The following is a 46,810-nucleotide window of genomic DNA, read 5'->3' on the forward strand; positions in this document are numbered from 1 at the left end:
ATATAGTATTAAGGAGGATGTGTATGGAAAAAACAAGGAAAATATTTGTGTTTTTTCTTTTGACTATTTTTTTATTTAACATCAATTGTTTTGCGTCAGCTCAAGAAATTGAGCTGGAATCTAAATCAGCTATATTGATAGAGACTGAAACAGGAAAAGAGATCATTGAAAAAAATGCTGATGAAAAATTGCCTATTGCCAGCGTAACAAAAATAATGACGCTTCTTTTAACAATGGAAGCTATAGAAAACGGTAGAATTCATCTAGATGATGTGGTTACTGCAAGCGAAAATGCCAGCAATATGGGTGGTTCTACAATTTTTTTAGCTAAAGGCGAAAAAATGACGGTAAATGAGTTATTAAAAGCAATTTCAGTGGCCTCTGCTAACGATGCAAGTGTTGCAATAGCAGAACATATAGCCGGAACCCAAGACTCCTTTGTGAAAATGATGAACGAAAAGGCAAAAGAATTAGGGATGGAAAATACACATTTTGAAAATTGTAATGGATTGGATGCTGATAATCATTATTCATCGGCAAGGGATGTATCAATAATGTCAAGGGAACTTGTTATTAAATATCCTGATGTCCATAAATGGCTTACAATTTGGGTAGATCATTTGCGTGAAGATGACAAAGTATTTGATTTAAACAACACTAATAAATTAATAAAGTTTTATGACGGCTGTGATGGAATCAAAACCGGTTCCACCTCTCAAGCGAAATTTTGCTTGTCTGCTACAGCCAAGAGGAACGGATTGCGTCTTATAAGCGTCGTTTTAGGAGGCCCCACCTCACAAAAAAGATTTAAAGAAGCATCTGACCTGCTTAATTATGGATTTGCAAATTATGAGATTGCTAAAATCGCCCAGAGTGACAAAGTATTAAAAAAGATCAAAGTGCTGAACGGAAAAGAAGAAGAAGTAAAAGCCATTCTCCCTGACGATATAAATATTTTATTAAAGAAGGGAGAAAAAGAAAAGCTCAGCCAAGATGTTAAAATTCAGGATAGTTTGGAGGCTCCTGTTGAGAAAGGTCAAAAGGTAGGGGAATATATATTGATGCTAGATAATAAACAGATGAAAAAATATGATATAATTAGCGATAAAGAGATCAGAAAGGCAAATACCATGGATATGTTTAAGAAAATATTAGCAAAATGGATGTATTAGCAAGCAGGATCAATAAAAAAGTCCTGCTTTTTTACTTTTAAAATTAATAAAATACCAACAGCTGTAAAACTCCTATACTTGACATCAAAAAATTTATATGTTAAAATTCATAAAAATTCACAGAATATGAGGTCATAAGGGATTATGAAGCTTTTCGAAAATATCAAAGTAAACGCAAAGGGCAATTTAGAAATCGGGGGTTGTGATACAATAGAGCTGGTAGAGCAATATGGTACCCCGCTATATGTATTAGACGAAACATATTTGCGACAGATGTGTCGTACTTATAATGATAGTTTGAAGCAGTATTACGGGGATGGACTGGTACTTTACGCAAGCAAGGCATTCTGTTCAGTTGGACTGTTGAAAATAATCCAACAAGAAGGTTTAGGTTTAGATGTGGTATCGGGCGGGGAAATCTATACTGCCATTAAATCTGGTTTTCCCCTTGAGAAAGTGTATTTTCATGGGAATAATAAAACATCAGATGAACTGAAACTAGCAATAAAAAAAGGTATAGGTACTATTGTTATTGATAGTGAATTGGAAATACACTTGATAGAAAAAATAGCCGGTTCAATGGGCAAAAAAGTAGATGTTCTATTAAGGATAAAACCTGGTGTTGAAGCTCATACTCATGAATATATACAAACAGGTCAGGATGATTCAAAGTTTGGTTTAGGAATAAATGATGGAAGTGCATTAAGAGCGCTTGTTTTAATTAAACAATCTCCAAGCATAAACTTTAAGGGTTTTCACTGTCATATCGGGTCGCAAATATTTGAAATTAAGCCATACAAGCTTGCTATAGACATAGTTACAGATTTTATCTTAAATGTAAAAAACCAATTGGGACTAGACACTATTGAGCTCAATCTTGGTGGAGGCTTTGGAATCAGGTATACTGAGCAAGATAGACCTAAAGATGTACCACATTCTATTAAAGTTATATCGGATACCTTAAAGCGAAAGTGTGTGGATAAAAATTTAAAGATGCCAAAGCTGGTTATAGAACCTGGAAGATCAATTGTAGGCGAAGCAGGCACAACGTTATATACTATCGGTACTATTAAAGATATTCCAAACATAAGGAAATATGTAAGTATTGATGGCGGTATGACAGACAATCCTAGACCTGCACTTTATCAGGCAAAATATGATGCGATAATTGCAAACAAAGCGACTCTTTCTGCTAGTGAGGTAGTTTCCATTGCAGGTAAATGTTGTGAATCAGGTGATATGCTGATAAGGGATATAGAATTACCTATAGCTGAACCGGGAGACATATTAGCTGTGTTCTCCACAGGAGCATATACTTATTCCATGGCTAGTAACTATAACAGAATACCTGTTCCTGCAGTTGTTTTGGTTAATAATGGGGAAAGCTCAATCTTGGTGGAGAGAGAAACATATGAGGATTTAGTGAGCAAAGATAGGGTTCCATATTGGCTTGAATAAATATAGTTCTTTACACAAAGACTTTAAAGAGTTAATATAATAATAGCTTAAAAAAGAATTAGGTGATTTTTTTGTTTGGAACCAATTTAATGTCCATACTATATAGTCTTCCTGCTATTTTTATTGCTTTTTCGTTCCATGAATATGCCCATGCCTATGTAGCAGATAGGCTCGGAGATCCTACGCCTAGAAGTCAGGGGAGATTGACATTAGATCCTTTCAGTCATATAGATATATTCGGCTTTCTTTTGCTCCTTTTCGCCGGATTTGGATGGGCTAAACCTGTGCAGATAAATCCTACATATTTTAAAGACAGAAAAAAAGGTGAGATCAAGGTAGCAGTAGCTGGAGTCTGCATGAATCTGATTTTAGCATTTGTATCCTATTTTGTATTAGTGTTATTATCTAATTTTTTTATAATAGATAATACTATATATAATATAATCTATTATATATACAGCATAAACATAGTCCTCGCTGTTTTTAACATCTTGCCTATCCCGCCTTTAGACGGATCTAAAATATTACTTAACTTATTGCCATATAATCGTAGAGGTGCTTATTATAACTTTGAAAGATATGGTTTCATAATATTGATAATACTTATTATTACCAATGCGTTGGACTTAATTCTGTATCCATTGATAAATTTTATACAGCTGATAATAACAAGCATTGTACATTTAATTCTTTAATTTGATAATCATCATAAAGGATTGATATTAAAATATATTCGTATTAGCTTACTTCAGGAGGTAAATAAATGACAAAACAAAGGATAATGAGCGGCATGAGGCCGACTGGCAAATTGCATCTTGGCAACTATTTTGGTGCACTGGAAAATTGGGTAAAACTACAGAATGAATATGAATGCTATCATTCAATAGTGGATTGGCATGCTCTTACTACTGGATATGAAGATACTAGTGAGTTAAAGAGCAATATAATGGAAATTGCAATTGATTGGATAAGTGCCGGATTAGATCCTGAAAAGTGCACGATTTATGTACAATCTGAAATAAAAGAAATTGCTGAACTTCATCTCTTGATGTCCATGATTATACCTTTATCATGGTTGGAAAGATGTCCCACATACAAGGATCAGATCAATCAATTAAAGGATAGGGAGATAACCACATATGGATTTTTAGGATATCCCTGTCTTATGGCATCAGATATACTGATATGTAAAGCTACTTTGGTGCCGGTAGGAGAAGATCAACTTCCACATCTGGAATTGAGCAGGGAGATTGCGAGGAGATTTAATTTCTTATATGGAAATGTTTTTCCTGAGCCCAAAGAAAAGCTCAATCAAGTAAAAGTGCTTCCAGGATTGGATGGAAGAAAGATGAGTAAAAGCTACGATAACACCATTGCATTATCGGATGGGCCTGAGCAGATACAAAAAAAAGTAAGCCGAATGATAACGGATCCTGAAAGGATAAGGAAGAATGATCCCGGACATCCTGAAGTTTGTTCTGCCTATGCATTTCATAAAGTTTTTAGCGAAAATGAGGTTGACGAGATTCAGAGCAATTGTAGAAAGGGTAAAATAGGATGTGTGGAATGTAAGAAAAAACTTGCCAATAATATGATGAATTATTTAGAACCTATTTATTCAAAAAGGAAAGAGCTGGAGAAAAAACCGGACTATGTAAAACAGGTGTTGAATACGGGCTCTCAAAAGATGAGAAAAGTTGCACAGAAGACTATGGAGGAAGTAAGAGAAGCTATGAAAATATAATAATATGGTGGGAAACGATGGCATATAATGTTGTTTTAAGCAAATTTGAAGGTCCACTAGACCTTCTATTGCATTTAATAGAAAAGTCTAAATTGAGCATATATGACATAAATATTGCTGAGATAACTGAACAATATAATGAATATCTAAATGAAATGAGAAAAGTTGATCTAGAAATAAGCAGCGAATTCATCGTTATGGCGGCTACTCTACTTGAAATTAAGGCTAAATCCCTCTTACCTGTTGCAGATGATGAAAATCAACAAGATGATCAAGATGAAAAAGATGAATTAATATACAAGCTCATAGAATACAAAAAGTTTAAACAAGTTTGCCAGCAACTGAGAGAAATGGAATCAAAGGCTAGCAAGGTTTTCTATAAAGAAAAAAGTGACCTGGATGATTTCAGATTTCAGAGTGTAATAATAGCTCCTATAGAACTTGATCAGCTATACTCTTCCTTTAGAAGAGCTTCAAGTGCAATAAAAGAAACTTTCTATTCTGAACAGAAGTTTAGTTATCTTAAAACCAAAGCGTTTTCTACCACAAAAATGGTATCAAAATTAAAAAAAATGCTGAGAAAATATAAAAAGATCAACTTCAATAAATATTTTTGTAAAAGGCTCAGCAAACCTGAAGTTATAGTATCTTTTTTAGCAATTCTTGAGTTAGCAAAGAAAAACAAAATTCATATAACCCAAAATAAGATATTTAGCAATATAATAATCCAAGACAAATCTAAGAGAGGGTTAGAAATTGGAAGAAAATAAGATGATATCTATAGTTGAATCTGTTTTATTTGTTTCAGGTGAACCTATAGAAATATCTAAAATATGTGATGTATTAAATATAATCGAATATCAACTTGAAATACTAATTGATAAATATAATAAAAACAGTTTTGGTCTGATTATAACTAAATTGAATAATAAAGTTCAATTATGTACAAAGCCAGAGTATGCTGAATACATCCAGTTGCTAGCAAATCGTGAAAACAGACAAAGACTTACACAGCCTCTATTAGAAACTCTATCAATTATAGCATACAGACAACCGATAACTAGGCAAGAAATTGAGGCTATAAGAGGGGTTAATTCTACAACTTCATTAAACAAGTTGGTAGAATTAGAATTGATAGAAGAGAGGGATAGAAAAGATGCCCCAGGAAGACCTATTTTGTATGGGACAAATGATGCTTTTCTAAGGTATTTTAACATTCAATCTATTGAAGAACTTCCTAAATATCAACAACTGAAAAAAGATACAGAATAAAAATACATGTATAAACATGTATTTTTATTATTTTTTAGAGAAAAATAGAAAAAAGATGCCAACTTGAGGTGTGAATATTGATTACCTCCGCAATAGTATTTTTCGTGTTATTAGTAATGTTATTTATCAATTTAAAGATAAGGGTAAAAGCATATATAAACATGGCCAAAAAAGAGTCATATATAACCTTTAGTGCTTTGGGAGGATTGTTTAATTTAAAGTATGATTTAAAATGGACCAAAAAGACACAAAGAAAAAGAGCAGTTAAATTTATTTGTATAATTAAAGGAATAAAATATATGTTGAACAAGACAACCCTATCTAATCTTTTTTTTCACATGAAGCTTGGTTTAGATGATGCATATTATACCGCATTAGCTACAGGCTTTTTTATTTCGGTGAGCAATATTATACTTAGTATTTTAAAGCAAACTGTAAAAGTTAACAATCAGAATATAAATATATTGCCTTGCTATAACGTGCTCACATTTGAATTGGATTTTGACTGCATAATAAGTATAAAATTAGGTCATATTATTATTGCAGGTTTTAAGATGGTATCATGCAGATAAAGGAGGCGATACTTTTGTCCGAACATCCAATACAATCTATTATGGGAACTACCCTTGAAAATATGAAGGAAATGATAGATGTTAACACAATTGTTGGTGATGCGGTTGAAACGGTAGACGGTACTGTAATAATTCCCATATCTCGTTTGTCCTTTGGATTTGTCACAGGAGGTAGCGAATTTAATGCCAATGGTAAAGAAACAAACAAAAAGCCAAGCGACGAACTCACAAAGGATTCTCACCAAATGCCCTTTGGTGGAGGCACTGGTGCTGGTATTTCTGTATACCCTATGGCTTTTTTAGTGGTGGGACAGGGTCAGATCAGACTTTTACACTTGGCTAACCGCAATACTGCAGATAGAATAGCGGAAATGATACCTGAAATAATGGAGGAAATAAAGAGTATGACCAAAAAGAATAAAGAAAATGTATATGTGAAAAATAATAGTTGATGGACGGATAAAATTCCGTCCTTTAGTTTGACAGTCGATGAGGTGAGCTTATGAAATATATGGCTAAAATTAATATATTTATTTTAGTAATAGTATTTATCATTTCAAGTTGCATAACAGCTTATGCTCAAGTACAACCATCTTGTTCTGCCCGATCATATATTGTTATGGATGTTAACAATTTAAGAGTACTTTATGCCAATAATATAGATGAGAAATTGCCTATGGCAAGCACCACAAAGATAATGACAGCGATTACGGCAATAGAATATGGAAAACCCGATGATACAGTGCAAGCCAGTCAAAAAGCGGTTAAGGCTGAGGGTTCTTCTATATATCTTGAAGTGGGAGAAAAGATGAAGCTGATTGATCTTATTTATGGTCTTATGTTGAGATCTGGGAATGATTCTGCTATTGCTATAGCTGAACATATAGGTGGCTCATCGGAAGAGTTTGCAGTATTGATGAACGATCTAGCAAAAAAGATAGGGGCAAAAAATACAAATTTTAAAAACCCACATGGTTTGGATGAGGAGGGACACTATACAACAGCATATGATTTAGCACTGATTACTTGTTATGCATTAAAAAATTCCGTGTTTAAAGAAATAGTCTCATCCAAACATAAAGAAGTCGAAAGAGAGGGCGAAGATTGGAGGGGGAAATTTACAAATAAAAATAAAATTTTATGGGATTTTGAAGGAGGGGATGGAGTTAAAACAGGTTATACAAAAAAAGCCGGAAGATGCCTTGTATCATCTGCAACTAGAAATGGCCTACAGTTAGTATGTGTTGTTTTAAATTGTGGTCCTATGTTTGAAGAATCTATGGAATTAATGGAACATGCTTTTAAAAATTATGGTGTGTACGATATCTGCAAAAAGGGCGAAACAATAAAAGAAATACCTGTACTAAAAGGTGAAGAGGATTTTGTAAACGCAGTTTGTGAAAATAATTTAAAGGTAACGTTAAAGAGAAGTGAAACAAAAAAAGTGAACCTGATAAAAAGATATGAAAAAAATATAAAAGCTCCAGTGGAGAAAAATAAAATTTGTGGTAAAATAATAGTGAAACTTGGCAATAAGGTGCTGGCTGAAACTAATCTTGTAACCGATAGCCAAATACCAGAAAAGACTTTTATAAGAACATTTGATAAAATAATCAAAAATTGGATCTATTGATATTAAAGGTGGTATGCATGAGGCTTCAAAAGTTCATGGCTCAATGTGGGGTTGCTTCCAGAAGGAAAAGTGAAGAGATAATAACTCAGGGAAGGGTTAAGGTGAATGGAAAGACAGCAAGTCAACCCGGCCTAAAAATAAAACCTGGAGTGGATAAAGTAACTGTAGATGGCAAAAAAATTGTCAAAGAGGACAAAAAGATATACATTCTTTTAAATAAACCTTCAGGATGTGTGACTACAGCTGATGATCAGTTTGGTAGAAAAAAAGTATTAGATTATATAGGTGATATAAATTATAGGATATATCCTGTAGGTAGATTGGATTATGAAACAGAAGGACTTCTTATTCTCACTAATGATGGAGAGTTGACAAACAAATTATTACATCCTCGAAATCAGGTAGAAAAAAGATATCTGGCTATATTAGATGGGGTACCTTCATCAGGAAAACTACATATTTTTAAAAAGGGAATTAGGCTAGAGGATGGGATTACTAGTCCTGCTTTCATTAAAATAAATAAAATAGTTGATGGAAACGCTGTAGTAACTATAGGGATAAAAGAAGGAAGAAACAGACAGATAAGGAGAATGTGTCAAAGGATAGGGCATAAGGTGCTTTATCTTAAGAGAATAGCGATTCAGAACCTCGAAATCGGATCGCTTCAACCAGGGCAATGGAGGTTGCTAAACAATAAAGAGATTAATTATTTAAAAAGTCTATAATTTAGGGGGTTATCAATGATTTCGATTAAAAAAACAAATAAACAACAGAGAAACTTTATACTATCAACTATTGATGAACAGCAATGGAATATTTTTTTTGACTATCTTATAGCAGAACAGGATGGAAAAGTTATTGGAACTATTGGTATGCTATATTTTTTAGATTTTTGCCTCATTGACAATCTTTTTTTATTTGAGGATAAGGAAAACATCCAATTTAAAATAGCATTAATAAAATCAGCATTAAATATGATCGATTTAAGCGGTCAAAAGACTGTTTTCACCAGAAGGATTGTTGAACATGAAAAACTATTTAAAAACTTAGGTTTTAATCATACAAGTCCTAGAAATAATATACAGTCTAATTTTGATAAGGTGTACGGTAGTGGCTGTAGTTTTATGGTATTAAACCTGGACGGATATTTTGATAATAACTGCTCCCATAAATAAGGGAGTTTTTTAAATGTATAGCAAATGACAGGAGAGGAAGAATGGTGAATTTATTATCAAGTACAGTTAAACTGTCTCACGAATTTTTGGAAAAAGTGGTAAGACCCGGACAAACAGTTGTTGACGCAACTGTGGGCAATGGTTATGATACTGTTTTTTTAGCAGAGCTGGTAGGGGAAAAAGGAATAGTATATGGATTTGATATTCAAGACAAAGCGATTAAGGCCACCCAAAAACGGCTTATTGATCATGGGTTGCAACAAAGAGTAGTATTGATAAATGATGGACATCAAAATATTGGCAATTATATCAACACAAATATAAATGGAGTTCTATTCAATCTTGGATATCTGCCCGGCGGGGATCGCTCGATAATAACTTTGCCGGAAAACACGATAAGATGCATAGATATATGTAAAACGAAGTTGGATACTGAAGGTATAATAGTTATATGCCTATATACAGGGCACGATGGTGGATTATATGAGAAAAAAGAGATAATCAAATATGTCAAGGAATTAGATTCCAAAGAATATTCTGTTCTTCACTCATATTTTGTTAACAAACCTAATAACCCTCCTGAGTTAATTATTATTCAAAAGAAATAAAAAAAGAAGGAATCAAGGTGTTTTTGTAGAATAATAGAAGTTGGGCGAGGTTGTTTTATTTGACAAAAACAATTTTGAAGGTTAAACTGGTCAAGGATATATTTTTATTTAATTTAGAACATTGTTTTTATATATATTTTATATTTTTTAACTGGAGGGTTGTGAATGACTACAGATAGCAAGATTGCCGATATGCAACGCAAGAAGATTTCAATTAGGCAAGGTGGCGGCAAGCAAAAGATTGAAGAACAACATTCAAAACAAAAGCTTACCGCTAGAGAGAGGCTGGAGCTATTGTTAGACCAAGGTAGCTTTGTAGAAATTGATGCCTTTGTAGAACATAGATCTACAAACTTTAATATGCCTCAAGTACAAGCCCATGGTGATGGTGTGATAACCGGATATGGAACCATCCAAGATAGATTGGTATTTGTTTATGCCCAGGATTTTACGGTTATTGGTGGTTCCCTAGGGGAGATGCATGCTAAAAAGATTTGCAAGGTAATGGATATGGCCATTGAGATGGGTGCTCCAATAATAGGTCTCAATGATTCTGGCGGTGCAAGAATCCAAGAGGGTATAGATGCTTTAAAGGGATATGGTGAAATATTTTTACGAAACACAAAAGCATCTGGAGTAATACCTCAGATATCTGTTATTATGGGGCCGTGTGCTGGTGGTGCTGTTTATTCTCCTGCTCTAACAGATTTTATATTCATGGTGGACGGTACCAGCAAGATGTTTATAACAGGTCCGCAGGTAATAAAAGCAGCAACTGGCGAAGAAGTTAGTGCTGATGAATTAGGAGGTGCAATGGCTCATAATCAAAAGAGCGGAGTTGCACATTTTGTATATCAGGATGAAAAGACATGTCTTGAGAACTTGAGAAAGTTTATGGGTTTTCTCCCTTCTAATAATTTGGAAGAATCTCCAGGCAATGATATAACTGATGATTTGAACAGACTTTCTTCCGAGCTTAACAAAATAATTCCAGACGAGCCCAACAAAGTATATGATATGAAAAATATTATACTGGAAGTGTTAGATAATAACGATTTCATCGAAGTACAGCCATATTTTGCTCAAAATATTATAACAGGTTTTGGACGCCTTAATGGAAAGACAGTGGGTATAATTGCTAATCAACCAAAAGTGCTTGCAGGTTGTTTAGACATTGATGCTTCAGACAAAGCTGCTAGATTTGTTAGATTCTGTGACTCATTTAATATACCTATCGTTACCTTTACTGATGTTCCGGGTTATCTGCCAGGTGTTTCTCAAGAACATGGCGGCATAATACGACATGGTGCCAAACTGCTTTTTGCATATTCCGAGGCTACTGTGCCCAAGATAAACGTAATAGTGAGAAAAGCATATGGTGGGGCATATATCGCTATGAGCAGCAAGCACTTAGGAGCAGATATTGTTCTAGCTTGGCCTACTGCCGAAATAGCTGTAATGGGACCTGAAGGTGCTGCTAATATAGTATTTAGAAAAGAGATAGAAGAATCCCAAGATCCTCAGACCTTTAGACAGACTAAAATACAGGAATACAGGGATGAGTTTGCAAATCCGTATAAGGCTGCTGCCAGGGGTTATGTAGACGATATAATAGAACCTGAAGCAACTAGACCAAGATTGATAAATGCTATTGAGATGTTAGCTAGCAAGAGGCAAAGCGGCCTTAAGAAGAAACACGGAAATATTCCCGTATAAGGCTTAACCCTACGAGAGGAGTGAAAGTATGGATAAATTATCAAATGGATTGATTGTTACTTTTTTGGGGATGGGTACTGTATTTATAGTCCTTATAGCGCTAGTATACATACTCAACCTGCTTAAGGTATTGATCTATGATAATCAGAACAGAGCTAAAAAAAACACAGCTATAACAAAAATTGAGACGGATATCAATGATGTTTCTGAAAACAATGATGAAGATGCACAATGTAATGATGACCATCAAAAAGATGAATTTGAATTGATTGCAGTAATAACAGCGGCAATAGCTGCAAGTTTGAATACTTCCACACATAATATCGTTGTGCGTTCAATAAAACGGTTTCCTGACAACATACCTGTGTGGAACAAAATAGCCAGACAGGAACAGTTAAATAGATAATGCGATAGATTCGAAAGGGAGGAATATATATATGAGAAAATTTGCGATCACTGTTAATGGTAAATCATATGAAGTAGAAGTAGAAGAGATAAATGATGGTAGCACTGTTACAACTAGACCAGCGCCTCAGCCAACTGCTCAAGTTGTTGATAAAAACCAATCTAATGAGACTAAAAAACCAGCTTCTAAACCATCTGCCTCTGTACCTACAGGTGCACAAGAAATAAAAGCTCCGATGCCCGGCAATATATTGGATGTAAAGATAAATAACGGAGACAGCATCAAAAAAGGAGACGTTATGTTTATATTAGAAGCGATGAAGATGGAAAATGAGATAATGGCTCCTGAAGACGGAACCGTTGCATCAGTAAATGTAAGCAAAGGTGCTACTGTTGATACAGGAGATGTGCTAGCATCATTACAATAAATTTAATTAAATGTATTTGCAATAAGGAAGTGAGGCGAAACAGATGGAGAAATTATCTTTTAGCAAAGCTTTGATAGATTTTCTTAAGAATACAGGTTTTGCGCAAATTGATTACAGACAGTTGATAATGCTAACTGTAGCATGTATATTGCTATATCTTGCAATAAAAAAGAAGTATGAGCCACTTTTGCTTTTACCTATAGCTTTTGGAATGATTCTTGCGAATTTGCCTGCAGCAGGATTGATGGCAGAGCCAATTTATAATAAAACGACAGGCGAACTGGAACAAATAGGCGGATTACTTTATTATCTATACCGGGGTGTAGAGTTAGGAATCTATCCACCGATCATTTTTCTAGGGATAGGAGCCATGACAGATTTTGGTCCTTTGATAGCCAATCCTAAAAGTTTATTATTAGGAGCTTCTGCCCAGTTCGGTATATTCCTTACATTTATAGGTGCACTTTTTCTCGGGTTTACAGGCCCAGAAGCAGCCTCAATAGGTATAATAGGCGGGGCCGATGGACCAACAGCTATATTTTTGACTTCGCGTTTAGCACCTCATCTACTGGGACCTATAGCCGTGGCAGCTTATTCATATATGGCTTTAGTACCTATAATTCAGCCACCAATAATGAAAGCTTTGACCACTAAAGAAGAGAGAATGATAGTCATGGAACAGCTTCGTCCTGTGTCTAAACTTGAAAAAATATTATTTCCTATTGTTGTTACAATACTTGGAAGTCTTTTGCTTCCTTCTGCTGCCCCATTATTGGGTATGCTGATGTTAGGAAATCTTTTCAGAGAAAGTCTAGTTGTAGATAGGCTTAGCAAGACAGCACAAAACGAGTTGATAAATATCGTAACTATATTTTTAGGTGTGACAGTAGGAGCTACTGCTAATGCTGAAACATTCTTAAGTCCGCAGACTATCGGTATTATAGTTTTAGGGCTCATTGCTTTTTCATTTGGTACAGCGACAGGTACTTTGTTCGGAAAGCTGATGTGCAAATTGAGCGGTGGAAAGATAAATCCTTTGATTGGATCAGCAGGGGTTTCAGCAGTTCCGATGGCTGCACGTGTTGCACAAACAGTGGGACAAAAAGAAAATCCGAGCAATTTTCTACTCATGCATGCGATGGGACCTAACGTTGCAGGTGTCATAGGTTCAGCGATTGCTGCAGGGGTTCTGCTCTCTTTGTTCGGATAATATGGGAGTAAATTTGATTAAGGAGGCAAATTTGATGGCAAAAGTTAAAATTACTGATACAATACTCAGAGATGCTCATCAATCTCAGGCAGCAACTAGGATGAAAACGGAAGATATGCTTCCTATAGCCAATAAATTAGACCAGGTAGGGTACTATTCTTTAGAGGCATGGGGAGGAGCTACTTTTGATTCCTGTCTTCGATATTTAAATGAAGACCCATGGGATAGGTTGAGACAATTAAAAAAGGCTATTCCAAACACAAAACTACAAATGCTCTTGAGAGGACAAAATCTTCTAGGATATAAGCATTATCCTGATGACGTTGTAGATCTTTTCGTTAAAAAAGCCAAGGAAAACGGCGTGGATATATTTAGAATATTTGATGCATTAAATGATACTAGAAATATGGAACAGGCCATAAAATCAACCAAAAAATACGGTGGACACGTACAAGCAGCTATAAGTTATACTACTAGCCCCGTCCATACTGTTGATTATTTTGTTAAACTGGCAGTTGAATTGGAAAAAATGGGTGCTGATACTATTTGTATAAAAGATATGGCCAATTTGTTACTACCATATAAAGCCTATGAATTAGTAAAAAAGATGAAACAGGCTATAAAAATACCTATACATTTACACACTCATAATTCAAGTGGTACCGGATCAATGGTATACTTAAAAGCAATAGAAGCAGGTGCAGATATAATTGATACTGCACTATCGCCTTTAGGGAACGGTACATCACAACCTGCTACTGAACCAATGGTTGCAACTCTAGCAGGTACCGAATATGATACTGGGTTAGATCTTGACCTGCTCAATGAAATAGCCGAGCATTTTAAAGAGGTAGCGGATCAGCTCAAACATCAGGGTTTTTTAAATGAAAAAGTTTTAGGTATAAATATCAAAACATTGATATATCAGGTACCAGGCGGGATGCTTTCTAATTTGCTGTCACAACTGACGCAGCAGAACGCAGAGGATAAATTCGAGCAAGTATTAGAGGAAGTGCCTATGGTTAGGAAAGACTTCGGATATCCGCCCCTTGTTACGCCAACCAGTCAAATTGTAGGTACTCAAGCAGTATTGAATGTACTTACAGGGAAAAGATATCAAATGGTAACAAATGAGTCAAAAGCTTTACTCAGGGGAGAGTATGGACGCTTGCCAGGAGAAGTAAATCCAGACGTTCAGAAAAAGATAATAGGGGATGAACAACCTATAGATTACCGCCCTGCAGATGATATAGAGCCTGCTCTTGATAAATATAGAGATGAGATAAAGGAATATATTGAACAAGAGGAGGATGTGCTTTCATATGCGCTCTTCCCACAGGTAGCAATTAATTTCTTTAAATACAGACAGGCACAAAAATATAAAATAGACAGCACATTGCTGGACAAGGAAGATCAGATACATCCTGTATAATAGAGTATAAAGCCCTATCTAAAAGATAGGGCTTTATAGCAGTTGTTGTTATATTTTTTTAAACCTTGCTTTTTGAGGAACTGATATGAAAGCAAGTAAACTACTCATACTTTTATATCAGCTCCTTGTTCTATGTTTTATAAAATTTGACTTTGTAACAATCGTTATAAAGCGAGGAGGAATATACATGAATATACTCATAACAAACGATGATGGAATTTATTCTGAAGGCATAAAATATCTAGCCAACACTCTAAAGGATATAGCTAAAATATATGTGGTCGCTCCTGACAGAGAGAGAAGTGCCATCGGCCATGCAATAACTATGCACAGACCTATAAGAATACAAAAAAAAGATCTGTTTATTTCAGGTGTAAATGCGTTTAGCAGTACCGGAACCCCTGCAGATTGTATTAAGCTAGCTATAGACGAATTTTTAAAAATAAAACCTGATATAATTATTTCCGGAATAAATATTGGTTTAAATATAGGTACTGACATAATATATTCAGGTACTGTTGCAGCCGCCATCGAAGCATCAGTTATGGGTGTTCCTTCTATAGCGATTTCAGTAGAAAACGGCATAGAACAAAATTTTATCTATGCTTCTCGAACTTGTAAAAAAGTTATAAATGGACTACAGGCCAAAAGAATCCCTGAAGAATTTATATTGAATATAAATATACCTGATATAAATAGGACAGAAATAAAAGGAACTAAAATCACACAAATGGGTATAAGAAAATATAAAGATAACTACATAAAACGAAAAGATCCGAGAGGAACAGATTATTATTGGTTAGCTGGCCAGTTGATTGAAGAAAAAAACAATAAAAATACAGATGTATCAGCGATAAAGGAAGGGTATATATCAGTTACCCCAATCACATATAATCTTACGGATATAAATATGTTTCATCGGCTGCAAAAATCGGACTTAAACAATTAAATAATAGTTACATCCAGTCAACATTATGTTAGAATATAGTAAAAAGAATCTCATATTCAGGACTAGGATATAAATTACTAATATCTTGAAATAGATTCTGTAATAGCTTGGGAGGATGCACATGGATGAAAGTCATGACCTCATCAAAAGAATAAATTCTACATATAGCAGGATGAGCAAAGGACAGAAACTTATATCTGAATATATAATAAATAATTATGAAAAAGCAGCTTATATGACTGCATCACAACTTGGTCAAACTGTAGGTGTAAGCGAATCAACAGTGGTTAGATTTGCAAATTTGCTTGAATATGATGGTTATCCTAAATTGCTTAAGGCCATGAGGGAACTGGTGCGCGCAAAGCTGACTACAGCACAGCGAATTGAGTTATCAACAGAACTAAACAAATCAACAATACTCCATAGTGTTTTAAAAGCCGATATGAACAACATAAAAGCTACAATAGATGAGATAGACTCCAGCGTATTTGATATGGTTGTCGAAGATATATTTAAAGCGGAAAAAGTTTATATAATCGGTTTGCGAAGTGCTGCCCCTATAGCTCAATTTCTAGCATATTATCTAAACTTTATACTTGATAATGTAAAAGTTGTGACCTATGGTTTTGGGGATATCTTTGAACAAATTATGAAAGTAAACAAAAAAGACCTAGTGATAGGTATTAGCTTTCCTAGGTATTCCCGAAGGACGATTGAATTGCTCAAATTTTCAAAAGATGAAGGGGCTACTATAGTCGGTCTGACCGATAGTAAGACATCGCCCTTAAACAATATCGCTCATCATACTCTGATCGCCAGAAGTGATATGGCTTCCTTTGTGGACTCATTAGTCGCACCTTTAAGTCTTATAAATGCACTTATTGTTTCTGTTGGATTAAAAAAACAAGATGAAATATATAAATCTTTTAATAAATTAGAGAAAATATGGGAAAATTATAAGATATACTAGTAAGTATTAGATAGCTCTAGTGCTTTTTTGTTTTAAAAGGAGAAATATTCATGTATTCAGATACAATCATAATAGGCGGAGGTCCTGGAGGAATGATGGCTGCAGGGATAGCCTCTTGCCATAATAACACAGTTTGCCTAATTGAAAAGAACACACAATTAGGCAAAAAGTTAAAGATTACCGGGAATGGTAGATGCAATTTGACTAACACTTCAAATATTGATGATATTATCAATTTTTTCGTACCTACTAACAACAAGTTTTTATATAATTGCCTGAATAGGTTTACAAACCATGATTTGAGAAATTTTTTCACAAAAAGAGGGGTAGAGTTAAAAGAGGAAGACCGAGGAAGGATTTTCCCTGTATCGGACAATTCACTAGATATTGTCAATACCCTGACTAACTTTTTATCGGATTCCAAAGTTAAAATAATGTTAAATACTAAAGTAGTAAAAATTTTAACTGAAAATAACAAGATAATCGGAATATTAACTGACAATGGTAATAAAATTTATTGCAATAAATTAATATTAGCTACTGGAGGAAAATCTTATCCTTCAACGGGTTCAAATGGCGATGGATATAGATTAGCTAAACAGGTAGGCCATACTATAACAAATCTAAAGCCTGCATTAGTCCCTCTGATAACAAAGCAAAAATATACTAGGGATATACAAGGACTATCCTTAAAAAATGTGCTAATAAAAATCCATAAAGGTACACAAAATATATTTGAAACAATAGGAGAAATAATTTTCACACATTATGGTATAAGTGGACCTGCTGCATTAAATGCTAGCAGTTACGCAACAAAATACATGGATATGGATAATATCAAAATGTTTATTGATTGCATTCCATCAGGAGACCAAACTATTTTTCAAGCGTTTTCATCCCAACCGGGACGGAGCATAAAAAACAGTATCGCTGATTTAATTCCAGTTCGATTGGTACAGATTATATTAGAAATTTCAAAAATAAAACAACAAGAAAAATGGAGTAATATAACATATGATAAGAGACAAAGGTTTTTAAATAATATACATAACTTTGAATTGGATATAATAGGCACAAAATCTTTTAGCCATGCAATGATAACTTCAGGCGGGGTGGATGTTAAAGAAATAAATCCATATACTATGGAATCTAAATTGATAAAAAATCTTTATTTTGCGGGTGAATTAATAGATGTTGATGCCTTGACAGGTGGATACAATTTGCAGATCGCTTTTTCTACAGGATATGCTGCGGGAGTACATTGTCGAGATGACCAGGAGGAAGGCTGAATGTGGGAAAAACCTAGTAGAAGTCATTATACCATAGAATTTTTTTTAATAATTTTAAGTAGGCTAATAATCACATTATTATCAATTCTATTAGTTATTCAGTTATTCATGTTAACTGATTTTGGTAGAGAATATTTCAATTATTCAAATAAATTATATGCAGGTAAAAGATTTGATATAAAATCCAGCGATGTAGATTATGTTAAAATCAGATTAAGCAAGGACATTGATAATTATTCAATCCAAGTCAATGGAAGAGAAGCTAATTTCACAGCCAATGGCATAAATACAATCATGTTAGAAGTAAGAGATAATGATATTATAAATATAATAAACAGCTGGGAAAAAACAAATTCTAGTGCAGAAATTATATCTGTTGGAGACAAGATCCGTAGTATTAAAGCTGGCAAAACATACAAGCTTGACAAATATATTAATTCTATTGGGATGGTTAATTTCAAATAGTCCTTGTATAAAATACAAAAAATATATATAATTATTATTAAGATTTGTAGAATGGCGGGGGTTTTTATGGAACGATACGGCAGTAAAGAGATTGCTAGCGTTGCACTGAAGATGAGTATCACTCATAGTCGTAACGAAGAAGTCAGATTAAAAGAGGAATACCTGCAAAAAGACATTAAAACTGCAGCGGTGGATTATGGTGGGGAATTTGCTAATTCAGTGATGAGGATAATTGAAAGGGCCGTTGTTGCTGCAAAAAGGGAAGGTGTTATATCTGCTAGCCATGCAGAAGAAGGTGCTATTGCAGGTGCTGCTCATGAAGCATTGAACCAGATACTACCTAAAGCATTAGGTCTGAATGTAGGTGGGAAAATAGGCATAGCTAGATATAATGACCATGTAAGTGTGGCAATCTTTTTTGGGATAGGATTGCTGCATTTAAATGAAATAGCAATAGGTCTAGGTCATAGAGTGGTATAATGATGGAGGTAGTTTGATGTATCTTGTTGCTATCCGTGGTGCTATAACAGTTGAAAATGATACAAAAAAAGATATTTTAAGAAATACAGAGCTGCTATTAAAAGAAATAATGTGTCAAAATAATATAGAAAAAGAGGAAATTATAAGTGTTTTTTTTACCGCTACAAGAGACTTAACGGCTGTATATCCAGCCGTTGCTGCAAGGGAACTAGGCATTGTTAATGCTGCTTTGATGTGTGCAAATGAAATGGATATAAAAAATAGTCTTAATATGTGTATAAGAGTGATGGTACAGGCCAATTCAGAAATATCACAAAAAGAAGTTAAGCATATCTATCTTAAACAAGCAAAAACTCTTAGGCCGGATATTACTGGAATAATATGTTGATATTATATACCACCTTTAGACGGTGGTAGTTTTATTTTTGATTTAGGAGGGTTTGCCTTTGAACAAAAGAAATATCGCAATCGACGGTCCTGCAGGGTCTGGCAAAAGTACCATAGCAAAATTACTTTCAGAGAAAATGGGATATATATATCTTGATACCGGTGCGATGTACAGAGCAGCTGCGCTCTATTTTATAAGAAAAAATATTAAACCTTGTGAAAAAGATAAAATAATCAGTGAATTAAAAAATATTAATATTAACATAGAATATCATCTGGACAAGCAGTTGGTATTTCTAAATGGTGAAGACGTAACTGGGAAAATAAGGACTCCTGAGGTTTCATCCATGGCCTCAAACATAGCTGTGATACCCGATGTAAGAATAATGTTGGTAGATATTCAGAGGAATATTGCTAACAATAATAATGTTATAATGGATGGAAGGGATATAGGTACATATGTATTGCCACATGCAGATAAGAAATTTTATTTAACTGCTACAGTAGAAGAAAGAGCAGTAAGAAGATATAAGGAATTAAAAGAAAAAGGTTGCAACGTTAACTTAACGGAGCTAAAAAAAGAAATCAAAAAAAGAGATGAAAATGATATGAACAGAGAATTTGCACCTTTAAAAAAAGCTTCTGATGCAATTTTAATCGACACAACAAACAAATCAATCGAACAAGTAGTTGCTAAAATATTAGCTCATATATAATAATAGTATGGTAGGGATAATATGTTCTATAAATTTGCAAAAATTATTGTATCCGTTATACTTAAATTGATGTATAATATTGAAGTTCAAGGTTTGGATAATATTCCTAAAAAAGGGCCCTGTATAGTATTTTCAAATCATATATCATATCTAGACCCTCTGGTTATAGGAATAACTTTAGAAAGACAGATTTTTTTTATGGCAAAAAAAGAACTTTACAAAAATCCTATAATGAGGTTTATATTAAACCATTTAGGTGCGTTTCCAGTGAGCAGGGGAAAAGGAGATATCGGTGCAATAAAAAATTCATTGAAAGTTTTAAGAAGAGGGGATATATTCGGGATCTTCCCTGAAGGTACTAGAAGTAAGAATAAAAATTTAAAAAAGTTAGAACCAGGCATTGCTCTTATAGCTTTAAGGTCTAAAGCTCCTTTGATACCTATATACATAAAGACCGATTACAAATTGTTTAGCAAAGTAAGCGTCAATATCGGTAAGCCCATTAATTTGGATGGCTATAAAGGTAAAAATCAAAAGGAAATGCTAGATGATATAAGTCAATATATTTTAGACCAATTGATGAAATTAGGTGAATAATTTAATGGATATAATTGTAGCAAAAAATGCTGGTTTTTGTTTCGGAGTAAAAAGAGCGATAGATATTGTTTTTGAGACAATAAAAAATAAAAATGGTGATATCTATACCTTAGGCCCCATAATCCATAATAAGCAGATGGTCGATAAATTAAGAGATATGGGGGTTAATGTAATTGAAGATATAGATCTAATTGACAAGGGCAATGTAGTAATAAGGTCCCATGGAGTGTCCCCTGATGTGTATCGGAATCAAAAAATAAGCATTGGAAATATTAATTTAATAGATGCAACTTGTCCTTATGTCAAGAGAATACATAATACTGTTAAAAAGTATCATGATAAAGGATATGAGATCATTATATTAGGTGATAGTAATCACCCTGAAGTAATCGGAATTAACGGTTGGTGCAATAATCAGGCAAATATCATAAGCAGCATAGATGATATAACCGAAAATATCAATTGTATAAAAAAAGCATGTGTTGTTGCACAAACTACTTTAAATAAAAATTTATGGGGGCAGCTTCTACCTGATATTACTTCACGTATAAAAGACATAGTCGTGTTTAATACGATATGCAATGCTACTGAAAAGCGTCAAACAGAGGCTGACTATATTTCCAAAGAAGCAGATGTGGTTTTTGTAATAGGCGGAAAAAACAGTTCAAATACAAAAAAATTATACCAGATTTGTAAAAGAAACTGTACTCAAACCTATCTCATTGAAACAGTAAATGAAATTAATTTTAATAATATTAATTCAAAATCAGTTGTAGGAATAACAGCTGGTGCTTCTACACCTGATTGGATAATAAGGGAGGTTATTAACAAGATGAGTGAAGAAATAAAAAATGAACAGATGAGTGTTTTAGATGAAGAAGTAATAAATTTATATGAAGGAGATATCGTTAAAGGCAATGTACTAAGAGTTGACCAAGATCAAGTTATTGTTAATATAGGCTATAAATTTGATGGTGTAATTCCTAAAAATGAAATTTTGCTATCCGATGATCAACAACTTTCTGAATTATTTAAAGAAGGAGATAGCTTTAATGTATACATTAAAAAGGTGGATGAAAAAGCAAATACAGTTATTTTGTCTAAGAAAAGAATAGACATAGAAAATGCATGGAATAAGTTACAACAAGCCTATGATAGCAATCAAACACTTATAGGTAAAGTAAGTAGCATTGTAAAGGGAGGCCTTTTATTAAATATCGATGGAATAGAAGTATTTATGCCCGGCTCACATGTGGATATAAAGTTTATAAAAGATTTCAATGGTTTTATGGGAAAAGATTTTGAAGTAAAAATAATAGAAATTGACAAAAGTAAAAATAAAGTTATTGCTTCCAGAAAAGCTGTCTTAGAGCAAGCCATTGAAGAGAAAAAGGAAGAAATTTTTTCAACAATCAAAGTGGATAGCGTAATAAAAGGAAAAGTGAAAAGCTTCACAAACTTTGGCGCTTTTATAGACATAGGCGGTATTGATGGGCTAATACACATATCAGATCTATCCTGGGGACGAATCAAGCATCCATCAGAAGTATTATCCATAGGGGATGAAATAGATGTTAAGGTTTTGGATTTTGATAAAGAAAAAGAAAAAATTTCTCTAGGATATAAGCAGACGCTTCCTGATCCTTGGGAATATGTAGACAAAAAATATCCAGTAGGTTCTATCATCGATGGTAAAGTAGTAAGAATAGCTTCCTTTGGGGCTTTTGTTGAATTAGAGCCAGGAGTAGATGCCTTATTGCACATTTCTCAGATATCTGATAAGAGGATAGAAAAAGTGGAAGATGCTTTAAAGGTTGGAGATCAGGTAAAGGCAAAAGTTATGGAAGTCAATAAAAAGGATAAAAGAATAAGTCTTAGTATAAAAGAAACTATCGAAAGACAAACACCTAAAAACAATAAATCTGGTAACAACAAGGATAAGTTTCAAAAAGAAGAAATGAGGATATCTATCAAAGAAATGTTACCTGATTTAGATATTGAAAAATAAAATGATTTACAAAAAAAATTGTCTATGTTAAAATAGTTTATGTTGGCTATATTAACCATATGCAGGGATATACGATTCTCCGACGTTGTCTCGGCTTATGGCGTTTTAAAAATAAGGAGGTGATATTTATGGACAAACAATTAAAGCAGGAAATTATTACTAAGTACAAACTTCATGAAAACGATACTGGTTCTCCTGAAGTTCAGATAGCTATTTTAACAGAAAGAATCAACCATTTGAATGAGCATTTAAAGATCCATAAGAAAGACCATCATTCAAGAAGAGGACTGCTTAAAATGGTGGGAAAAAGAAGAGGATTGCTTAATTATTTAAAAAACAAAGATATTGAGCGATACCGAACAATCCTCAGCAAGTTAGAGCTTAGAAAATAAACGAGCGGGGAAAATTCCCGCTTTTTTTATTATTCTGTTTTAATCATGTTTTTCTATGTTTTGTGAGAAAATAGTATTTGAAAGGAGGTAGTATTATGAGTAAAGTTTTTAAAATGGAACTAGCAGGAAGAGAATTAATAATTGAAACAGGAAAACTAGCACAATTAGCAAACGGTTCTGTACTTGCAAAGTATGGAGATACTGCTATATTAGTGACTGCTACTGCTTCGGATCAGCCTAGAGAAGGGATTGACTTTTTCCCTTTGAGTGTTAATTTTGAAGAAAAGTTATATGCTGTAGGAAAGATACCTGGCAGCTTCATAAAAAGAGAGGGAAAACCTACAGATAAAGCAATATTGACTTCCAGGCTTATAGATAGGCCTTTAAGACCCTTGTTCGATAAAAATATGAGAAATGATGTGCAAATAGTAGCTACAGTTCTTTCTGTTGACCCCGATAATACCCCTGATGTCCTAGCAATGATTGGAAGTTCTGCAGCCTTATCAATTTCCGACATTCCATTTGATGGACCTACTGGCTCTGTATCAGTGGGATATATTGATAACGAGTTTGTTATCAATCCTAATAGTGAGCAAAGAGAAAAGAGCTTGCTCGATCTTGTAGTTTCAGGTACAGAAGATGCTATTACCATGGTGGAGGCTGGAGCTCATGAAATATCCGAGGATTTGATGATTGAAGCTATCATGTTTGCTCACCAAGAGATAAAAAGAATAGTAGGGTTTCAGCAAAAGATAGTGGAAGAGATAGGAAAACCAAAGTTTGAACCTCAACTTTATGAGATAGATCCACAATTGGATCTGGATGTATCAGAGTTTATATCAGATAAAATTGAAGCAGCTATACAAACACCTGATAAATCTGAAAGAGACAAAAATATAAAACTCCTTAAAAATGAGGTGTATGAAGCTTTTAGTGAAAAATATCCAGATCAGGAAAAGGATATTGATTCAGTAATTGAGGGTATAGCCAAAAAGGTTGTAAGGAAAAATATATTAGAACACGAAAAAAGACCTGACGGAAGAACCCTTAAGCAGATAAGGCCCATAAGTTCTGAAGTAGGTTTACTTCCTCGAGCGCATGGATCAGGATTATTTACAAGGGGTCAAACCCAAGTCATGACAGTAGCCACACTAGGTGCTCTGGGAGATGTTCAGATATTAGATGACATAGGGGAAGATGAAAGTAAAAGATACATGCATCATTATAATTTCCCGCCATATTCAGTTGGTGAAACAGGTGTTATTCGGGGACCTGGTAGAAGGGAGATAGGCCACGGAGCACTTGCAGAAAGAGCCCTTGAACCTATGATACCCGATGAAAACGAATTTCCTTATACCATCAGGTTGGTATCGGAAGTAATGAGTTCAAATGGTTCAACATCTCAAGCCAGCGTATGTGGTAGTACATTAGCATTGATGGATGCAGGGGTTCCAATTAAATCTCCGGTAGCCGGTATTGCTATGGGGCTTATCAAAGGTGATGAAGGAAAAGTAGCCGTATTATCCGATATACAAGGAATAGAAGATTTTTATGGAGACATGGATTTTAAAGTAGCTGGAACTGAAAAAGGGATTACAGCAATTCAAATGGATATAAAAATCAAGGGCATAGACCAAGAAATATTACAAAAAGCCCTTTATCAAGCAAAAGAAGGCAGATTGTATATATTGGATAAAATGCTGCAAGTAATAAATCGGCCTCGAAAAGAATTATCAAAATATGCACCTAAGATAATAACCACTACAATCAACCCAGAAAAAATAGGTGACGTCATAGGCCCTGGCGGAAAAGTGATCAATCGCATAATCGAACAAACAAACGTAAAAATTGATATAGAAGATAATGGGAAAGTATATATCGCTTCTTCTGATGCTGAAAATGCTGAAAAAGCGCTAAAGATCGTTGAAGGTATAGCAAAGGATGTAGAGCCAGGAGAAATCTATCTTGGAAAGGTAGTTCGCATACTTCCATTTGGCGCATTTGTACAAATTGCACCAGGCAAGGAAGGGCTTGTCCATATATCTAAACTGGCACTTGAACATGTGAAAAAAGTAGAAGATGTAGTTAAAGTAGGCGATGAAATATTAGTTAAAGTTACTGACATAGACAAGCAAGGAAGAATAAATCTTTCACGAAAGAGTTTGCTGATTGAACAGGAGAAAGCTAAACAAAAGAATAAAAAAGAAGAAAAATAATAGAAAGCATAAATCATAAAAAAGATTTATGCTTTTTGTTTTGCAAAAAACTTATATGGCTTAATATATGCAAATTTAGAGCAGTATCACTAGATTTTTTATTCTATAATAAATAAAAAAATCATGAATATACATATATTATATGTTGGATATCTGTGTTAAAGCATATATATTTATATAGGGAGTGTATCAGATTGAAAATATTTTATTTTAAACTTAAAAAAAGACATTTGCTCAATTTGATATTAATCATCTTTTTGATAATATTAGTACTGCTTTTATTTTGCAAAACACCGGTAGAAGTATTTAATGATTTATTAAAGAATCCTATCTATAAAGGGAAAGAAGATCAACCCAAAATAGCATTTGCATGCAATGTGGTATGGGGTACAGAATATATGCCCGGTATGCTGGATGTGTTTAAAGATCATAATGTTAAAATAACATTTTTTATTGGCGGTGAATGGGCTGAAGATAACCCTAAATTATTAAAAGAAATTGTGCAACAAGGACATGAAATTGGTAATCATGGATATAGCCATAAAAAACATAGTCAACTGACAAAAGAACAAAATATACAAGAGATAGTAAAAACAGAAGAGATAATAAAAAAAATTATCGGCAGCAACGTTGACTTATTCGCTCCCCCATACGGGGATTACGATAAACAAACTGTTCAGATAGCAGACATGCTTGGATATAAAACTATTATGTGGAGCATAGACACTATTGATTGGAAGAGAGAAGGGAAAGATATAATAATAGACAGAGTATTAAAAAATCCACATAACGGAGCTATTGTACTTATGCACCCTACTCAATATACTGTGGAGGCTCTACCTGCAATAATCGAGGGATTGGACAAAAAAGGTTTTAAAGTTGTTAAAGTTTCTGATATAATCGATTGAATAAGGCTTTTAACTGATATATAATACTATGAATACAATATTAAAAATTTATATTATAATTTAAACCCATATTTTTTAAGCAATTGATTTGCCTTCACATCAGTTATTATTTGATGATTTTTTAAACCCAACTTTTCCTGTAAAGTTGGGTATCTATATAATTGTAATTAATTTTAATTGGGAGGATTTATCATAATGTATATGGAAAAAGTGCTGGATAATGGTATTACACTGGTTGCTGAAAAAATAGAACATTTTAGATCAGTTTCAATAGGTGTATGGGTAAAGGCAGGTTCTTGCTATGAAAATCAATATAACAACGGTATAAGCCACTTTATAGAGCATATGATTTTCAAAGGCACTGACAGAAGAAGCTCTAGAGAGATAGCTGAAACAATAGATGAAATTGGTGGACAATTGAATGGATTTACCGGCAAAGAGTCTACTTGCTTTTATGCAAAGGTATTGGATACTCATATAGATATAGCTGCTGATGTATTGTCTGACATGATATTGAATTCAAAGTTTGATATAAATGATATTGAAAAAGAAAAAGGCGTCATAATAGAAGAAATAAATATGTATGAGGATACTCCGGAAGAAACAATACACGACTTAATTGCAAAAGCTTATTTCGATGGTAGTAGTCTATCTATGCCTATTTTAGGTACAAAAGACATAATAGTAAATTTGGAAAAGCAGGATATTATTGAATTTTATAAGAAATATTATACGCCTGAAAATATGGTTATTTCTGTTGCAGGTAATTTTAACTTTGATTTACTGTTAGAAACGATAAATGAATATTTTGGAAGCATGAAACAATCTGCAAATATAACCATTCCTGATCATCAAATTAATTTTAAAAACAATATATTGTTGCAGCCCAAAACTACCGAACAAATACATTTCTGTTTTGGTATGGGTGGCATAAAATATGGGGATGACCTTATTTATCCTATGATGGTCATGAACAATATAGTTGGGGGCAGCATGAGTTCTAGGCTTTTTCAAAGAATAAGGGAAGAAAGAGGATTGGCTTATGCTGTGTATTCGTATCCATCATCATATATCAGCGCCGGGATGTTTTCTATATATGCTGGTGTAAAGCCTTCTCAAGTTCAGGATGTAATTTCATTGATAGTCCAAGAAATAGACAATATATACAAACATGGATTTTCAAAAGAAGAAATAAATAAATCCAAAGAACAAATGAAAGGAAATTATATATTAGGATTAGAGAGTACAAGTAGCAGGATGATCTCTATAGGAAAATCAAAACTTATGCTTAACAACATCAACTCTCCTTCCATCATAATGGACAAGATCGATAATGTAACGTATGCAGATGTTGATGAAGTGATAAAAATTACAATGGATAAAGCAGGCTTATGTGCTGCCGCCATAGGAGATCATTATCAGGTGAAAAAAATTAAAAATTATGTTGAATCGTTGCTGTAAAGATGCTTAATACACATCTTTACAGTTTTTTCTTTTATACAAGCACTAACAAATTTTTTTTACATACACTATATAATATATAATCTTGTGCTATAAAATTTATTTACCTGTAGGGAGGTAAAGGTTTGGGATTAAAAGATTTCAATTATTTGATCGCTGGTGGAGATGATCGGCAGCTGGAATTATACAAATTTATGTTGGATATGGGTTATAGAGTTAATATTGTAGGATTTGACGACTTCAAACAAAACAATATTTTTGAATACTTAAAAGAATCAGAAATAATTATTTTTCCGGTACCGTCCATAACAAATAAGGTTTTCTTGAATTCAAGGTATTCCAATAAAACTTATATTTTTAACGAGTTGCTGGAATATATAAACAAGGATTCAAAAGTATTTGGTTCAAAGTTTAACGAAACAGCAAGATTATTCTTTTTAACAAATAACATCGAATTTTATGATCTCACAGAGAATCAAGAATTTTCAATATTAAATTCCATACCTACAGCAGAAGGAGTAATACAAATAGCGATGGAAAAAAGCAATATAACCATACATAATAGCAGAGTGCTTATATTAGGCTTCGGTAAATCTGGAAAATGTATAACACATTTATTTAAATCTATGGGGGCAGATGTAACAGTAGAAGCAAGAAAGTCATCAGATCTGGCTTGGATAGAACAATATGCTTGTAAAGGCATACATTTAAACCAGTTAAAATATGCGTTGAAAGATAAAGATTTTATTATAAACACAATACCTACTATGATATTAGATGAAGAGATGCTTAATTTGGTAAACAAAGAAACAATAATAATAGATATAGCATCAAAGCCTGGAGGCGTAGATTTTATGGCCGCAAAAAGGCTGGGAATAACCGCAGATATTTATCCCGGACTTCCCGGGAAGATTGCACCTAAAAGTTCTGCAAAAATTATTTATAAAATTTTTTCACGAATATTATCGGCAAAAATAAAATGATATAATATAGGGGGATATATAATTATGATAAAAAATAAAAGAATTGGATTTGCTCTAACCGGTTCATTTTGTACATTTGAGCAAGTATTTCCCCAAATGAAAAAATTAAAAGAAGAAGGGGCTAGTATTTTACCGATAGTATCTGATTCTGTTAATAAATATGATACTAGATTTTTCCAAAAGGATATTGTCATAAAGAACCTGGAAGAGATAACGGGAAATAGTGTAGTTTCAAACATAGTAGGGGCTGAACCGATAGGACCAAAAAAATTATTGGATATATTGATAGTTGCACCTTGTACAGGGAATACCATAGCAAAACTTTCCCATGGCATAACAGATACGCCGGTACTTATGGCTGTTAAAGCACAGCTTAGAAATTTAAAACCTGTGGTTTTAGCAATATCCACAAACGATGGTCTTTCAAATAATGCAAAAAATATTGGAATATTGTTAAATATCAAAAATATGTTTTTTGTTCCTTTTGGCCAGGATAATCCTTATAAGAAACCTAATTCTTTAGTTGCAGACATGAACAAAATAATACCGACTATAGAATCTGCGTTGATAAATGATCAAATTCAACCGATGATAATAAAATATGATATTTAAATATAATTTACATTTACTCAGGGAGGAATGTGGATGAAAATTATAGTACAGAAATTTGGCGGTACTGCAGTAGCTACCACCGAAAACAGAAAAAATGCAGCTAAAAAAATAATTAATTGTAAAAAGAGTGGCTTTTGGCCTGTTGTTGTGGTATCTGCCATTGGAAGAGAGGGTGCCCCTTATGCAACTGATACATTGTTCAACTTTGCCAAAGAAGTCAATAGCGATATAGAATTGAGGGAGCTAGACCTTATAATGTCATGTGGTGAAACAATATCTAGTGTCATTATGGCAAATACACTAAAAGATTTGGGTTATCAAGCGATAGCTCTGACCGGTGGACAAGCGGGCATATATACCGATCATTCGTATGGCAACGCTGAAGTGATAGACGTTAATCCAAAAAGAATACTTAAATCTTTAAAAGAAGGTAAAATACCTGTTGTAGCGGGATTTCAAGGTATAGCTGATGATGGAGATTTAACAACGTTGGGCAGAGGTGGAAGTGATTTTACAGCAGCCATATTAGCAGAAGCATTAAATGCCCATTCCATTGAAATATATACTGATGTTGATGGAATAATGACGGCCGATCCAAGGCTAGTTCCAAATGCTAAGGTGTTAAAAACCATAAGCTATGAAGAGGTATTCCAAATTGCAGATCAAGGAGCAAAAGTAATATATTCTAAAGCAGTGGAAATTGCAAAGCGGTGCGGAATACCTGTTTTGATAAAAAACGCAGCAAATGATCTCCCCGGAACATTGATCACCTCATACTCATCTAAAGATAAGAAGAAGATAATAGAAGATCCCAATGTAGTTATAACAGGAATAACATATATACTTGACAGAACTCAGATAAGTGTTGAAAATATCGATGATATCGACGATAACTTGTTGCACCGGTTTGCAAAGAATAATATAAGTCTAGATGTGATAAATATCTTTCCATCTAAACTTGTATTTACCGTTGATGGACCTATGACATCCAAAGCTGAACACATATTGGATGAAAGCAAATACAACTACAAAACCATAAAAAATTGCAGCAAAATATCGGCAGTAGGTAGCAGAATGAAAGGAGTTCCAGGTGTTATTGCGAGAATTTATTCCGCATTGAAAAAATCCGGAATTGAAATTCTGCAAACGGCAGATTCCCATACTACAATCTCATGTATAGTCAGGAATCAAGATACTGTAAAAGCAGTTATTGCACTTCATGATGAATTTGAATTATGGAAAAGATAAAGGGAGCCTTATAAGGTTCCCTTTATCTTTATAGAATATATTTCAAAGATGAGTGTAATAATATAATACGGATATGTATAGTTCGATATATTCTATAAAATTAAGTTGAATGAGCTTTTAAAAGATAATTAAACAGTAAGTTTATAGTTAGTTTCATATATGTATCATCACTTGAAATCAGATATCATAATTTCTTCCTTGGAGAGTGATTGAATTGAACAAAACACAAAAAAATAGCCCTCCTCAAAATGCCGCTCAAAACATAAATCAATTTGGTACGCCTAATATCCCAAATATGAGCAATAGCAATATTCATGTGTTAACTATAATAGGACAGATTGAAGGGCATACAATGCTCCCACCCCAGAATAAAACTACTAAATATGAACACGTAATACCTCAGCTCATAAGCATTGAAGAGAATGAGCGCATAGAAGGACTGTTGCTTATATTAAATACAGTGGGGGGTGATGTGGAAGCAGGTCTTGCTATATCAGAGATGATAGCCAGTCTATCAAAACCGTCAGTTTCCATCGTGTTGGGTGGTGGACATAGTATCGGTGTTCCTATGGCAGTGAGTTCTAAATATTCTTTTATTGTTCCCTCTGCCACTATGACAATACACCCTATAAGGATGAACGGACTTATAATAGGAGTGCCTCAAACATATGATTACTTTAATAAAATGCAGGAAAGGATAATAAAATTTGTTGTAGATAATTCCAACATAAAAAGAGAAACTTTTATAGAATTAATGCTACAAACAGGGGAATTAGCCAATGATGTAGGTACAGTTTTAGTTGGTGAAGAAGCAGTTAAACATGGTTTAATAAGCGAAGTAGGTGGTATAAAGAATGCAATAAGCAAACTTCATGAATTAATAGATTTAAAAAAATGTAATAAGGGATGAGTGCGTTGATAATACATTCTATTGTCTGTATAGAAAATATATTTTGGGATAATTTTTCTGAAAAAATAGAAGAGATAGATTACCAAGGAGTAATGCTCCAAGCGATAAAAACAGATTATAACAAGTATAAAATAATAAGAATTATTAGCTCAAACCCCAATGACTATATGAGACAGGATATTCAGCCTGGATCGGAAATTTGTTTTTGATTTGAGTAATACAAACAAAAATATGATATAATTATAGAACTGTTATAAAAAGTTAGCTTAAAGGGGGTAATATTTATTAAGATCATATATGCTATTTTTTTAGGTATAATTCAAGGATTGACTGAATTTTTACCTGTAAGCAGTTCGGGTCATTTGGTCATTGCTCAAAATATTTTAAATATTCAAGGGGCTAGCCTAGCGTTTGATGTGATGCTGCATATAGGTACACTTATTCCGGTAATAATTATCTTTTGGAAAGACATTGTAAACTTAATAATTGAGTTTTTTTTACTTATAAGAGATTTGTTTAGAAAAGCCGCCGGAAAAAATAAAAAAATAGATATGAATGCTAACAGGGTATTTGTTATAATGATTATCGCTGCAACGATACCTACAGCAATTATAGGGTATTTCTTTAATGATTGGGCAGAACATCTCTTTGGAACACTTGATTTTGTAGGTTTCTCATTGTTAATTACCGGTATTTTAATGTCTATATCGGATAAATTAGCAAAAGGTAAAAAAGGTATAAAGGATATAAGACTTTCAAACGCAATAACTATTGGGATATTTCAAGGTTTAGCTATAACGCCTGGAATATCTAGATCCGGCTCTACAATCTTCGCAGGATTGTTAAACGGATTCACCCGCGAGACTGCCACGAGATTCTCATTTATTGCATCAATACCTGTAATACTAGGGGCTGCAATTATTGAAGGGAAAAGTGTATTACAGACAGGTATCCATCCTTCCGTTTTCCTTCCGGTTAGTATAGGTATGATATTTGCTGCTATTTCAGGTTTCTTTGCAATCAAGATGCTGATCCGGCTACTAAATAGAGGGAAGTTGCACTACTTTTCATATTATTGTTGGACATTAGGTTTGTTCGTTATAATATATAATTTTTTCATCAAATAAGTACGGATTTTATCCGTACTTATTTAACTTTTCACCTCAATTTATTTGATTTATCAAACAAATACACATATAATTATTTTAGATATATTCAAATGTTTTTAAGGAGTAGTACATATGAAAAAAAACAAAAAAAATCTTATAAAAAATGAGATAATTGGACTTATAACTATATCCTTTGGATTATTTGCATTGGTGAGCATATATTCTGAAGCAGGTGGTGCTATTGGCAATGCACTCAATATATTGATATCTGGTATTTTTGGGTTTGGGGCATATTTTATACCTGTTATAATTATAGTATCAGGAGTTTTTATTCTGATTTCAAAAACACAATGTTTTACAAATAGAAATATTATATGTTCGTTAATAATATTTATTCTTGTTCTCACCATATTTAATGTCAAGTTATTCAATGCATTTAATTTTGATGATTCTGACTTTAAAGAATATCTGTTATGGACTTATAATAATGGAATAAGCCATTCTGGTGGAGGACTTATTGGGGGATTGTTTGCTTTTTTATTTACAAAGCTTTTGGGTATAATAGGTTCATATATTGCAATTATAACCCTTATAATAATAAATTTTTTAATTATAACTAAAATATCCCTTACAAATGTCTTTTCTGTATTACAAAAAAAAATGAAAGTTAAATCCATAAAAAAAAATAAGGTGAAAGTTGAACAAAGTGGTTGTGAGATTTATGATAAAAACTTGCAACAGACTGCCGACAACATTCAGCCGGCGGAACAGCAAGTGAACATTATAAATTATGAAAATAAATCCGTTGATAAACCCAAAACTAGTGAAATAAATATATCCATGCCACCTTTAAAAGGTTACAAATACCCTACGCTTGACCTATTGAATAAAAGCGATTTTCCAAAACTAAAGAGCGATAAAAAATTAATAATGAACAATGTGAATATTTTAGAAAATACTTTAGATAGCTTTGGGGTTAGCGCAAAAGTGGTACAAGTTAGTCGAGGACCTGTGATCACTCGATATGAATTGCAGCCTGCTGCTGGTGTAAAGGTAAGCAAAATCGCATCACTGGTTGATGATATAGCTTTAAATATGGCTGCTTCAGGAGTACGGATAGAAGCACCTATTCCCGGAAAGGCAGCGGTGGGAATAGAGGTCCCAAATAAAAATGCTGTATCTGTTTTATTGAGTGAAGTTATCAGTTCGCAACAATTTCAAAAAAGCAATTCTTGCTTATCTATAGGATTAGGCAAGGATATTGCAGGAAATAATATTATTGCTGATTTGTCTGATATGCCTCACCTATTGATTGCAGGTGCTACCGGGTCTGGAAAAAGCGTATGTATAAACACTATAATTACAAGTTTGTTATATAAAGCAACACCGGATCAATTACGGCTTTTGCTAATTGATCCCAAGGTCGTCGAGTTATCTTCTTACAACGGCATTCCTCATCTTTTAATACCAGTTGTAACGGATCCCCAAAAAGCTGCAGGTGCGTTAAACTGGACAGTACAAGAGATGAATAATAGATACAAGTCATTTGCAAAGACTGGAGTTAAAGATATAGATAAATATAATCAGACTGTGTCGAAGCAGGGGGACAATCCTTTACCTAAAGTAGTGGTCATAATAGATGAGCTAGCGGATTTAATGATGGTATCTCCACATGAAGTGGAAGATTCCATATGCAGAATAGCACAAATGGCCAGAGCGGCAGGTATTCACTTGGTAATCGCAACCCAAAGGCCTTCTGTAGATGTTATTACAGGAGTAATAAAAGCGAATATACCTTCTAGGATAGCTTTTTCCGTATCATCTCAAGCTGATTCCAGGACAATACTGGATATGGGAGGAGCAGAAAAATTATTAGGGAAAGGTGATATGCTGTTCTTTCCTGTTGGTCTGTCCAAACCTAAGAGAGTACAAGGAGCTTATATATCAGAGAAAGAGGTAGAACGAGTCGTAAACTTTGTAAAGCAACAATTGGAAGTGGAGTATCATCAAGAAATATTCGAAGAAATTGCAGCAGAAAAAAGTGTGGACAAAGAGCATCCAGAAGACGAGTTGTTGATGGAGGCTATAGAGCTGATCATAGAAAACGAACAAGCTTCAATCTCCATGTTACAGCGAAAGTTGAGAATAGGATATGCAAGAGCTGCAAGACTGATCGATGATATTGAGGAAATGGGAATAATAAGTGGATATGATGGTAGTAGGCCTAGGAATGTGTTGATCAGCAGGCAGGAGTGGGAAGAGATGAAAAGAATTAGAGAATAAAGAGAGGGGCACTATTATTGAAACAAACTATCAAAGTAATAACTCTAGGTTGTCCTAAAAATGATATAGATACAGAGATTATGCTAGGTTCGTTAAACAAACAGGGTTATAATATAGTTGCAAATGCTGAGGATGCTGATATCATCATTATAAATACATGTGCATTTATAGAAACATCAAAACAGCAATCAATTAATACCATCATAAAATATGGCAAATTGAAAGAAACAGGGCAGTGTAAAAAATTGATAGTTACAGGTTGCTTATCACAGCGATATAAGCAGGAACTACTTGATGGGATGCCGGAAATTGATGGATTGCTAGGTACAGGGGAATATCATAGAATAGGTGAAGTGATTAAAAAATCATTTGCCGGTGAAAAATCTTGCATATATAGCGAAAAAAGCCATATATTCGATGAGTCAATAGGTAGGTATCATATTACGCCTATATATACATCATATATTAAAATATCGGAAGGATGTAATAATAGATGTAGTTATTGCATCATCCCTAGTATAAGGGGACCCTACGTAAGCAGAACGATAGAGAGTGTATATAAAGAAGTACAGGATCTAGTTAATAGAGGAACAAAGGAAATTATATTGGTTTCTCAGGATTGTACCAGATATGGAATAGACTTATACGGAGAATATAGACTTATAGACCTATTAAAAAGCCTTGGTTCTATAAAAGATTTGAAATGGATAAGGCTGCTATATTGCTATCCTGATATCATCGATGATGATTTAATTCTCGCTATTGCAAATAATGATAAGGTATGTAAATATATTGATATACCGATACAACATATAAATGATGGGATCTTGAAATCCATGAACAGAAAGACGACTAGTGGAAAAATAATACAGGTGATCAACCGTTTCAGGGAACTGATACCTGATATTATCATTAGAAGTACTTTAATAGTAGGTTTCCCTGGTGAAACCCAACAGCAATTTGATGAACTTTATTCCTTTGTGAAAGAAATAGAAATTGATAGGCTGGGAGTTTTTATGTATTCTAGAGAAGAAAATACCCTTGCCTATAAAATGAAAAATCAAGTAGATAAAACGACTAAGCTAAAAAGATATGACAAGATCATGTCTGTACAGCAGGCGATATCCAATAAAAAGAATAATCAACGTATAGGGAGAACATATCAAGTACTTGTAGAAGAAATGATAGAAGAAGGCCTATATTCAGGCAGATCTTATGCTGAATCTCCGGACATTGATGGTATTATTTTTATAAGAACCTGTTATCAACATAGACCAGGAGATTTAATAAAAGTTAGGATAGTGGAAGCCTATGAATATGATCTGATGGGGGAAGAGATATATGAATCTGGCAAATAAAATTACTCTGATAAGAATATTGATGATACCTGCTTTTATGATTGTAATTCTTTCGGATATTCCAAACAATATATATATAGCTGCATTAATCTTTTTTATCGCATCTATCACCGATATTTTGGACGGTTATGTAGCTAGATGGCAAAAGCAAATAACTGATTTGGGTAAATTTATTGATCCACTTGCAGATAAATTACTCATAACAACTGCTTTGGTATCATTGGTAGAACTAGGCGAGATTTCATCTATAATAGCCATGATAATAATCAGCAGAGAATTGATTATTACAGGATTCAGAGCGATAGCTGCCTCAAGGGGTGTAATAGTAGCTGCTAGCTCATGGGGTAAAGTAAAAACCGTTACACAAATAATAGCTATAATGTCGATACTTTTGAGAAATTTTCCTTTTTCAATGATAAATTTTCCTTTTGACAAGATAATGACGTATATAGCCGTAGTGTTTACAATTGTATCGGCAGTTGATTATTTTATAAAAAATAAACAAGTATTCCATATTGAACAGAAAAGGTGAAGCAAAATGAATTGTGAGATAATATCTGTTGGAACTGAGTTGCTGTTAGGGCAAATTGTTAACACCGACTCCCAATATATTTCTGAAAAACTAGCAGGGCTAGGTATAAATGTTTTTTTTCATACTGTTGTAGGCGATAATAAGCAAAGACTACTGCAAGCTATAAAAATTGCATATGAAAGATCAGACTTGATAATAACAACCGGAGGATTAGGGCCTACAATGGATGATCTGACTAAAGAAACAGTATTTGAATTTTTAGGACTAGAATCAGTAATCCATCCCATAAGCTTAGAAAAAATAAAAAACTATTTTAAATCAATCAATAGAAAAATGACTCAGAGCAATATCAAACAAGCAATGTTTCCTGAACAAGCTATTATATTGGAAAATGATAATGGAACCGCCCCAGGAGCCATTATTAAACATAAACACAAAACTTTTGTAATATTGCCTGGTCCCCCTCAAGAATTACAGCCTATGTTCGAAAAAAAAGTAATTCCACAGCTTTTTAACAAAGATGATTTATCTATAAAATCTAGGGTATTGAAAATATTCGGAATAGGGGAATCCAGTGTTGAGGAAAAAATTAAAGACTTGTTAGTTTCACAAACAAATCCCACCATTGCACCCCTTGCTAAAAGCAGCGAAGTTACGTTGCGGATAACAGCACGATGCAAACCGGAAGAACATAAGGCCCTGATAGACCCCGTTGAAAAAGAGATAAGAAGAAGGTTAGGATCTGCCGTTTACGGGACAAATGAACAGACCTTACAAAGTGTAGCAGTATCAAATCTGATTGAAAAAAATTTGACATTAGTAACTGCAGAATCATGTACCGGGGGAATGCTTGCTAGTATGATAACTGAAATTCCCGGTGCTTCCAATATATATCATGGTGGATTGATAACCTATAGCAATGAGTTTAAAAACAAAATACTAGGTGTTAAGCGCGATACTTTGAATAAATTCGGTGCAGTGAGCAAAGAATGTGCAGTCGAAATGGCAGAGGGTGCTAAAAAAATACATGATGCTGATATTGCGGTATCTATTACCGGAATCGCAGGGCCTGGCGGTGCTACCATTAATAAGCCTGTAGGTCTTGTATACATTGGTTTGAGTACAAAACAAGGAACTATTTATAAAAAATTTAACTTTACAGGCAATAGACAGAGAATAAGGTTGCTTTCTTGTATGTGGGCATTGAATATGATAAGACTTCAATTGACTGAAGATAATATATAATATATAATAATGCACAGAACTAATGTTCGATTAATGTGAAGGGTAGGTGAATACCTTAAAGGTATAAAAATGGAAAAACAAAAAGCTTTAAGCATGGCAATCAATCAAATAGAGAGACAATTTGGTAAAGGTTCAATAATGAAGTTGGGTTCGGACAATATTGAGACGAATGTCAGCGTGGTACCTACAGGGGCTTTAAGTCTAGATATTGCTTTGGGTGTTGGTGGCATTCCTCGTGGCAGAATTGCGGAAATATACGGCCCAGAATCTAGTGGAAAAACCACTGTTGCTTTGCATATTATTGCTGAAGCGCAAAAAATGGGTGGAACAGCGGCTTTCATTGATGCAGAGCATGCCCTAGACCCAGTATATGCAAAAAATCTAGGAGTAGACACTGACAATTTATTAGTATCACAACCTGATACAGGTGAACAAGCCTTAGAAATTGCTGATGCACTGGTTAGAAGTGGAGCTATAGATATTTTTGTAATTGACTCTGTGGCTGCACTGGTCCCAAAGGCCGAAATTGAAGGTGAAATGGGGGATTCTCATGTTGGCTTACAAGCAAGATTGATGTCACAAGCACTGCGAAAACTTACTGGAAACTTGAGCAAATCAAAGACAATCGCTCTTTTTATAAATCAACTTAGAGAAAAAGTAGGCGTGATGTTCGGCAATCCGGAAACCACTCCCGGAGGAAGAGCACTTAAATTTTATTCATCTGTAAGACTTGATGTAAGAAGGATAGAAACGTTAAAATCAAACAACGAAATGATAGGTAACAGGACAAAAGTAAAAATAGTAAAAAATAAAGTTGCCCCACCGTTTAAAGTCGCTGAGTTTGATATAATGTACGGAAAAGGCATCTCCAACGAAGGTTGCATTTTAGATATAGCTTCCGATATAGATATTATAGAAAAATCAGGTTCTTGGTATTCATATGGCGACAAAAAGTTGGGACAGGGCAGAGAAAACTCAAAACAATTTTTAAAGGATAATCCGGATATATTAAACGAAATAGAAGCAAAAGTACGAAAACACTATAATTTACCTTTAACTAACAAAAAGTCAAAATCAAAAAAGGAAGACAAATAGGTAATCTATAAAATCAAAAAAAACCTTGTCTATAAAATGTCAATTAAACCGGATATAAAGACTGAATATTTTTAATTCTTGACACAGTAATTAAAAAGTTATAAAATAAAATCGAATGTCGTATATTTCAATGCTTGCGTGCTTTTTCCATTAAAAATTGATTTTAGATAAATTTTGATTAACAGCCTCCTTTGCTCTATTAATTCTTTTGTAAGTATAATAGTTACAGGGAGGTGTTAAGGATTAAAGCAATATACGTAGTTTTAACTGCAGCATTGGCTTTAGGCATTGGCTATGTATGTGGGTATATATATAGAAAATATATTGCAGAAGCAAAGATCGCAATTGCCGAAGAAAATGCCAAAAGGATAATTGAAGAAGCTAATAAAGATGCAGAAGCAAGTAAGAGGGAGTTACTTTTAGAAGCTAAAGAAGAGGTTCATAGACTTAGAAATGAATTTGACAGGGAAAGTCGTGAACGGAGAAACGAACTCCAGAGAATGGAAAAGCGTTTAACTTCGAAGGAAGAAAATCTTGACCGTAAGTCTGATAACCTAGAAAAAAAGGAAGATTATCTAAGTAAAAAGTTAAAAGATGTACAGAGAACGCAGCAGGAAACAGAAAAGCTTTACCATAAGCAATTAGAAGAACTGGAAAGATTGTCCGGGTTAACTTCTGATGAAGCCAAGGAATTATTGCTTAATGATATTAAAAAAGAGATTAAATATGATGCTGCTAAAATGATAAAAGAGGTTGAAGCTCAGGCAAGAGAAGAAGCTGATAAAAAATCAAAATCAATAATCGCTTGTGCGATACAAAAATATGCAGCTGAACATGTTGCTGAAACTACAGTTTCTGTAGTTCCGCTACCTAACGACGAAATGAAAGGAAGAATAATAGGCCGTGAAGGGAGAAATATAAGGACTTTAGAAACAGCAACAGGTATAGATCTTATAATTGATGATACTCCTGAAGCAGTTATTCTTTCTGGTTTCGACCCTATAAGAAGGGAAATTGCAAGAATAGCTTTAGAAAAACTTATTGTAGATGGAAGAATACATCCTGCTAGGATAGAGGAAATGGTTGAAAAAGCTAAAAAAGAGGTAGAAAGCAAAATCCGAGAAGAAGGGGAACAAGCTACATTTGAAACAGGTGTCCATGGTGTACATCCTGAAATGGTAAAGCTATTGGGAAGACTAAAATACAGAACTAGTTACGGACAAAATGTATTAAGACATTCATTGGAGGTATCCCATTTAGCCGGTATGATGGCCGCAGAAATAAATGGTGATATAAAGCTCGCTAAACGGGCAGGACTTCTACATGATATTGGTAAAGCAGTAGATCATGAAAGAGAGGGCTCACATGTAAAAATTGGTGGTGAGCTAGCCAAGAAATATAGAGAAAGTGATGATGTGGTACATGCAATACTTGCTCATCACGGAGATATTGAAGCTGTTACTGTAGAAGCTGCTCTAATACAAGCAGCGGATACTCTGTCTGCTGCAAGACCAGGTGCTAGAAGGGAAACGTTAGAAGCCTATATCAATCGACTGGATAAACTAGAGAAGATTGCTAATTCATTTGCAGGCGTTGAAAAGTCATATGCAATTCAGGCTGGACGAGAGATTAGGATTTTAGTAAAACCGGATTCTGTAAATGACGATGAAATAGTAGAAGTTGCTAGGGAAATAGTAAAAAATATTGAAAATGAAGTTGAATATCCTGGGCAAATAAAGGTGAACGTCATAAGGGAAACAAGAGCAATTGAATATGCAAAATAAGAACAGTATGCAATTGCATACTGTTCTTATTTTGTTGAATACATATAAACATAATTTAAAAAGTTTTTGTTTGTAGATTAGAAAGGAGAAAAATATTGAATATACTCATAATAGGAGATATTGTTGGGAAACCTGGGAGAAAAACAACCAAAGATTTTTTAGACAAAATAGAAAGTGAAGAACAAATCGATCTTATAATAGCGAATGGAGAAAATGCAGCAGGGGGTAATGGAATAACACAACAAGTGGCTGATGAATTGTTTAGCTATGGAATAGACGCCATTACAATGGGAAATCATGTATGGGATAATAGAGAGATATTTGATTTTATAGATAATGAGCCACGTATAATAAGGCCGGCAAATTATCCCCTTGGGACCCCTGGTAATTATATTTATCTTGTAGAAATAAAATCTAAAATTGTGGCAATTATGAATCTATTAGGAAATGTTTTTATGAATAACTTGTACTGCCCATTCATGATTGCAGAAAAACAGATTGAAAACTTAAGAAATAAAGCAGATATAATAATTATAGACTTTCACGCAGAAGCTACCGCAGAGAAAATTGCTTTAGCCAGAATGCTGGATGGAGATGTATCCATTTTATTTGGGACTCATACACATGTTCAAACATCTGATGAAAGGATTTTTCCAAAGGGAACAGCATATATTACAGATGTTGGTATGACCGGTCCATATGATTCCGTATTAGGAGTAGATATGGACATTATAATCAAAAAATTTAAAACTAAACTACCTGCAAGATATAAGATCGCTAAGGGTGCTTGTCAAGTTAACGCAATAATAGTTAATATTGATGATGATACCTCTAAACCCCAAAGCATTAAAAGGATCTTGAAGATATACGAATAAAAAGGAATTTTTTATAAAAAAGTTCTCTAAAAAAAGGGTTTTCTATAAATTTGTAGAATATAACAGTTAAACAAAGATATGAAATAATGCTTTACAAATGAGGGGGTATATGTTAAATGGAAGTATTAAAAGTATCAGCAAAATCAAATCCAAATTCAGTAGCAGGAGCTTTAGCAGGGGTTTTAAGAGAACGAGGCAATGCAGAAATGCAGGCTATAGGGGCCGGAGCACTGAACCAGGCAATAAAAGCAGTAGCTATCGCTAGAGGTTTCGTAGCTCCCAGCGGAGTCGACCTGATTTGTATACCTGCTTTCACAGATATCGAAATCGATGGTGAGGAGAGGACGGCCATCAAGTTGATTGTTCAGCCAAGATAACTTATTTTATATAAAAATTAAAACCTACGAATAGGTTTTAATTTTTTTTGAAAGGAAGTTGATTTTGTTGTTTAGAATAATCGATGGTCATTGTGATACAATGAGTAAAATATATAATTCAAAATCAAGTCTAAATCATAATAATTATCATGTAGATATAAAAAAGTTAAAACAGTCAAATGCAAACATACAATTTTTTGCAGCATTTGTTGATAAAAACAAAATCAAAGATACCTTTAGCGAAGTATTTTCACAAATTCATTATTTTTTTAGCCAGATTGAAGAGAATAATAATAGCATCTCTATCGCTAGAAGTTATGACGATATTAAAAATGCTCAACCTGAAGAAAAGATAGTTGCAATATTGTCAATAGAGGGGGGAGAAGCGATAGGTAATGATATAAGGCTTTTGCACGATTTCTATAATTTAGGTGTAAGAGAGATAGGCCTTACCTGGAATTATAAAAACCAAATTGCATGTGGTGTATATGAGCACAACCTAGATAATGGATTGAGCAGCTTTGGAAAATCAGTGATAAAAGAAATGAATGATTTAGGGATGATAATTGATGTGTCGCATATGGCAGAACGCTCCTTTTGGGACGTGTTGGATTGTTCCAATACACCTGTTATTGCATCTCATTCTAATAGCAAAAAAATATGCGATAATATTAGAAATCTATCTGATTCCCAAATACAAGGCATAGCAAGCAAAAAAGGATTGATTGGTATTAATTTTTTCCCCTTATTTTTAAATAACTCTAAAGAAGCTAATATATATGATATTATAAATCATATTGAATATATTTGCTCCCTTGTAGGGGTTGACCATGTTGCAATAGGTTCAGATTTTGACGGGATAGATCTCCTTCCTTCAGGGATCAAGGATTACAGCAGCATGTCCGTTCTTATAGACACTATGCTTAAAATGAATTATAATGAACAGAATATAAAAAAAATATTTTATCAAAACTACATGAGAATATTAAAACAAATTATCAGCTGAAAGGAAGTTTACTAAATGGCACAAGTGGACTTACATGTTCATACTACAGCTTCAGATGGGTTGCTAGATCCATGCCAAGTGATCTCTTGGGCAATTAAAAAAGGAATAAAGGCTATTTCGATAACTGATCATGATACTGTAGATGGCTATAGACAAGGCTTAAAATGTGATAATATAAAAGATATAGAGTTAATACCGGGGGTGGAAATAAACACCTATATAAATGACATAGAGATCCATATATTAGGTTATTATATGGATATTGACGATACAAGGTTCTTATCATGGCTGGATAAACTTTTTAATGCTAGGTTGGAAAGAGCCAAAAGGATGTTAAAAAAATTCAACCATTTAGGATTTGATTTTTCATTGGATGATGTAAAAGAGATTTCAAAAGATGGTGCAATAGGGAGACCTCATTTCGCCAGGCTGCTAGTAAAAAAAGGATTAGCAAGCTCAACTGAAGAAGCATTTAACAAATATTTATTACCAGGTGGTCCTGCATATGTACAAAGATATAAGCTACATCCTAAAGATGCAATTAAAATAATACGCCAGAGCAAAGGCATCCCAGTACTTGCACATCCAGGCTTGATACATAAAAAACATATAATCAAGTATATTATTGATGCAGGTATAGCAGGAATGGAAGTTTACCATTCCAAACATTCAAAACAAGAAACTGACCATCTGTTTAATGTGGCTGAAAAAAATAATCTTTTAATTACAGGCGGGACTGATTTTCATGGAGAGATGTATGATGGAATGCCCACCATAGGCGACGTTGGCATTGATTATAATACGTTTTTAAAACTAAAAAAATATAGAACCTCCCATTAATATAATGCATATAGTTTATTTGTCAATAAAATGAATTATGAAATTTTTATTTTTTTAATTGCATTATATAGATAATATATGCTATACTGTGAAGGAAAAAGGAGGTTTTATATGTATTTATCAGAAAAAGCAAAAAAAATAGAAGCATCTATTACGCTTTCTATTACCGCTAAAGCTAAACAAATGAAATCAGAGGGGATCAATGTTATAGGTTTTGGTGCAGGCGAACCTGACTTTGATACACCTGATTATATAAAGGACATAGCTATTGAGGCAATAAAGAAAGGGTTTACAAAATACACCCCTGCCTCTGGATTAATAGAACTTAAACAAGCTATTACAGAAAAGTTGTATATGGAAAATAGGTTAAACTATGATGTCAACCAAATAGTTGTTTCTAACGGCGCTAAACATTCGCTATTCAACACTTTCCAAGCTATATTGAACCCAGGGGATCAAGTGTTGATACCTACACCATATTGGGTTAGTTATCCTGAACTAGTTAAACTAGCCGATGGCTTGCCCGTATTTGTTGCAACAGATGCTAGCAACAATTTCAGATTAGATATAGGTGATTTAAAAAGAAAAATCAACAACAAAACTAGAGCAATAATAATAAATAGCCCATCAAATCCCATGGGTACTGTGTATTCAAAACAAGTTTTAGAGGAAATAGCGGACATAGCAGTTAAACATGGTTTATACGTTATTTCAGATGAAATATACGAAAAAATAATATACGATAAACAGCATTATAGTATAGCTTCTTTTGGTCCCGATATAAAAGATCTGACTATCACTATAAATGGTATGTCCAAAGCTTATTCAATGACAGGATGGCGTATAGGCTATGCAGCAGCTAATGAAGAAATAGTGAAAGTTATGGCAAATATTCAAAGTCATGCCACATCTAATCCAAATTCCATAGCTCAGTATGCAAGTATAGCTGCGTTAAAAGATGGAAATTCATCAATCAAAAATATGGTGCAGCAATTTAAAGAAAGGAGAGACTATATATACAAAAGGATCAATGCTATACCCGGTCTTTCCAGCATAAAACCACAAGGAGCTTTTTATATATTGATGGACATATCATCATATATAAATAAAAAAATAAAAGGAACGATGATTAAAAATTCAATTGATTTTTCAAATTTACTGCTTGATAATTGCAAGGTGGCAGTTGTTCCGGGAATTGCGTTTGGAAATGATAATTATGTAAGACTATCATATGCTACATCATATTCAAATATAAAAGAAGGGTTAGATAGAATAGAAGCTTTTTTACAATAGAAGGAGGTAAAAATGTACGACAAATATCAAAATCCGCTTATTACCAGATACTCAAGTGATGAAATGTTAGAATTATTCTCTGATGACAATAAATTTTCTACCTGGCGCTCTCTGTGGATCGCTTTGGCTGAAAGTCAGAAGGAATTAGGGTTAAACATCACCGAGGAACAAATAAATGAGATGAAAGCTTTCAAAGATGAGATAAACTATGATGTTGCACAAAAAAAAGAAAAAGAAGTAAGACATGATGTAATGTCACATGTTTATGCCTACGGTACGCAATGTCCGAAAGCAAAGCCTATCATCCATTTAGGTGCTACTAGCTGTTTCGTCGGAGATAATACTGATCTGATTATTTTTAAGGATGCACTTTTAATTATAAAGAAAAAACTCCTTAACTGCATAAATGCTCTATCAAAGTTCGCAATCAAGTATTATGATATGCCTACACTTGGTTTTACTCACTTTCAACCTGCCCAGCTAACTACTGTTGGAAAAAGGGCTTGCCTCTGGATTCAAGATTTGCTCATTGATCTTGAACAGATTGAGAGTGTAATAAACAATATGAAGTTAAGAGGTGCTAAAGGCACTACCGGCACTCAGGCAAGCTTTTTAACATTATTTGACGGTGACCACGAAAAAGTAAAAAAGCTGGATAAGATGATTGCACAAAAACTAGGTTTTAATGATACTTTTCCTGTCACAGGACAAACCTATACTAGGAAGGTAGATAGCATCATATTAAACGCGCTTTCCGGGATAGCCCAAAGTTGTTATAAATTTAGCAACGATTTAAGATTGCTTCAAAACCTTAAAGAAGTAGAGGAGCCCTTTGAAGACAAACAAATAGGTTCATCTGCCATGGCTTACAAGCGAAATCCTATGAGAAGCGAAAGAATATCTTCTCTGGCAAGATACGTAGTAGTATCGGCTTTAAATCCTGCAATAACAGCTTCTACCCAGTGGTTTGAGCGAACGCTAGATGATTCAGCTAATAGAAGGATCTCAATACCCGAGTCTTTCCTTGCGGTGGATGCGATATTAAATATCTATATAAATATATCAAGCGGTATGATAGTCTATCCTAAAGTAATACAAAACCGCATAGAAAAAGAGCTTCCTTTTATGGCTACCGAATATATCCTGATGGAGGCAGTTAAAAAAGGAGGGGATAGACAAGAATTGCATGAAAAGATAAGGCGCTACTCAATGCAGTCATCTAGGATGGTAAAGGAATTTGGAAAAGAAAATGATCTGATTCAAAGGATAAGCAAAGATGAAAGCTTTAATTTATCCGCTTCTGAACTTAATAATATTTTGGATCCTAAAAATTTTATCGGACGTGCTCCTGAACAAGTAGTAGAATTTATCAAGCATTTTGTCAATCCCATACTAGAAGAAAACGAGGATGTTTTAGGGCTAGAAGTCGAGTTGAAGGTATAAAAAAGACACCGTTTTCGGTGTCTTTTTGGCAGGGGAAGCAGGAATCGAACCCGCAGCCTACGGTTTTGGAGACCGTCGCTCTGCCAATTGAGCTATTCCCCTTCGGCACTACTTATTATAGAATATATTTTCGTGTACGTCAACATCTATTTTA

48 protein-coding genes and 1 tRNA gene are annotated in these 46,810 nt (G+C 33.9%); 48 read left to right on the forward strand and 1 reads right to left on the reverse strand.

What is annotated here, in order from left to right; translation table 11 throughout:
- The first annotated feature begins 23 nt into the window (after window positions 1-23).
- The 48 genes from PHP06_01465 to purB all read left to right on the forward strand — a co-directional run bounded on the left by PHP06_01465 (window position 24) and on the right by purB (window position 46,656).
- Window positions 24-1,172 (forward strand): D-alanyl-D-alanine carboxypeptidase, encoded by a 1,149-nt coding sequence (locus tag PHP06_01465; protein MDD3839228.1) that lies wholly within the window; start codon window positions 24-26, stop codon window positions 1,170-1,172.
- Between the two features lie 144 nt (window positions 1,173-1,316).
- Complete coding sequence (gene lysA, locus PHP06_01470) at window positions 1,317-2,630, forward strand: diaminopimelate decarboxylase (protein MDD3839229.1); 1,314 nt, start codon at window positions 1,317-1,319, stop codon at window positions 2,628-2,630.
- Between the two features lie 89 nt (window positions 2,631-2,719).
- Window positions 2,720-3,325 carry a site-2 protease family protein gene (locus PHP06_01475; protein MDD3839230.1) on the forward strand — a complete coding sequence of 202 codons (606 nt, stop codon included), beginning with the start codon at window positions 2,720-2,722 and terminating at the stop codon, window positions 3,323-3,325.
- A gap of 68 nt (window positions 3,326-3,393) precedes the next feature.
- The gene (gene trpS, locus PHP06_01480; protein MDD3839231.1) at window positions 3,394-4,374 is read left to right on the forward strand and encodes a tryptophan--tRNA ligase; all 981 of its coding nucleotides are present in this window, start codon (window positions 3,394-3,396) and stop codon (window positions 4,372-4,374) included.
- A 17-nt stretch (window positions 4,375-4,391) separates the two neighbouring features.
- The gene (locus PHP06_01485) at window positions 4,392-5,144 is read left to right on the forward strand and encodes a segregation/condensation protein A (GenBank protein ID MDD3839232.1); all 753 of its coding nucleotides are present in this window, start codon (window positions 4,392-4,394) and stop codon (window positions 5,142-5,144) included.
- Window positions 5,131-5,646 (forward strand): SMC-Scp complex subunit ScpB, encoded by a 516-nt coding sequence (gene scpB / locus PHP06_01490; GenBank protein ID MDD3839233.1) that lies wholly within the window; start codon window positions 5,131-5,133, stop codon window positions 5,644-5,646. Before PHP06_01485 ends, scpB begins: the two co-directional genes overlap by 14 nt.
- A 77-nt stretch (window positions 5,647-5,723) precedes the next feature.
- Window positions 5,724-6,218, forward strand: a complete 495-nt coding sequence (locus tag PHP06_01495) for a DUF2953 domain-containing protein (protein ID MDD3839234.1) — start codon at window positions 5,724-5,726, stop codon at window positions 6,216-6,218.
- 14 nt (window positions 6,219-6,232) lie between these two features.
- Window positions 6,233-6,670 carry a GerW family sporulation protein gene (gene ytfJ / locus PHP06_01500; GenBank protein ID MDD3839235.1) on the forward strand — a complete coding sequence of 146 codons (438 nt, stop codon included), beginning with the start codon at window positions 6,233-6,235 and terminating at the stop codon, window positions 6,668-6,670.
- Window positions 6,671-6,720: 50 nt separating this feature from the next.
- Window positions 6,721-7,851, forward strand: coding sequence for a D-alanyl-D-alanine carboxypeptidase (locus tag PHP06_01505; GenBank protein ID MDD3839236.1), 1,131 nt, complete (start codon window positions 6,721-6,723; stop codon window positions 7,849-7,851).
- A gap of 17 nt (window positions 7,852-7,868) precedes the next feature.
- The gene (locus PHP06_01510) at window positions 7,869-8,576 is read left to right on the forward strand and encodes a pseudouridine synthase (protein ID MDD3839237.1); all 708 of its coding nucleotides are present in this window, start codon (window positions 7,869-7,871) and stop codon (window positions 8,574-8,576) included.
- Between the two features lie 15 nt (window positions 8,577-8,591).
- Window positions 8,592-9,026, forward strand: coding sequence for a hypothetical protein (locus tag PHP06_01515; GenBank protein MDD3839238.1), 435 nt, complete (start codon window positions 8,592-8,594; stop codon window positions 9,024-9,026).
- Window positions 9,027-9,067: 41 nt separating this feature from the next.
- Complete coding sequence (locus PHP06_01520) at window positions 9,068-9,634, forward strand: class I SAM-dependent methyltransferase (protein ID MDD3839239.1); 567 nt, start codon at window positions 9,068-9,070, stop codon at window positions 9,632-9,634.
- A gap of 165 nt (window positions 9,635-9,799) precedes the next feature.
- Window positions 9,800-11,350, forward strand: a complete 1,551-nt coding sequence (locus tag PHP06_01525) for a carboxyl transferase domain-containing protein (GenBank protein ID MDD3839240.1) — start codon at window positions 9,800-9,802, stop codon at window positions 11,348-11,350.
- 28 nt (window positions 11,351-11,378) lie between these two features.
- Window positions 11,379-11,756 carry an OadG family protein gene (locus PHP06_01530; GenBank protein MDD3839241.1) on the forward strand — a complete coding sequence of 126 codons (378 nt, stop codon included), beginning with the start codon at window positions 11,379-11,381 and terminating at the stop codon, window positions 11,754-11,756.
- A gap of 31 nt (window positions 11,757-11,787) precedes the next feature.
- Entirely contained in the window at window positions 11,788-12,183 is a 396-nt protein-coding gene (locus tag PHP06_01535) for a biotin/lipoyl-binding protein (GenBank protein MDD3839242.1), read from the forward strand.
- 43 nt (window positions 12,184-12,226) lie between these two features.
- Window positions 12,227-13,393 (forward strand): sodium ion-translocating decarboxylase subunit beta, encoded by a 1,167-nt coding sequence (locus tag PHP06_01540; GenBank protein ID MDD3839243.1) that lies wholly within the window; start codon window positions 12,227-12,229, stop codon window positions 13,391-13,393.
- A 34-nt stretch (window positions 13,394-13,427) separates the two neighbouring features.
- Window positions 13,428-14,825, forward strand: a complete 1,398-nt coding sequence (locus PHP06_01545; GenBank protein MDD3839244.1) for an oxaloacetate decarboxylase subunit alpha — start codon at window positions 13,428-13,430, stop codon at window positions 14,823-14,825.
- A gap of 187 nt (window positions 14,826-15,012) precedes the next feature.
- Window positions 15,013-15,774: a 5'/3'-nucleotidase SurE gene (gene surE / locus PHP06_01550; protein ID MDD3839245.1), complete on the forward strand. Its 762-nt coding sequence runs from the start codon at window positions 15,013-15,015 to the stop codon at window positions 15,772-15,774.
- 121 nt (window positions 15,775-15,895) lie between these two features.
- Entirely contained in the window at window positions 15,896-16,744 is an 849-nt protein-coding gene (locus PHP06_01555) for a MurR/RpiR family transcriptional regulator (GenBank protein MDD3839246.1), read from the forward strand.
- A gap of 50 nt (window positions 16,745-16,794) precedes the next feature.
- Window positions 16,795-18,033, forward strand: coding sequence for an NAD(P)/FAD-dependent oxidoreductase (locus PHP06_01560; protein ID MDD3839247.1), 1,239 nt, complete (start codon window positions 16,795-16,797; stop codon window positions 18,031-18,033).
- Window positions 18,034-18,498, forward strand: a complete 465-nt coding sequence (locus tag PHP06_01565; GenBank protein MDD3839248.1) for a hypothetical protein — start codon at window positions 18,034-18,036, stop codon at window positions 18,496-18,498. It abuts the gene before it with no gap.
- 66 nt (window positions 18,499-18,564) lie between these two features.
- Window positions 18,565-18,978, forward strand: a complete 414-nt coding sequence (locus PHP06_01570) for a HutP family protein (protein MDD3839249.1) — start codon at window positions 18,565-18,567, stop codon at window positions 18,976-18,978.
- Between the two features lie 16 nt (window positions 18,979-18,994).
- Window positions 18,995-19,366 (forward strand): chorismate mutase, encoded by a 372-nt coding sequence (aroH, locus tag PHP06_01575; protein ID MDD3839250.1) that lies wholly within the window; start codon window positions 18,995-18,997, stop codon window positions 19,364-19,366.
- Window positions 19,367-19,424: 58 nt separating this feature from the next.
- A complete protein-coding gene (gene cmk / locus PHP06_01580) occupies window positions 19,425-20,081 on the forward strand; it encodes a (d)CMP kinase (protein ID MDD3839251.1) in 657 nt (218 codons plus the stop codon).
- 21 nt (window positions 20,082-20,102) lie between these two features.
- Window positions 20,103-20,678 carry a lysophospholipid acyltransferase family protein gene (locus tag PHP06_01585; GenBank protein ID MDD3839252.1) on the forward strand — a complete coding sequence of 192 codons (576 nt, stop codon included), beginning with the start codon at window positions 20,103-20,105 and terminating at the stop codon, window positions 20,676-20,678.
- Between the two features lie 4 nt (window positions 20,679-20,682).
- Window positions 20,683-22,686: a bifunctional 4-hydroxy-3-methylbut-2-enyl diphosphate reductase/30S ribosomal protein S1 gene (locus PHP06_01590; protein ID MDD3839253.1), complete on the forward strand. Its 2,004-nt coding sequence runs from the start codon at window positions 20,683-20,685 to the stop codon at window positions 22,684-22,686.
- Window positions 22,687-22,814: 128 nt separating this feature from the next.
- Window positions 22,815-23,078, forward strand: coding sequence for a 30S ribosomal protein S15 (gene rpsO, locus PHP06_01595; protein MDD3839254.1), 264 nt, complete (start codon window positions 22,815-22,817; stop codon window positions 23,076-23,078).
- Window positions 23,079-23,170: 92 nt separating this feature from the next.
- Window positions 23,171-25,294 (forward strand): polyribonucleotide nucleotidyltransferase, encoded by a 2,124-nt coding sequence (locus PHP06_01600; GenBank protein MDD3839255.1) that lies wholly within the window; start codon window positions 23,171-23,173, stop codon window positions 25,292-25,294.
- 194 nt (window positions 25,295-25,488) lie between these two features.
- Complete coding sequence (locus tag PHP06_01605) at window positions 25,489-26,202, forward strand: polysaccharide deacetylase family protein (GenBank protein MDD3839256.1); 714 nt, start codon at window positions 25,489-25,491, stop codon at window positions 26,200-26,202.
- 195 nt (window positions 26,203-26,397) lie between these two features.
- Complete coding sequence (locus PHP06_01610) at window positions 26,398-27,663, forward strand: pitrilysin family protein (GenBank protein ID MDD3839257.1); 1,266 nt, start codon at window positions 26,398-26,400, stop codon at window positions 27,661-27,663.
- Window positions 27,664-27,788: 125 nt separating this feature from the next.
- Window positions 27,789-28,646, forward strand: coding sequence for a dipicolinate synthase subunit DpsA (gene dpsA / locus PHP06_01615; GenBank protein ID MDD3839258.1), 858 nt, complete (start codon window positions 27,789-27,791; stop codon window positions 28,644-28,646).
- A 21-nt stretch (window positions 28,647-28,667) separates the two neighbouring features.
- Complete coding sequence (locus PHP06_01620) at window positions 28,668-29,258, forward strand: dipicolinate synthase subunit B (GenBank protein ID MDD3839259.1); 591 nt, start codon at window positions 28,668-28,670, stop codon at window positions 29,256-29,258.
- A 33-nt stretch (window positions 29,259-29,291) separates the two neighbouring features.
- Window positions 29,292-30,506 (forward strand): aspartate kinase, encoded by a 1,215-nt coding sequence (gene dapG, locus PHP06_01625; protein MDD3839260.1) that lies wholly within the window; start codon window positions 29,292-29,294, stop codon window positions 30,504-30,506.
- Window positions 30,507-30,768: 262 nt separating this feature from the next.
- Window positions 30,769-31,416 (forward strand): ATP-dependent Clp protease proteolytic subunit, encoded by a 648-nt coding sequence (locus PHP06_01630; GenBank protein ID MDD3839261.1) that lies wholly within the window; start codon window positions 30,769-30,771, stop codon window positions 31,414-31,416.
- A 5-nt stretch (window positions 31,417-31,421) separates the two neighbouring features.
- Window positions 31,422-31,625, forward strand: coding sequence for a YlzJ-like family protein (locus PHP06_01635; protein MDD3839262.1), 204 nt, complete (start codon window positions 31,422-31,424; stop codon window positions 31,623-31,625).
- Window positions 31,626-31,718: 93 nt separating this feature from the next.
- A complete protein-coding gene (locus PHP06_01640; protein MDD3839263.1) occupies window positions 31,719-32,543 on the forward strand; it encodes an undecaprenyl-diphosphate phosphatase in 825 nt (274 codons plus the stop codon).
- A 114-nt stretch (window positions 32,544-32,657) separates the two neighbouring features.
- Window positions 32,658-34,808, forward strand: a complete 2,151-nt coding sequence (locus PHP06_01645; protein ID MDD3839264.1) for a DNA translocase FtsK 4TM domain-containing protein — start codon at window positions 32,658-32,660, stop codon at window positions 34,806-34,808.
- A gap of 17 nt (window positions 34,809-34,825) precedes the next feature.
- Window positions 34,826-36,166, forward strand: coding sequence for a 30S ribosomal protein S12 methylthiotransferase RimO (gene rimO, locus PHP06_01650; GenBank protein ID MDD3839265.1), 1,341 nt, complete (start codon window positions 34,826-34,828; stop codon window positions 36,164-36,166).
- Window positions 36,150-36,698, forward strand: coding sequence for a CDP-diacylglycerol--glycerol-3-phosphate 3-phosphatidyltransferase (pgsA, locus tag PHP06_01655; GenBank protein ID MDD3839266.1), 549 nt, complete (start codon window positions 36,150-36,152; stop codon window positions 36,696-36,698). The genes rimO and pgsA overlap by 17 nt, the downstream gene beginning before the upstream one ends.
- 6 nt (window positions 36,699-36,704) lie before the next feature.
- Window positions 36,705-37,943, forward strand: a complete 1,239-nt coding sequence (locus PHP06_01660) for a competence/damage-inducible protein A (GenBank protein MDD3839267.1) — start codon at window positions 36,705-36,707, stop codon at window positions 37,941-37,943.
- Between the two features lie 69 nt (window positions 37,944-38,012).
- Window positions 38,013-39,038, forward strand: a complete 1,026-nt coding sequence (gene recA, locus PHP06_01665; protein MDD3839268.1) for a recombinase RecA — start codon at window positions 38,013-38,015, stop codon at window positions 39,036-39,038.
- Between the two features lie 242 nt (window positions 39,039-39,280).
- Window positions 39,281-40,822, forward strand: a complete 1,542-nt coding sequence (gene rny / locus PHP06_01670) for a ribonuclease Y (protein MDD3839269.1) — start codon at window positions 39,281-39,283, stop codon at window positions 40,820-40,822.
- Between the two features lie 95 nt (window positions 40,823-40,917).
- Window positions 40,918-41,697: a TIGR00282 family metallophosphoesterase gene (locus PHP06_01675; protein ID MDD3839270.1), complete on the forward strand. Its 780-nt coding sequence runs from the start codon at window positions 40,918-40,920 to the stop codon at window positions 41,695-41,697.
- A 116-nt stretch (window positions 41,698-41,813) separates the two neighbouring features.
- Complete coding sequence (locus PHP06_01680; GenBank protein ID MDD3839271.1) at window positions 41,814-42,074, forward strand: stage V sporulation protein S; 261 nt, start codon at window positions 41,814-41,816, stop codon at window positions 42,072-42,074.
- Window positions 42,075-42,138: 64 nt separating this feature from the next.
- Entirely contained in the window at window positions 42,139-43,080 is a 942-nt protein-coding gene (locus tag PHP06_01685) for a dipeptidase (GenBank protein ID MDD3839272.1), read from the forward strand.
- Between the two features lie 15 nt (window positions 43,081-43,095).
- Window positions 43,096-43,920, forward strand: a complete 825-nt coding sequence (locus PHP06_01690; GenBank protein ID MDD3839273.1) for a PHP domain-containing protein — start codon at window positions 43,096-43,098, stop codon at window positions 43,918-43,920.
- Window positions 43,921-44,031: 111 nt separating this feature from the next.
- Window positions 44,032-45,213, forward strand: coding sequence for a pyridoxal phosphate-dependent aminotransferase (locus PHP06_01695; protein ID MDD3839274.1), 1,182 nt, complete (start codon window positions 44,032-44,034; stop codon window positions 45,211-45,213).
- Between the two features lie 12 nt (window positions 45,214-45,225).
- A complete protein-coding gene (purB, locus tag PHP06_01700) occupies window positions 45,226-46,656 on the forward strand; it encodes an adenylosuccinate lyase (GenBank protein ID MDD3839275.1) in 1,431 nt (476 codons plus the stop codon).
- Window positions 46,657-46,682: 26 nt separating this feature from the next.
- Here the strand turns inward: purB and PHP06_01705 are convergent.
- Window positions 46,683-46,758: transfer RNA gene (locus PHP06_01705), tRNA-Trp, on the reverse strand.
- Between the last annotated feature and the right edge of the window lie 52 nt (window positions 46,759-46,810).

Source organism: Clostridia bacterium (assembly GCA_028698525.1).
GTDB lineage: Bacteria > Bacillota > Clostridia > JAQVDB01 > JAQVDB01 > JAQVDB01.

Excerpts from the sequence above, each read along its gene's own strand:
- PHP06_01465 (MDD3839228.1), top strand. The coding sequence starts at position 24 with ATGGAAAAAACAAGGAAAATATTTGTGTTTTTTCTTTTGACTATTTTT.
- lysA (MDD3839229.1), top strand. The coding sequence starts at position 1,317 with ATGAAGCTTTTCGAAAATATCAAAGTAAACGCAAAGGGCAATTTAGAA.
- PHP06_01475 (MDD3839230.1), top strand. The coding sequence starts at position 2,720 with ATGTCCATACTATATAGTCTTCCTGCTATTTTTATTGCTTTTTCGTTC.
- trpS (MDD3839231.1), top strand. The coding sequence starts at position 3,394 with ATGACAAAACAAAGGATAATGAGCGGCATGAGGCCGACTGGCAAATTG.
- PHP06_01485 (MDD3839232.1), top strand. The coding sequence starts at position 4,392 with ATGGCATATAATGTTGTTTTAAGCAAATTTGAAGGTCCACTAGACCTT.
- PHP06_01505 (MDD3839236.1), top strand. The coding sequence starts at position 6,721 with ATGAAATATATGGCTAAAATTAATATATTTATTTTAGTAATAGTATTT.
- PHP06_01510 (MDD3839237.1), top strand. The coding sequence starts at position 7,869 with ATGAGGCTTCAAAAGTTCATGGCTCAATGTGGGGTTGCTTCCAGAAGG.
- PHP06_01515 (MDD3839238.1), top strand. The coding sequence starts at position 8,592 with ATGATTTCGATTAAAAAAACAAATAAACAACAGAGAAACTTTATACTA.
- PHP06_01520 (MDD3839239.1), top strand. The coding sequence starts at position 9,068 with ATGGTGAATTTATTATCAAGTACAGTTAAACTGTCTCACGAATTTTTG.
- PHP06_01525 (MDD3839240.1), top strand. The coding sequence starts at position 9,800 with ATGACTACAGATAGCAAGATTGCCGATATGCAACGCAAGAAGATTTCA.
- PHP06_01530 (MDD3839241.1), top strand. The coding sequence starts at position 11,379 with ATGGATAAATTATCAAATGGATTGATTGTTACTTTTTTGGGGATGGGT.
- PHP06_01535 (MDD3839242.1), top strand. The coding sequence starts at position 11,788 with ATGAGAAAATTTGCGATCACTGTTAATGGTAAATCATATGAAGTAGAA.
- PHP06_01540 (MDD3839243.1), top strand. The coding sequence starts at position 12,227 with ATGGAGAAATTATCTTTTAGCAAAGCTTTGATAGATTTTCTTAAGAAT.
- PHP06_01545 (MDD3839244.1), top strand. The coding sequence starts at position 13,428 with ATGGCAAAAGTTAAAATTACTGATACAATACTCAGAGATGCTCATCAA.
- surE (MDD3839245.1), top strand. The coding sequence starts at position 15,013 with ATGAATATACTCATAACAAACGATGATGGAATTTATTCTGAAGGCATA.
- PHP06_01555 (MDD3839246.1), top strand. The coding sequence starts at position 15,896 with ATGGATGAAAGTCATGACCTCATCAAAAGAATAAATTCTACATATAGC.
- PHP06_01560 (MDD3839247.1), top strand. The coding sequence starts at position 16,795 with ATGTATTCAGATACAATCATAATAGGCGGAGGTCCTGGAGGAATGATG.
- PHP06_01565 (MDD3839248.1), top strand. The coding sequence starts at position 18,034 with ATGTGGGAAAAACCTAGTAGAAGTCATTATACCATAGAATTTTTTTTA.
- PHP06_01570 (MDD3839249.1), top strand. The coding sequence starts at position 18,565 with ATGGAACGATACGGCAGTAAAGAGATTGCTAGCGTTGCACTGAAGATG.
- aroH (MDD3839250.1), top strand. The coding sequence starts at position 18,995 with ATGTATCTTGTTGCTATCCGTGGTGCTATAACAGTTGAAAATGATACA.
- PHP06_01585 (MDD3839252.1), top strand. The coding sequence starts at position 20,103 with ATGTTCTATAAATTTGCAAAAATTATTGTATCCGTTATACTTAAATTG.
- PHP06_01590 (MDD3839253.1), top strand. The coding sequence starts at position 20,683 with ATGGATATAATTGTAGCAAAAAATGCTGGTTTTTGTTTCGGAGTAAAA.
- rpsO (MDD3839254.1), top strand. The coding sequence starts at position 22,815 with ATGGACAAACAATTAAAGCAGGAAATTATTACTAAGTACAAACTTCAT.
- PHP06_01610 (MDD3839257.1), top strand. The coding sequence starts at position 26,398 with ATGTATATGGAAAAAGTGCTGGATAATGGTATTACACTGGTTGCTGAA.
- dapG (MDD3839260.1), top strand. The coding sequence starts at position 29,292 with ATGAAAATTATAGTACAGAAATTTGGCGGTACTGCAGTAGCTACCACC.
- PHP06_01645 (MDD3839264.1), top strand. The coding sequence starts at position 32,658 with ATGAAAAAAAACAAAAAAAATCTTATAAAAAATGAGATAATTGGACTT.
- pgsA (MDD3839266.1), top strand. The coding sequence starts at position 36,150 with ATGAATCTGGCAAATAAAATTACTCTGATAAGAATATTGATGATACCT.
- PHP06_01660 (MDD3839267.1), top strand. The coding sequence starts at position 36,705 with ATGAATTGTGAGATAATATCTGTTGGAACTGAGTTGCTGTTAGGGCAA.
- recA (MDD3839268.1), top strand. The coding sequence starts at position 38,013 with ATGGAAAAACAAAAAGCTTTAAGCATGGCAATCAATCAAATAGAGAGA.
- PHP06_01680 (MDD3839271.1), top strand. The coding sequence starts at position 41,814 with ATGGAAGTATTAAAAGTATCAGCAAAATCAAATCCAAATTCAGTAGCA.
- PHP06_01690 (MDD3839273.1), top strand. The coding sequence starts at position 43,096 with ATGGCACAAGTGGACTTACATGTTCATACTACAGCTTCAGATGGGTTG.
- PHP06_01695 (MDD3839274.1), top strand. The coding sequence starts at position 44,032 with ATGTATTTATCAGAAAAAGCAAAAAAAATAGAAGCATCTATTACGCTT.
- purB (MDD3839275.1), top strand. The coding sequence starts at position 45,226 with ATGTACGACAAATATCAAAATCCGCTTATTACCAGATACTCAAGTGAT.